Origin of the sequence: Lelliottia nimipressuralis (assembly GCF_041464075.1) — a bacterium.
GTDB classification, from domain to species: domain Bacteria; phylum Pseudomonadota; class Gammaproteobacteria; order Enterobacterales; family Enterobacteriaceae; genus Enterobacter; species Enterobacter nimipressuralis.
Map to the genome: position 1 here is coordinate 4,581,734 of NZ_CP167172.1, position 56,523 is coordinate 4,638,256.

A 56,523-nucleotide genomic window follows, 5' to 3' on the forward strand; every position below is an offset into this window, starting at 1 on the left:
TAACCTAGCCACATTTCCGGGCGATAAACCATACGGTCATCTTTACCATCCGCGTTACGGCGTGTGTATTCTGTACGATAACGGAAAGCCGTCCACCAGCTGTCATTAATATTATATTGCACGCGCAGATAAGGCTTATAAATGGTCATGTCGTCACCCATTTCTACAGCGACACCCGGTTGCCAGATAAAATTTTGCCAGGTGAACTGATAGCTGGCGGTATATTCGTTGCTGTTACTTTCCATATTATTAAGCGCGTCGTTAGACTGCTTCTCATCGGAGCGAGATACCGCCTCCACAGCCACGCCGAACCCAGTGCCAAAGCGATGTGACATGTACACACGGTCGTAGTTACGCCCGTCGTCATAATACTCGTGTCGGTAATCAACGTATCCCGCTTGCGCCGCACAAGATAATAATGGCAGCACAAATAACAGTTGCTTCATTTTCATAACAGTTCCCTCGAAGTAAACGCGCCCTGAAAGCCATTGCAGATGAAATGGCAAATAAGAATTTATGTCGAGCGAAGTGTAATTTTACGCAATGAGGGAAACCTTTTATTTTTTGACACACAAAGAAAAACAATGGCAAAGAATTAAAGAATACGAAGATGCAGTTCACTAACCGTTAAAGAATACACCAGACGAATATATTAAATACAACAGTACCTGGTTATTTATTTTTAAGATAAATATTAAATGCGGATTTATTCAGGAAGGATATTACAGGCACAAAAAAAGCGCCTTTCGGCGCTTTTTTTTCGGGTAGCTTATTTAGCGCCCGGGATGCTGAAACGCTTGTTGAAGCGGTCAACACGGCCACCGGTTGCAACATCACGCTGCTTACCAGTGTAGAACGGGTGGCATTGACCACAAACGTCCAGGTTCAGATCGTGACCCACTGTAGAGCGGATTTTGATCGCGTTACCGCAAGAGCAGTTTGCAGTAATAAAATCGTATTTCGGGTGAATATCTTTTTTCATGGGGAGAACCTCAGTTAAGGCCGCGTCGCTCTTCCAGCCCTAACGCCAGACACCACGCGATGTTAATAATTGCCCGTAGCCTTCCTCGCCGCTTCTGCGTTAGCTGCATTCCAGCAGCGCGAAATCTTCGGGTAATAGCTATTTTGATGCGGATAAACCTACACCAAAGGCGGCGAATCATACAGAATTCAACCAGCGTATGCAAACTGATCCGCACGCCTACAGCAACTAATGTGTATACTAACGCGCCACTTTTCAAGTCAGGAAGATTCGATGCCCGTCGCTCACGTTGCCCTGCCCGTTCCGCTTCCCCGCACCTTTGACTATCTGCTGCCCGACAGCATGAGCGTCAAAGCGGGCTGTCGCGTGAGCGTGCCCTTTGGTAAGCAGCAGCGCGTCGGGATCGTAGTATCAGTAAGCGATAAAAGCGAGCTGCCCCTCAACGAACTGAAAGCCGTGGTCGAAGTTCTGGACGACGAGCCAGTTTACTCGTCCAGTGTCTGGCGACTGCTGCTGTGGGCCGCTGATTATTATCATCACCCGATTGGCGACGTGCTGTTCCACGCCCTGCCGATTCTGCTGCGTCAGGGCAAAAGCGCCAGCCACGCGGCGATGTGGTACTGGTTTGCCACCGAGCAGGGCCAGGCCGTGGATATTAACAGCCTTAAGCGCTCTCCTAAACAGCAGCAGGCGCTTGCCGCGCTGCGTCAGGGAAGGATTTGGCGTCATCAGGTGACTGACCTGGATTTTAACGACGCGGCGCTGCAAGGGTTACGCAAGAAAGGTCTGTGCGAGCTGGCCAGCGAATCCCCGGCGCTGGTGGACTGGCGCACCGGGTTTTCCGTGGCGGGCGACCGCCTGCGTCTTAACACCGAGCAGGCCACCGCCGTAGGGGCCATTCACAGCGCCTCCGACCGTTTCTCTGCCTGGTTACTCGCGGGCGTCACCGGGTCCGGTAAGACTGAAGTCTATCTGAGCATTCTCGAAAACGTGCTCGCTCAGGGCAAACAGGCGCTGGTGATGGTGCCGGAAATCGGCCTCACGCCACAAACTATCGCCCGTTTTCGCGAACGCTTTAACGCCCCGGTGGAGGTGCTGCACTCCGGTTTAAACGACACCGAGCGCCTCAGCGCCTGGCTGAAAGCCAAAAACGGTGAGGCCGCAATTGTGATTGGCACCCGTTCATCCCTCTTTACACCCTTTAAAAATCTTGGCGTCATCGTGATCGACGAAGAGCACGACAGCTCCTATAAGCAGCAGGAAGGCTGGCGTTATCATGCTCGCGATCTGGCGGTGTATCGGGCGCACAGCGAACAGATTCCGATTATTCTTGGCTCAGCAACGCCTGCGCTGGAAACGCTGCACAACGTGCGTCAGCGCAAATATCACATGCTGCGTCTGACGCGCCGCGCGGGAAATGCACGCCCGGCGACGCAGCACGTGCTGGATCTGAAAGGTCAGCCGGTGCAGGCGGGGCTGGCTCCCGCGCTCATCAGCCGTATGCGTCAGCATTTACAGGCCGACAACCAGGTGATTCTGTTCCTGAACCGCCGTGGGTTCGCGCCGACGCTGCTGTGCCACGACTGCGGCTGGATTGCCGAGTGCCCGCGCTGCGATCACTACTACACCCTGCACCAGGCGCAGCATCATCTGCGCTGCCACCACTGTGACAGCCAGCGCCCGGTGCCGCGCCAGTGCCCGTCGTGCGGCTCCACGCATATGGTGCCTGTGGGTCTGGGTACCGAGCAGCTTGAACAGGCGCTCGCGCCGTTCTTCCCCGGCGTACCGCTGTCGCGTATCGATCGCGATACCACCAGCCGTAAAGGGGCGCTGGAACAACAGCTGGCCGAAGTGCATCGCGGCGGTGCGCGTATTCTGATTGGTACGCAAATGCTGGCCAAAGGCCATCACTTCCCGGACGTGACGCTGGTGGCATTGCTGGATGTAGATGGCGCACTGTTCTCCGCCGATTTCCGTTCCGCCGAGCGCTTTGCCCAGCTCTATACCCAGGTTGCAGGCCGCGCCGGACGTGCCGGAAAACAGGGCGAAGTGGTGCTGCAAACCCATCATCCTGAACATCCGCTGCTGCAAACCTTGCTGCATAAAGGCTACGACGCGTTTGCCGAGCAGGCGCTGGCCGAGCGTCAGACCCTGCAGCTGCCGCCGTGGACCAGCCATGTGATTATCCGCGCTGAAGATCATAACAATCAGCAGGCCCCACTTTTCCTGCAGCAGCTTCGCAATCTGCTGCAGGCCAGCCCGCTGGTGGACAATCAGCTGTGGATATTAGGCCCGGTCCCGGCGCTGGCCCCTAAACGCGGTGGCCGCTATCGCTGGCAGATTCTGCTCCAGCACCCGTCGCGTGTACGTCTGCAACACGTCATCAGCGGCACGCTGGCGCTGATCAATACCCTGCCCGAGGCGCGCAAAGTGAAGTGGGTTCTCGACGTCGATCCGATTGAAGGTTAACGATTGCTGCGAGAGTGATCGAAAAATTTAACGCACCTCACACTTTTTATGAAAATTCTGTAACCGCTTCCACAAACTATCTGTAAAAATGGATGCGTCAGAAGTTCGGTGGTCCTGCGAGGAGAAGACGTTGAAGTCCAGGAAAGAGGTTGCTTCGGCGACCATGAAAGACGTTGCCCAGAGAGCCAAAGTATCCACGGCAACGGTGTCCCGCGCATTAATGAACCCGGATAAAGTCTCTCAGGCGACGCGCAATCGCGTCGAGCAGGCGGCGCTGGAAGTGGGCTATTTGCCGCAAGCAATGGGGCGTAATGTAAAGCGTAACGAATCGCGTACAATTCTGGTTATCGTGCCGGATATTTGCGATCCCTTCTTCAGCGAAATAATCCGTGGCATTGAAGTGACCGCTGCGAAACAAGGCTATCTGGTGCTGATCGGCGATTGTGCCCACCAGAATCAGCAAGAAAAAACCTTTATTGACCTGATTATCACCAAGCAGATCGACGGCATGCTACTGCTCGGCTCGCGCCTGCCGTTTGATGCCAGTATCGAAGAACAGCGCAATCTGCCGCCGATGGTAATGGCGAACGAGTTCGCGCCAGAACTGGAGCTGCCGACCGTCCACATCGATAACCTCACCGCCGCCTTTAACGCCGTGAATTATCTTCAGGAGCTGGGGCATAAGCGCATTGGCTGTATCGCCGGGCCGGAAGAGATGCCGCTGTGCCACTATCGCCTGCAGGGTTACGTTCAGGCGCTGCGTCGCGCGGGTGTGACGGTCGATCCACATTACATCGCCCGTGGCGATTTCACCCTCGAAGCCGGTGGCCTCGCGCTGGAAAAATTACTCGCGCAACCAGAGCCGCCAACCGCCGTGTTCTGTCACAGTGATGTGATGGCACTAGGCGCATTGTCCTACGCCAAACGTCGCGGTCTGCGGGTGCCAAAAGACTTGTCGATCATTGGCTTCGATAACATTTCGCTCTCCGAGTTTTGCGATCCGCCGCTCTCGACGGTCGCACAGCCGCGCTACGACATCGGCCGCGAAGCGATGCTCTTGCTTCTCGATCAGCTGCACGGTCAAACGGTCAGCAGCGGCTCGCGTTTACTCGATTGCGAGCTGATCATTCGAGGCTCCACACAGGCGCTTACTTAAAGTAAATGTCTTTCAGACTCCCTTATCTGGTCAAAGGCCCGCCGCTTAAGTAACATGGCGGGCTGACGAACGAATAAATACAGCGAAACGATAGTGGCACAACGAGATTATGTACGTCGCGGCCAGCCGGCACCTTCGCGACGCAAAAAGAGCACCTCACGGAGCAAGCAGCGTAGCCTGCCCTCTGTCTCGCCAGCAATGGTCGCGATTGCTGCCGCCGTTCTGGTGGCCTTCATCGGTGGTCTGTACTTTATTACTCACCACAAGAAAGAAGATGCTGAAGCCCTTCAGGGCAACAAGGTCGTAGGCAATGGTTTGCCGCCAAAACCGGAAGAGCGCTGGCGCTATATCAAAGAGCTGGAGAGCCGTCAGCCGGGTGTGCGTGCGCCCACTGAGCCTTCCGCCGGTGGCGAAGTGAAAAACGCCGATCAGCTGACCAACGAACAACGCCAGCTGCTGGCCCAGATGCAGGCCGACATGCGCCAGCAGCCAACTCAGCTGAACGAAGTACCGTGGAATGAACAGACGCCGCAGCAGCGCCAGCAAACCCTGCAACGTCAGCGCCAGGTTCAGCAGCAAGTGCAACAGCAACAACAGCAGCAGTGGACGCAAACACAGCCAGTGCAGCAGCCTCGTACGCAGCCGCGCGTGACGGAACAACCGTATCAGCAGCCGCAGCAACAAACGCGTACGGTGCAGACTCAGCCAGTTCAACAGCCGCCGAAAACGCAAACGCAAAAACCGGCGACGTCGACTCAGCCGTATCAGGATCTGCTGCAAACGCCTGCGCATACCGCCGCGCAGCAGCCTAAAGCGCAGCCACAGCAGAGCGCACCGGTGGCACAGGCAACCGAGGCACCGAAGCAGACGGCAGAGAAAAAAGATGAGCGCCGCTGGATGGTTCAGTGCGGTTCGTTTAAAGGTGCCGAGCAGGCCGAAACCGTGCGCGCCCAGCTCGCGTTCGAAGGATTTGATTCACGCATTACCACCAATAACGGCTGGAATCGCGTGGTCATTGGCCCGGTCAAAGGCAAAGATAATGCCGATGGGACCATTAGCCGTCTGAAGATCGCCGGCCACACAAACTGCATTCGACTCGCTTCTGGGGGTTGAAACCCCCAAAATCCCCCCCATCTATCATTCTATTCAGCCCCGAGCACAGGCTCGGGGTATCTGTTCCCAATTTGTAACCAGGGGGTCTGCTCGTGACAACAATTGTAAGTGTACGCCGTAACGGCCATGTGGTAATTGCCGGCGACGGCCAGGCCACGCTGGGTAATACCGTCATGAAAGGCAACGTGAAGAAAGTTCGCCGTCTGTATAACGACAAAGTGATCGCCGGTTTCGCTGGCGGCACCGCTGACGCCTTTACGCTGTTTGAACTGTTTGAACGTAAACTGGAAATGCATCAGGGCCATCTGGTCAAAGCCGCCGTTGAGCTGGCGAAAGACTGGCGTACAGACCGCATGCTGCGCAAACTTGAAGCGCTGCTGGCCGTTGCCGATGAAAACGCGTCGCTGATCATTACCGGTAATGGCGACGTCGTTCAGCCAGAAAACGATCTGATTGCTATCGGCTCCGGCGGTCCTTACGCCCAGGCCGCAGCGCGCGCTCTGCTGGAAAATACCGAACTGAGCGCCCGCGAAATTGCCGAGAAGGCGTTGGGTATTGCAGGTGATATCTGCATCTACACCAACCACTTCCATACCATCGAAGAATTGAACTCTAAAGCGTAAGGATCTCCCATGTCTGAAATGACCCCACGCGAAATTGTCAGCGAGCTGAACAAGCACATCATTGGCCAGGATAACGCGAAACGCTCCGTTGCCATTGCCCTGCGTAACCGCTGGCGCCGCATGCAGCTCGACGAAGAGCTGCGCCATGAAGTGACGCCAAAAAACATTCTGATGATCGGCCCGACCGGTGTCGGTAAAACCGAAATCGCCCGTCGTCTGGCGAAACTCGCCAACGCGCCGTTCATCAAAGTCGAAGCCACCAAGTTCACCGAAGTGGGCTACGTGGGGAAAGAAGTGGATTCCATCATCCGCGATCTGACCGACTCTGCGATTAAAATGGTGCGCATTCAGTCGATCGAGAAAAACCGCTACCGCGCTGAAGAGATGGCGGAAGAGCGCATTCTCGACGTGCTGATCCCACCGGCGAAAAATAACTGGGGACAGTCCGAGCAACCGGCTGAGCCTTCTGCGGCGCGCCAGTCCTTCCGCAAAAAACTGCGTGAAGGAGAGCTGGACGACAAAGAGATTGAAATCGATCTCGCCGCGGCACCTATGGGTGTCGAAATCATGTCCCCTCCGGGCATGGAAGAGATGACCAGCCAGCTGCAGTCCATGTTCCAGAACCTGGGCGGCCAGAAGCAAAAACCGCGTAAGCTGAAAATCAAAGACGCGATGAAGCTGCTGATCGAAGAAGAAGCGGCAAAACTGGTGAACCCGGAAGAGCTGAAACAAGACGCTATCGACGCGGTTGAACAGCACGGTATCGTGTTCATCGATGAAATCGACAAAATCTGTAAGCGCGGCGAATCCAACGGCCCGGACGTGTCCCGCGAAGGCGTTCAGCGCGACCTGCTGCCGCTGGTTGAGGGCTGTACCGTATCGACCAAACACGGCATGGTCAAAACCGACCACATCCTGTTTATCGCATCTGGCGCATTCCAGGTGGCTAAGCCTTCCGATTTAATCCCGGAACTGCAGGGCCGTCTGCCAATTCGCGTTGAGCTGCAGGCGCTCACCACCGAAGATTTCGAGCGCATCCTGACCGAGCCAAATGCCTCCATCACCGTGCAGTACAAAGCGCTGATGGCGACCGAAGGCGTGAACATTGAGTTCACCGAAGACGGTATCAAACGCATCGCACAGGCCGCGTGGCAGGTGAACGAAACCACCGAGAACATCGGTGCGCGTCGTCTGCATACGGTGCTGGAGCGTCTGGTGGAAGATATCTCTTATGAAGCCAGCGATCTGAACGGTCAAAGTATTACCATTGATGCAGATTATGTGAGTAAACATCTGGATGCGTTAGTGGCAGATGAAGATCTGAGCCGTTTTATCCTATAATCGCGCTTAATGTAATTTCATCATCATTGATGGGGGCTACTGCCCCCATTTTTATTGGCTAAATACTATGACTGATATCAGCCGTACTCAGGCGTGGCTGGAAAGCCTGCGTCCTAAGACCTTACCTTTGGCATTCGCTGCCATCGTCGTTGGCTCCGCACTGGCATGGTGGCAGGGGTATTTCGATCCGCTGGTCGCCGGGCTGGCGCTTATCACGGCCGGTTTGCTGCAAATCCTCTCAAATCTCGCCAATGACTATGGCGATGCGGTGAAAGGCAGCGATAAACCCGACCGTATCGGGCCGCTGCGCGGAATGCAAAAAGGGGTGATTACTCAGGCGCAGATGAAGCGCGCGCTGGTTATCACCGTGGTGCTGATCTGTCTGTCGGGTCTGTCGCTGGTGTCAGTGGCCTGTAAAACCACCGCGGATTTCATCGGCTTTATGGTGCTGGGCGGGCTGGCTATCGTGGCGGCAATCACTTACACCGTGGGTACGCGTCCCTACGGTTACATTGGCCTGGGTGATATCTCCGTGCTGGTGTTTTTCGGCTGGCTGAGCGTCATGGGGAGCTGGTATCTGCAGGCACACACGCTGATCCCGGCCATTTTCCTGCCGGCCACCGCCTGCGGTTTACTGGCGACGGCAGTATTGAACATCAATAATCTGCGCGATATCGACAGCGACCGTCTGAACGGCAAAAACACCCTCGCAGTGCGCTTAGGCCCGGTCAACGCGCGTCGCTATCACGCCGCTCTGCTGATGGGTGCACTGGTCTGCCTGGCGTTGTTTAACCTGATTTCACTGCACAGCATCTGGGGCTGGCTGTTCGTCCTGGCCGCACCGCTGCTGATTAAACAGGCCCGTTTCGTGATGCATGAGATGAGTCCTGCCGCGATGCCGCCGATGCTCGAACGCACGGTAAAAGGCGCGCTGCTGACTAACCTGTTGTTTGTCATCGGAATTGTGTTAAGCCAGACGATCGGTTAACTGACAAATATCAATTAACAATTGATGATTTTGCCAACAATGCGTTTCGCGCGATATACTGAACACATTCGCAGCAACCAGACATTAAACCTATGAAATACGATACTTCCGAGCTTTGTGACATCTACCAGGAAGATGTCAACGTCGTGGAACCGCTGTTCTCCAACTTTGGAGGACGGTCATCGTTTGGCGGACAGATCATCACGGTAAAATGTTTCGAGGATAATGGGTTGCTGTATGAACTTCTCGAACAGAACGGCCGTGGTCGCATTCTGCTGGTCGATGGCGGGGGTTCTATGCGTCGTGCGTTAATCGATGCCGACCTTGCCCGTCTCGCCGTGCAAAACGAGTGGGAAGGTCTGGTGGTATATGGCGCGGTGCGTCAGGTGGACGATCTCGAAGAGCTGGATTTGGGCATCCAGGCCATCGCGGCGATTCCGGTCGGCGCGGCGGGTGACGGCATCGGCGAAAGTGACGTGCGCGTCAACTTCGGCGGCGTAACCTTCTTCTCGGGCGACCATCTCTACGCCGACAATACCGGGATTATCCTTTCCGAAGATCCGCTGGATATCGAGTAATAAAAAAGCCGGGTGGCGTTTACGCTTACCCGGCCTACTTTTCTGCGTCACCCTTCCCCTGACGATTTCGCGCGATAGCAAAGCCGCTACGGCGCGAAAGAGGACGGGGAATTAAACTTCTTCCATACGCCCTAACAGCGCCTGCAGACGATCCTGCCAGCCGTTCTGCTGCTCACGCAGCTGGCTGTTTTCGCGCTCGAGCTCTTCGCGGCCATGTTGTGCAGCCTGCACTTCCTGCGACAGCGAATTGTTTTTCTCTTTCAGCTCTTCAATTTCCATCTGCAGCAGCGTGATGGTGTCAATCGCCTGCTGTACTTTCGATTCCAGTTTCTCAAACACTTCTAATGACATGGTCATACCTCTCCTGAATTGCAAGGCGACGCTTTAACGAAAACGCGCACGACATATAGTTGTCGATTGTATGGAGCGCCGCCGTCCCTGTCCAGCGGCACACCGCGCAGATTGCGGTTTGCAACACTTTTCGGCCTGGTCCTGGTGCGTTCGCTGCATATACCCCTAAATTGTTAATACTTTAGTTAATGAAATGATTCAGCTCTCATTTGCAAAATGATGCAAAAATGCGCTTTATGGCGCGATAACGCTCATTTTATTGACGCAGCACACACATTTTGATTTCGATATTTCTCGTTTTTGCTCGTTAACGATAAATTAACACCATGTCTACAGGACATCGTGGCCGCTCAGTCGCTGCGCTAACAATAACATTCATCTTTCTTCAGGATTCCGATTATGAGTCAGACATCAACCTTAAAAGGCCAGTGCATCGCCGAGTTCCTTGGTACCGGGTTGTTGATTTTCTTCGGGGTAGGCTGTGTCGCTGCACTGAAAGTGGCGGGTGCCACGTTTGGCCAGTGGGAAATCAGCATTATCTGGGGTCTGGGTGTGGCGATGGCCATCTACCTGACCGCAGGGGTTTCCGGCGCACATCTTAACCCGGCGGTGACCATCGCGCTGTGGCTGTTCGCGTGCTTCGACAAACGCAAAGTTGTCCCTTTCATCATTTCGCAATTTGCCGGCGCCTTTTGCGCAGCGGCGTTAGTTTACGGGCTTTATTACAATCTTTTCATCGACTTCGAACAGACGCATCATATGGTGCGCGGCAGCGTCGAAAGTCTTGATCTGGCCGGTATCTTCTCCACGTATCCGAACCCACATATCAATTTTGTGCAGGCGTTCGCGGTTGAAATGGTGATTACCGCTATTCTGATGGGCGTCATTATGGCGCTGGGCGATGACGGCAACGGCATTCCGCGTGGCCCGCTGGCACCGCTGCTGATCGGCCTGCTGATTGCAGTAATCGGCGCATCCATGGGGCCGCTGACCGGCTTTGCGATGAACCCGGCGCGTGACCTTGGACCGAAAACCTTCGCGTTCTTCGCTGGCTGGGGCGATGTTGCCTTCACCGGTGGGAAAGATATTCCTTACTTCCTGGTGCCGCTGTTTGGCCCGATTGTAGGGGCTGCGCTGGGTGCATTCGGCTATCGTAAATTAATTGGTCGCCACTTACCGTGCGACACCTGTGTGGAAGAAGAGAAGGAAACGACCTCTGCCACACAACAAAATGCTTCGCTGTAATCTGACTACGGGACACATACTATGACCGACAAAAAATATATCGTTGCGCTCGACCAGGGCACTACCAGCTCCCGCGCTGTCGTAATGGATCATGACGCGAATATCGTCAGCGTGTCGCAGCGCGAATTCGAACAAATTTATCCGAAGCCAGGCTGGGTTGAGCACGACCCGATGGAAATCTGGGCCACCCAAAGCTCCACCCTGGTCGAAGTGCTGGCGAAAGCCGACATCAGCTCCGACGAAATTGCCGCAATTGGTATCACCAACCAGCGTGAAACGGCGATTGTCTGGGAACGCGAAACCGGCAAACCGATCTACAACGCCATCGTCTGGCAGTGCCGCCGCACAGCGGAGATCTGCGAGAAGCTCAAGCGCGACGGCATGGAAGAGTACATCCGCAACGCCACCGGTCTGGTGGTGGACCCGTACTTCTCCGGCACCAAAGTGAAGTGGATTCTGGACCACGTGGAAGGCTCCCGCGAGCGCGCAAAACGCGGCGAACTGCTTTTCGGCACCGTGGACACCTGGCTTATCTGGAAAATGACCCAGGGACGCGTACACGTCACCGACTACACTAACGCCTCGCGTACCATGATGTTCAACATCAACACCCTTGAGTGGGATGACAAGATGCTGGACGCGCTGGATATCCCTCGCGCCATGCTGCCGGACGTACGCAAGTCCTCCGAAGTTTACGGCCAGACCAACATTGGCGGTAAAGGCGGCACGCGTATTCCCATCTCCGGTATCGCCGGTGACCAGCAGGCGGCCCTGTTTGGCCAGCTGTGCGTGAAAGAAGGGATGGCGAAAAACACCTACGGTACCGGCTGCTTTATGCTGATGAACACCGGCGAGAAAGCGGTGAAATCCGACAACGGCCTGCTGACCACCATCGCCTGCGGTCCGAAAGGTGAAGTGAACTATGCGCTGGAAGGCGCGGTATTCATGGCGGGCGCGTCCATTCAGTGGCTGCGCGACGAGATGAAGCTGATCAGCGATGCGTTCGATTCCGAATATTTCGCGACCAAAGTGAAAGACACCAACGGCGTGTACGTGGTGCCCGCGTTCACGGGTCTCGGCGCGCCCTACTGGGACCCGTATGCTCGTGGTGCCATCTTCGGCCTGACGCGTGGTGTGAACTCGAACCACATCATTCGCGCCACGCTGGAATCCATCGCCTATCAGACGCGCGATGTCCTGGAAGCGATGCAGGCAGACTCCGGCATCCGTCTGCACGCCCTGCGCGTGGACGGTGGTGCTGTTGCGAATAACTTCCTGATGCAGTTCCAGTCCGACATTCTGGGCACTCGCGTTGAGCGCCCGGAAGTCCGCGAAGTGACGGCGTTGGGTGCGGCGTATCTGGCCGGTCTGGCGGTTGGCTTCTGGCAGAATCTTGACGAGCTGCAGGAGAAAGCGGTGATCGAACGTGAATTCCGCCCAGGCATCGAAACCACCGAGCGTAACGTTCGCTACAGTGGCTGGAAAAAAGCGGTAAAACGCGCTCTGGCGTGGGAAGATCACGACGAATAAGCCTTATCTGCCCTCTCCCCCCGGAGAGGGCATCAAACCGCACCCTCCCCCACTCTGTGATAAACTTCGTGCAATTCCTTTTGACTGCATGAGTATCTGATGAGACGTGAACTTGCTATCGAATTTTCCCGCGTAACCGAAGCCGCCGCCCTGGCGGGCTACAAATGGTTAGGCCGTGGCGATAAAAATATCGCTGACGGCGCTGCCGTCCACGCGATGCGCATTATGCTCAACCAGGTCAATATTGACGGCACCATCGTCATCGGCGAAGGCGAGATCGACGAAGCGCCGATGCTCTTCATTGGCGAAAAAGTCGGTACCGGCAACGGCGACGCGGTGGATATCGCCGTCGACCCGATCGAAGGTACGCGCATGACAGCCATGGGCCAGGCTAACGCGCTGGCAGTCCTGGCCGTCGGCGATAAAGGCTGCTTCCTCAACGCGCCAGATATGTACATGGAAAAGCTGATTGTCGGTCCGGGCGCAAAAGGCGCTATCGATCTCAACCTGCCGCTGGAAGATAACCTGCGTAACGTCGCCGCTGCGCTGGGTAAACCGCTGAGCGAACTCACGGTCACTATTCTGGCGAAGCCGCGCCACGACGCCACCATCGCGCATATGCAGCAGCTGGGCGTGCGCGTGTTTGCTATCCCGGATGGCGACGTAGCAGCGTCAATTCTGACCTGTATGCCAGACAGCGAAGTGGATGTCCTCTACGGCATCGGCGGCGCACCGGAAGGCGTAGTGTCAGCCGCCGTGATTCGCGCGCTGGATGGCGATATGCAGGGCCGTCTGCTGGCACGTCACGATGTCAAAGGCGACAACGCAGAGAACCGTCGTATCGGTGAAGACGAACTGGCGCGCTGTAAAGCGATGGGCATCGAAGCCAATAAAGTGCTGCGTCTGGACGAAATGGCGCGCAGCGATAACGTCATCTTCTCGGCCACTGGTATCACCAAAGGCGATCTGCTGGACGGAATCACCCGCAAGGGCAATATGGCGACCACCGAAACCCTGCTGATTCGCGGTAAATCACGCACCATCCGCCGCATTCAGTCGATTCACTATCTCGATCGCAAAGACCCGAACGTACAGACGCACATTCTGTAAGACAATTTGTTCTAATGAGCTTTCCAGCCGCAGCAGGCTGGAAATCTCTCTCGCAAGAATGGAAGATAGCGTAAGAAAACAGCTCAGGAGAACATCATGGCGGAGTGGGTAACTGGAAAAGTCACAAAGGTAGAATTCTGGACCGATGCACTATTTAGCCTCACCGTGCATGCCCCCATTCACCCATTTACGGCCGGGCAGTTTGCCAAGCTGGGGCTGGAGATTGACGGCGAGCGCGTGCAGCGCGCCTACTCTTACGTGAATGCGCCTGATAATCCGGATCTGGAGTTTTACCTGGTCACAGTGCCAGACGGCAAATTAAGCCCGCGACTGGCGGCGCTGAAACCGGGCGATGAGATTCAGATTGTTAGCGAAGCAGCAGGTTTCTTTGTGCTGGACGAAATCCCGGACTGCGACACCCTGTGGATGCTGGCGACCGGCACCGCCATCGGCCCTTATCTGTCGATTTTGCAGTACGGGAGAGATCTGGAGCGTTTCAAAAACATCGTGCTGGTCCATGCCGCGCGGTATGCCGCCGACCTGAGCTATCTCCCGCTGATGCAGGCGCTGGAGACGCGTTACGAAGGGAAGCTGAAAATCCAGACCGTGGTGAGCCGCGAAACGGCAGAAGGTTCGCTGACCGGACGCGTTCCGGCGCTGATTGAGAGCGGAGAGCTTGAAGCGGCTGTCGGCCTGACGATGAACACCGAAAACAGCCACGTGATGCTATGCGGTAACCCGCAGATGGTGCGCGACACCCAGCAGTTGCTGAAAGACTCCCGGCAGATGACCAAACACTTGCGTCGCCGACCGGGCCATATGACTGCCGAACACTACTGGTAATCAGCGGAACTTCACTTCCAGCGTGTCTTTACCGTATTTATTCTCGCTCTGGGTGCCGACAAACGCGCCCAGGTCGATAATCGTCATCACAAAGATGACGGTCGGGATCAGTTTTCCTACCACCCACGGAAGAATTGACGGCAACATCGACCAGTTCCCCGCCAGCAGCATCCACGCCAGAATCACCAGCAACGCCCACAGGCCGGACCGGCCACGATCGTGCAGACGTTTGACAATAACCGACGCCGTCGGCCAGAGCAGACACACCAGCGCAAACGCCGCCGTTTGGGTGCCTAACCAGTTGTTATAGGCGAGGCCGAAAAGCACCAGCATCGCGACAATCCACGTACCAATCCAGATCCAAAAATCACGGCGTCCGATACGCCCTTTGAATGAAAACAACCACTGCTGTATGGTCATGTAAGGTTCCTTATTATCGTATGCCGCGTAGTTTACCCTGGAGTGGTGACTTTTTGACAAGCAGACCAGATATCGTTTTAATCATGAACAGTTACGTTCAGGGACAATGTTGATGAAAAGTTGGGCTTATCCTTTTTGGCTGTGTTTCACCCTGCTGAGTGCCAGCTTTTCCCTGTTCGCCGCCGATGCCCCCGCAACGGCACCTTACCTTCTGCAGGGCGCGCCATCGTTTGATCAGTCGATCAGCCAGTTTCGCGAAGCCTTCAACAAAGAAAACCCGAAGCTCGCGCTGGGCGAGTTCCGCGCCATCGACAGCGCGCGGGATACGCCAACCCTGACGCGCGCCGCGAGCAAAATTAACGAAAACCTGTACGCCTCCACGGCGCTGGAGCGCGGCACGCTGAAAATCAAAAGCATGCAAATCACCTGGCTGCCGATTCAGGGGCCAGAACAAAAAGCCGCGAAAGCCAAAGCGCTGGAGTACATGAGCGCCATTTTGCGCGCCTTCACCCCGAGTCTGACCAAAGCACAGAGCCAGCAAAAGCTGCAAAAACTGCTGACCAGCGGCAAAAACAAGCGCTACTACGCCGAAACGGAAGGCGCGATTCGCTATGTGGTCGCAGATAACGGTGAAAAGGGACTGACCTTCGCTGTTGAACCGATTAAGCTGGCGCTATCTGACGCACTCGGAGGGGCGAATTAATGACAAAAAGCAAAGCCTTTCGAGGGAAAATCTCTATACTGATTCACAGACCATGCTGCTCTCACGGGCGGCCATAATCCTTAATTCGCTTTTTTAGCGTGGAGAATTGAAATGCGACATCCTTTAGTGATGGGTAACTGGAAACTGAACGGCAGCCGCCACATGGTAAACGAGCTGATTGCTAATCTGCGTAAAGAGCTGGCTGGCGTGACCGGCTGTGCGGTAGCGATCGCTCCACCAGACATCTATCTGGATCTGGCTAAACACGCCGCTGACGGCAGCCACATCGTGCTGGGCGCGCAGAACGTTGACGTTAACCTGTCTGGCGCATTCACCGGTGAAACCTCTGCAGAAATGCTGAAAGACATCGGCGCACAGTACATCATCATCGGCCACTCTGAGCGTCGTACTTACCACAAAGAGTCCGACGAGTTCATCGCCAAGAAATTCGCTGTGCTGAAAGAGCAGGGTCTGACCCCGGTTCTGTGCATCGGTGAAACTGAAGCCGAAAACGAAGCAGGCAAAACGGAAGAAGTTTGCGCACGTCAGATCGACGCCGTGCTGAAAACGCAGGGCGCAGCAGCGTTCGAAGGCGTGGTTATCGCTTACGAGCCAGTCTGGGCGATCGGTACCGGCAAATCTGCCACCCCAGCGCAGGCACAGGCTGTTCACAAATTTATCCGTGACCACATTGCTAAAGCCGACGCGAAAGTGGCTGAGCAAGTGATCATCCAGTACGGCGGTTCCGTCAACGCATCTAACGCGGCAGAGCTGTTCACCCAGCCTGACATCGACGGCGCACTGGTTGGCGGCGCATCCCTGAAAGCAGACGCTTTCGCGGTGATCGTTAAAGCAGCAGAAGCCGCTAAACAGGCGTAATTGCCGTTGTGACGGGTGGCGTTTCGCTATCCGCCCGACAAAATGCCAGGCCCGGTAAGCGCTCGTCGCCACCGGGCTTTTTTACAGCTGTCCGAGCACGCTGAACCACAAATAATCCAGCGGCAGTAGCACCAGCCAGGTTGCCACCGCCAGCGCCAGACACAGCAACATTCCTGCTTTCGCAGGCACTTTCCCAAGCCCCATCGCCACCACGATCGGCGACGCCTGATACGGCAGTAGCGGCGTGGAATACCCCAGCACCTGAATCATAATCACCGACAGCAGCGGGAAACCCGTCGCATCCGAGAAACTCTGCGCAAGCGTGGTATAGAGCGCCGGAACGCCGTTGGCGGTCATGATGAAATTTAGCGCCGTGGTGATGCCGGTCAGGGCGATAAAACTGGTAAACGGCTTATCCGCATCGAGCGGCATCAGGCGCAGCAACGCCTCCCCGACGGCGCTGCCGATGCCCGTTTGCGTCACGGTGATCGCCAGCCCCAGAATCCCTGCCACATAGATACAAGTGCGCATATTCACCCCGGCCGAAAACTCTTCACCGGTAATAAAGCCAAAGCGCGGCAGCATGACGATCACAGACGCCGCCAGCCCCGTCCAGGCCGGGCCTACGCCGTGCCAGCTCTCCGTCACCCACATCACCAGCACTACCGCCAGCAGCCACGCCAGGCGCCTCTCATCGCGCCCCATTGGGGCGGCTGGCGCAAGCTCCCGCGCGGGTTTTGGCGAGCCAGGGAACAGCCAGCAGATCAGGCCAATCAGAATCAGTCCTTTGAGAATGCCGAGCACCGGCGTGTGCAGCAGCAGGTAGGGCACGTAGTTCAGGTGAATGCCGTAAGAGCCTTCCGCCGCGCCGCTCATCACCAGATTGGGCACGTTAGCGGGAAGGATGGTCGCAGAAAGCTGAAAAGTACCGAATCCGACCGCCAGCGCCAGGCCAAACCACGCCCGCGAGCCGTCCGCAATGCTGGCCCGCTTCGCCATCGCCGCCACAATCGGCATCAGCAGCGCGATGCGCCCCATGTTTGATGGCATCACGAACGCCAGGGCATAGCTCAGCAACACCACGCTTGCCACCATCAGCGGCCACGAGTCAGTGAGTTTCGCCGAGAGCGCCCGCGCGGCCCTGTCCGCCAGCCCGGTTTTGCGGATCGCGACGCCAAGCACAAAGCCGCTGAACACCAGCCAAAATGCAGATGAGGCAAAGCCGCCGAAAATGACGTCCGGTGGCGCGATTTTGGCGGTCATCGCCGCAGTGAAGAACAGCAGCGCGGTGATAAATTCCGGCAGGAGCGAGGTGGCCCACAGCACGATGGTGACGCCAACGATAGCCGAGGGCAGAAACAGAGGGTGAGCAAACCAGAGCGACATGCCTGTCTCCTGTAGATTTTTTCAGCAAGTCTACGGCGACAGGCAGCGCGAGTAAACGCTATTTATGGTGGGGTCACTGGAGGATATGACATTGATGATCCTGCAATTCCTCAGCGGAAGCGCGGTTAAGCGTCAGCAGATTGCGCTCCGTTGCCAGCAGCACAAATGACCCGTCGGACTGCTGGGCCATCGCCAGCGCAAAGCGGCCCATGTGCTCGCGCGCTTGCGGCATTTCGTCGGCCAGCATCATAAACGGGCTACGCTGCACCAGCTCATTTTCTGTCACCCGTCGCGCCAGATATTCATGCCCTTCCAGCCCACCCGGGAAAGGCAGCCATTGAGTGCTGATTTCCCCCTGATGCGCATTGAGCTTTTCGCGCACATCGGGACGCAGGCAGGAGATATGGATGTGGAAATGATTTTGCGTGCGCCCGGTCGGGGAGTTGATGGTCAGGGAGACGGCGCTGTCAGGCACATCCGCGCCGCGTTTCATGCTCATAAAATTGCGCGACTGCCAAGCCAGCCAGAAGAAATTCGGCGTTTGCGGCTCGGTGAGCAGCGGGCTTTCGGTGCCGTTGATGCGGTAGGTGGGCATCAGGAGATACTGTAGCGGCCCGTTGCGGTCTTTGAAGACCACATAACCGGCGTCCGGTTTCACCTGCGCACAGGGCGCTGGCTGGCGGTTATTCAGCTGATTTGGCAGGCACTGGTCGAGAACGATATGGCGTAACGCGTCCGGATTGCCGGATTTTATCCAGATCCAGCCGCCTGCGGCGAGGAGAATGGCGACCGCCATCAAGACCATCAGTTTTTTCATTACGCGTTCCCTGTTGTCGTCAGAGGCGAAAGAGTAACGCAAAAACATGACCAAATAAAAAAGCCCGGCGGATTTCTCGCGCCGGGCCACCGTGTCATGCGTTGATTAGCGTTTGCTGATCTGGTCGAAAGTGCCGCCGTTAGAGAAGTGCTCTTTCTGCGCTTTCGCCCAGCCGCCAAACTCCTCGTCGATGGTGAACAGCTTCAGTTTCGGGAACGCGCTGTCATATTTCTTCGCCACAGCCTCATCGCGTGGACGATAGAAGTTCTTCGCGGCGATCTCCTGGCCTTCCGGGGAGTAGAGATACTTCAGGTAAGCTTCTGCCACCGCTTTGGTATCTTTCTTCTCGACCACTTTGTCGACGATGGAAACCGTCGGTTCAGCCAGAATCGATTCGCTCGGGGTTACGATTTCAAACTTGTCTTTGCCCAGCTCGTTAGTCGCCAGCAGCGCTTCGTTTTCCCATGCAATCAGCACGTCGCCAATGCCGCGCTCAACGAAGGTATTGGTCGAGCCGCGCGCACCGGAGTCCAGCACTTCGACGTTTTTAAACAGGGATTTGACGAAATCCTGCGCTTTAGCCTGATCGCCGTTGTTGTGATGCAGAGCGTAGCCCCACGCTGCCAGGTAGTTCCAGCGTGCGCCGCCTGAGCTTTTCGGGTTCGGGGTGATGACAGACACGCCTGGTTTGATCAAATCATTCCAGTCATGAATCTGTTTCGGGTTGCCTTTACGCACCAGGAACACGATGGTGGAGGTATACGGCGCAGAGTTGTCCGGCAGGCGTTTGATCCAGTTCTTATCAATACGACCACGTTCAGCAATGGCATCGACGTCATAGGCCAGCGCCAGAGTGACCACGTCCGCTTCAATGCCGTTGATGACAGAAGTCGCCTGTTTGCCTGAGCCGCCGTGAGACTGGCGAATCACCACGTTATCGCCGGTTTCTTGTTTGTAGTGTGCCGCAAAGGCTTTGTTGTATTGATCGTAAAGCTCACGCGTCGGATCGTACGACACGTTCAGTAACTGGATATCCTTTGCCAGAACGCTGGACGATGCCAGCAATAAAGTTAACCCCACGCCCCATTTATTCATCTTCCAACTCTCATTGTGTTGTGTTTGATGAATGCAGCGTGCCAGAAAGCGAACCAATGATTAAAGAATAAAAAAAGATTGGCTATAACTGAGTGGAATAAAAAATGTTCAGCAGGCAGGAAAAGCAAAACGGTAATCCGAAGATTACCGTTTTTCGTTCTTTCACCCTCTCTCCCGACGGGAGAGGGCTGGCGTGAGGATATCAGGCCGAATCAGTACAGTTTTTTCGCGCAGTCCAGCCAGTCACCTTTGAACGGACGCTTCATGTTTTCAATCGCGTCGATGATGTCATGGTGAACCAGTTTCTCGTTCTGAATACCGACGCAACGGCCGCCGTGGCCCTGCAGCAGCAGATCGATCGCATATGCGCCCATACGGGAAGCCAGGATACGGTCGTATGGACCTGGGGAGCCACCGCGCTGGATGTGGCCCAGAACCGTAGCGCGGGTTTCGCGTTTGGTTTCGGTTTCGATGTATTTCGCCAGCTCGTCAACGTCACAGATGTGCTCGGTGATAGCAACGATCGCGTGTTTCTTCCCTTTCGCGATGCCTGCTTTGATTTCGTTAACCAGGTCTTCGCGGCTGAATTCTACTTCCGGCACCACGATGAACTCGCAGCCGCCCGCAATCGCTGCCGCCAGGGTCAGGTCGCCACAGTAGCGGCCCATCACTTCTACGATAGAGATACGCTGGTGAGATGAAGAGGTGTCACGCAGACGGTCAATTGCTTCAACGACAGTACCCAGGGCAGTAAAGAAGCCGATGGTGTAGTCGGTGCCTTTGATGTCGTTGTCGATGGTGCCCGGCAGACCGATGCAAGGGAAGCCCATTTCAGTCAGACGTTTTGCACCCATATACGAGCCGTCACCGCCGATAACAACCAGCGCGTCCAGGCCGCGTTTTTTCATGTTCTCAATAGCCACTTCACGGATGTGCTCTTCACGGAACTCCGGGAAACGCGCAGAACCGAGGAAAGTACCGCCACGGTTAATCATGTCGGATACGCTATAGCGATCCAGCTGAACCATGCGGTCTTCGTACAGACCCAGGTAACCGTCATATACGCCAAAAATTTCCAGACCTTCCGTCAACGCCGCGCGAACAACCCCACGAATGGCTGCGTTCATGCCAGGCGCATCACCGCCGCTTGTCAACACACCGATTTTCTTAATCATGACTACCTCTGAACTTAGGAATGCAAAAATGAAATCTGTTGCCGGAAGACGTCTATTCGACCAACCAATACTGCAAATAGTATATCAATCACTTCCAGCTGAATTGATTCAGGTCAGACCCAATGGCGGTAATTTATCCACAAAATGCTGGCCTGGCTCACTTTTTTACAACGAATTACGAAAGCTCAAAATGTCCTTTGCCTTCCCTGGGGACGACTGAGCAGGGGTCCTGGTGAATAATCACGTCCGAGCCCGGGAAACGCTGCAAAATCGCCTGCTCTACCTGCTCAGCCACTAAATGCGCTTGAACGAGCGGTAAATTGTCTTCCATTTCTAAATGAATCTGAATAAAGCGGGTCGGCCCTGACTGCCGCGTACGAAGATCGTGAGCACCACTGACGCCGGGCCAGGAGGTCACGATTTCAAAGATCTCTGCGCGTTCGGCATCGGGCAGCGCGCGGTCCAGAAGCGATTGCACTGCTTCATAACCCATGCGTAAAGCGCTGTATAAAATATAAACCCCAATCCCTAACGCGAACAATGCGTCGGCACGATGCCATCCGTACCACGCCAGTCCGAGCGCAATAAGAATCGCGCCATTCATCATAACATCAGACTGATAATGAAGCATATCTGCCCGTACTGCCTGACTTTGCGTTCGGCGAACCACCCAGCGCTGGAAAGTTACCAGAACAATTGTGCTAATAAGTGCGATAACGGTAACGATAACCCCAACGCCCGGATCGTTCATCGGCGTCGGTGACGCCAGATGCTGGATACCGGTCAAAAACAGGAACAGCGCCGAGCCGGAAATAAACATACTTTGCGCCAGCGCCGCCAGCGATTCCGCTTTTCCGTGGCCAAACGTATGCTCTTCATCCGCCGGTTGCAGGGAATAGCGCACCACCAGCAGATTGGTAAGGGATGCCGCGATATCCACCAGCGAATCCACGAGCGCGGCCAGAATACTGACCGAGCCGGTATACCACCACGCAAAGATTTTGATGATCAGCAAACACGACGCCATAACCGTCGCGGCGATTGCGGCGCGGCTCACCAGCCGGCCATAGGATTGATTCATAAACACTCCTGTCATGCCATGCCGCTAGTATAACGGATGGAAAAGGAGTCAAAGGATGAATAAACGGTTAACAAACTTGAATGAAGGGCAAAAAAAACCCCCTCATCATGAGGGGGAAGACAGGGATGGTGTCTATGGCAAGGAAAACAGGGTCTACTGGTTACTACGGGTATTGCTACTAAAAAGCTTTATCTCAGAGCTTTGTTGCATCCGGGCAACCTCACGCAACTGATCCATACGTTGCTGATGTTTGTCGTTCAAAACCGCTTGCTGCTCGGGCGATAGCAGGTGGAACATCTGGTTGCGGACCCTGGCCATTTCGACCTGGCGGGCAACTTGTTCCTGCGCCATCTTTTCTGCCTGAGCGCGCACAGCGCTTTCGTCAAAATTTTCTGCGGTGACAAGGCGATGCATTGTCTCCATTTCGCTAACATTAACAGGGAGTCGATCGTGTCGTGCCCTGTGCATCAGATCTCGCATCTGTTGACGCTGATGTTCGGTTAAACTTATGCCGTCAAACATATTGCTTTGGCCACTGTGCTGCGTAATACCCTCTGCCGAGGGACCGTTATCGCCGGTGATGACTCCAGCAGCCTGGCTAAGAGCACTAAACGCCAGTGTTGAGGCCATGACGGCAGCGGTAACTTTGCGCATCACTTGCTCCCAAAATCTTTCGTGTCGCGATTCAACGAGAGCTAGTTTACGATTCGGGCTGCAAACATGCGTCAGGGGGTGTAAAACAACGTAAAGTCATGGATTAGATAGCCTTGATGTCGTAATTTCTGCCTCGGAGGTATTTAAACAATGAATAAAATCCTGTTAGTTGATGATGACCGAGAGCTCACATCCCTGTTAAAAGAGTTGCTCGACATGGAAGGCTTTAACGTGCTGGTTGCCCACGATGGGGAACAGGCGCTGAGCCTGCTTGATGACAGCATCGACTTGCTTTTGCTTGACGTGATGATGCCGAAGAAAAACGGTATTGATACGCTGAAAGAATTACGCCAGACACACCAGACACCTGTAATCATGCTGACCGCGCGCGGCAGCGAACTGGATCGCGTTCTCGGCCTTGAGCTGGGCGCGGATGACTATTTACCCAAGCCGTTTAACGACCGCGAGCTGGTTGCCCGTATTCGCGCAATCCTGCGCCGTTCCCACTGGAGCGAACAGCAGCAGAATACTGACAACAGTTCTCCAACGTTAGAAGTGGACTCTCTGAGCCTGAACCCGGGCCGCCAGGAAGCGAGCTTTGACGGCCAGACGCTGGAACTGACCGGCACCGAGTTCACCCTGCTGTACCTGCTGGCCCAGCATCTCGGCCAGGTGGTCTCGCGTGAACATTTAAGCCAGGAAGTGCTCGGCAAGCGCCTCACGCCGTTTGACCGCGCCATCGACATGCACATCTCTAACCTGCGCCGTAAGCTGCCGGAGCGCAAAGACGGTCACCCATGGTTTAAAACCCTGCGTGGTCGCGGTTATCTGATGGTTTCCGCTTCATGATAGGCAGTTTAACCGCCCGCATTTTCGCCATTTTCTGGCTGACGCTGGCACTGGTTTTAATGCTGGTTTTGATGTTGCCAAAACTCGACTCACGCCAGATGACGGAGCTTCTCGACAGCGAGCAACGTCAGGGCGTGATGATCGAGCAACACGTAGAAGCCGAGCTGGCAAACGATCCGCCTAACGATTTGATGTGGTGGCGCAGGCTGTTTCGCGCTATCGACAAGTGGGCGCCGCCCGGACAACGCCTGCTGCTGGTTACCAGCGAAGGCCGCGTGATTGGCGCGGAACGCAATGAAATGCAGATCATCCGCAACTTCATTGGCCAGGCGGATAACGCCGATCACCCGCAGAAAAAGAAATACGGTCGGGTAGAAATGGTAGGGCCATTTTCCATCAAGGATGGGGAAGATAATTACCAACTCTATCTGATTCGACCGGCGAGCAGCTCCCAGACCGACTTCATCAACCTGCTGTTTGACCGACCGCTGCTGCTGCTGATTGTAACCATGCTGCTCAGTTCTCCGCTGCTGTTATGGCTGGCGTGGAGCCTGGCAAAACCCGCGCGTAAGCTGAAAAATGCCGCTGATGAAGTGGCGCAGGGCAACCTGCGACAGCACCCGGAACTGGAAGCCGGGCCGCAAGAATTCCACGCCGCAGGGGCCAGTTTTAACCAGATGGTGACAGCGCTTGAACGGATGATGACCAGCCAGCAACGCCTGCTGTCGGACATCTCCCACGAGCTGCGCACGCCGCTGACGCGCTTACAGCTGGGCACCGCCCTGCTGCGTCGTCGCAGCGGTGAGAGCAAGGAGCTGGAGCGTATTGAGATGGAAGCGCATCGTCTGGACAGCATGATCAACGATCTGCTGGTGATGTCGCGCAATCAGCAGAAAAACGCGCTGGTCAGCGAAACAGTGAAAGCCAATCACCTGTGGCACGAGGTGCTGGATAACGCAGCGTTCGAAGCCGAGCAGATGGGCAAATCGTTCACCGTCAACTTCCCGCCAGGCCCGTGGCCGCTGTACGGTAACCCCAACACGCTTGAGAGCGCGCTGGAGAATATCGTGCGTAACGCCCTGCGCTATTCGCATACGAAGATTGAGGTGGCGTTCTCGGTCGATAAAGACGGCATCACCATCAACGTGGATGATGACGGTCCAGGCGTTAGCCCGGAAGACCGCGAGCAGATTTTCCGTCCGTTCTATCGCACCGATGAAGCGCGCGATCGCGAATCCGGTGGGACAGGGCTTGGGCTGGCGATTGTTGAGACCGCCATTCAACAGCATCGCGGCTGGGTGAAAGCCGACGATAGCCCGCTGGGTGGATTACGTTTGACGCTATGGTTGCCGCTGTATAAGCGTTCCTAGTGACTGTGGTGCCGGGCGGCGGCGATGCCTCACCCGGCCTACGGTTTTCCTCCCCTCGCCCTGTGGGAAGAGGGTCGACGTGGAGGTTATTTGCCCCACAATCTCCGCGAATTATCTTCGATCTGCCCACTGATGCGGCGCTTCTGCATCGTTCTCGTCCAGCTTGTCGATAACCCTGCTGCTGACAACAAACACCGATACTGCTCGTCATCAAAGGGCATATGCCAGGCGATCGCACAGGCATCATAAACCGACACCTCGCTGAGTCGTGAAGCGAGTTCCAGCGGCGCATCCGCCGATACCTGCCCGCCCTGAATCACCCGATACAGCCAGCCGGTTTTGCCTGCCGTTTGCAGCTGCGCGGACATATCGCTGATACCAAAATGATAGTTGAGCTTAAAACACGGCGAGCGCGGCTGTGTGACCTGAATCAGCGCTTCGCCCCAACGGAAAATATCGCCAATAAAGACGTTCTTTTCGGTCAGCCCGTCCGTCGACAGATTCTCGCCAAATGCAGGGGCAACGAACAGATCCGCCTGTTCAGGAAACTCCCGCGCCCAGTGCAGATAATGTTCGCGCGGATAGTGGCACAGCGCGCGCTCCGGCCCGCCGTGGATTTTTTTCTCGGCCTGCTCATCCCCCGCCAGCCCGAGTTCGGTCAGCGTCAGTTCACCGTCGACCTGCACTTTGGCAATCGCGCTCGGACGGCTGCCGTCGTACTCCCTGATCTTGCCTGTAAACACATTCACCGGATGTTGCATGTATCATGGCTCCTTTCTGCAGATACAAAAAAAGCGAGTCATCAGACTCGCTTCTCACAGGCTATCGTGCAACCTTATTTTTTAGCTGCGAAACGTGCCGCTGCTTCGTCCCAGTTCACCACGTCCCAGAACGCTTTGATGTAGTCCGGGCGACGGTTCTGGAATTTCAGGTAGTAAGCGTGTTCCCACACATCCAGGCCCACGATTGGGAAACCAGACGCGCCAGAAATCGCTTCACCCATCAGCGGGGAGTCCTGGTTCGCGGTAGAAACCACAGCCAGTTTGTCACCTTTCAGTACCAGCCATGCCCAGCCAGAACCGAAACGGGTCGCTGCTGCTTTTTCAAACTCAGCTTTGAAGTTGTCCACGGAACCGAAATCGCGCTCGATAGCGGCTTTCAGATCGCCCTGCAGGGTGGTGCCGGTTTTCAGGCCTTTCCAGAACAGGCTGTGGTTTGCGTGACCGCCAGCGTTGTTACGCAGAACGGTTTTCTTGTCTGCTGGCAGTTGATCCAGTTTGGTGATCAGCTCTTCAGCAGACAGGTTGGCGAATTCTGGCAGGCTTTCCAGCGCCGCATTCGCGTTGTTCACGTAAGTCTGGTGGTGTTTAGTGTGATGGATTTCCATCGTCTGCTTGTCAAAATGCGGTTCCAGTGCGTCATAGGCATACGGCAGGGATGGCAGTGTATAACTCATAATCCTCTCCATTATTGTCGGGCGGCACAGCTGTTAATGCCGCGTAAGCAGTTGGTTCATTATAGTTAATTAAATGATATTGAAAATGATTATCAATGCCGTACTTTTTATAAGGTTATCCATTTTTGTGCCAATGCCGAATTTGTGAGTCTGCTCACGTGGTTAACGCGCTGATTGCCATGGACAAGAAAAGTGCGGCAACCTTCTGAAGGTTCGCTCGCCGCTTAATTTTTACACTCATCGGGTCGGAGGGAAGCCACCGGCCTATAAAAACGATGAGGACGTAAAAATGAATCATGCGATTACGATGGGTATTTTCTGGCATTTGATAGGCGCAGCCAGTGCAGCCTGTTTCTATGCCCCGTTTAAAAAGGTCAAACATTGGTCATGGGAAACCATGTGGTCCGTGGGCGGTACGGTTTCCTGGCTGATCCTGCCATGGACCATCAGCGCCATGCTGTTGCCCGATTTCTGGGGGTACTTCTCCTCCTTTAGCGCCTCCACGCTGCTGCCGGTCTTTCTCTTCGGCGCGATGTGGGGCATCGGCAATATCAACTACGGTCTGACCATGCGCTATCTCGGGATGTCGATGGGCATCGGGATCGCCATTGGTATCACCCTGATTGTCGGCACGCTGATGACGCCAATCCTGAACGGTAATTTCGACGTGCTGATCAACACCAAAGGCGGCCAGATGACGCTGCTCGGCGTGCTGGTAGCGGTGATCGGCGTGGGGATAGTCACCCGCGCAGGCCAGCTGAAAGAGCGCAAAATGGGCATCCGCGCTGAAGAGTTCAACCTGAAGAAAGGGCTGATTCTGGCGGTGATGTGCGGCATTTTCTCCGCCGGGATGTCTTTCGCCATGAACGCCGCCAAACCGATGCACGAAGCCGCAGCAGCGCTGGGCGTGGACCCGCTCTATGTCGCCCTGCCGAGCTACGTGGTGATTATGGGCGGCGGTGCGCTGGTGAACCTCGGCTTCTGCTTTATTCGTCTGGCAAAAGTGAAGAACCTGTCGGTAAAAGCCGACTTCTCACTGGCAAAACACCTGATCATCACCAACGTGCTGCTGTCGGCGCTTGGCGGCCTGATGTGGTATCTGCAGTTCTTCTTCTACGCCTGGGGCCACGCCAGCATTCCACCGCAGTATGACTACATGAGCTGGATGCTGCACATGAGCTTCTACGTACTGTGCGGCGGGATAGTGGGGCTGGTGCTGAAGGAGTGGAACAACGCCGGACGGCGTCCGGTGAGCGTGCTGAGCCTGGGCTGCGTGGTGATTATTATTGCCGCCAACATTGTTGGCCTTGGCATGGCGAACTGATCACGCCGCTTTTCGACTGTGATGACGCCACTGAACCGGCGTCATCCCCACCTCGCGGTTAAACACCACGGAAAAGTAGTTACTGTCCTCAAAGCCACAGCGCGTCGAGACTTCACTCACCATCAGTTCCGTATGTTGCAGTAGATACTGCGCGTGGCAGATACGCAGCTGGCGCAGATAGTGGTTCACCGTCATCCCCGTCTGGGTGCGGAACTGCTGGCGCAAGGTGCGCTCGCTGCACTGCTCCTGCTCGCAAAATTTCTCCAGCACAAAGCTGCGATTCAGGCTGCCCGCAAGCGTGGTAATCAGCTTATCAAGCAGCGCTTCCTGCGCCGTGGCAGAAGGGTTATCCGTTGCGTAGCGATAGCGTTTGAGGGTCATCACCAGCTGGGCAAACAGCAGTTCGGCCATCTCGTTCGCGCCCGGCTCGGCCTTCAGGCTCTCCTGTTCAAGCTGGGTGATGACGTGTCGTACCTGGGTCATGCCGTTGCTGCTCAATCGCCAGTGCGGCGCGGTGTGCGCCTCATTAAACCCGGGAATATACCCCGCCCAGTCGACGTTGAGCTTTAGCCTGTCCGGGCAGTAAATCACGTTCTGCAAAACCAGGTCGTTGACCGAGGCGTAGGAGTGTTTATCTTCCGCGCGGATATAAAACAGATCGCCGCGGGTGATGCGGTAGGGGCGGTCATTGAGGACGTGCAAACCGTTGCCGCGCCACACCAGCACCAGCTCGCAAAACTCGTGCGTGTGCTCAGCAAAGACGTTTTGCGGATAGCGATCGGCCACCGCGACAGCCTGCCCGGCACTGGCAAAAAAATCGGATTTGCGAAGGATTAACGGAGCGCCCACAACTCACCTCAACGGCTAATAACCTGACATTATTAGCTGTTTTACGGCAAAAAAACGGTGATTCTCCTCGCGTTACTGAAGTGACGCATCCCGGCCTTGGCGAATTTCGCGCGGCGACCAGCTGAATTCACGACGGAACAGCGTCGAAAAGTGGTTACTGTCGCCAAATCCGCAGCGATAAGCGATATCCGTCACGCTATCGTCCGTATGACGCAGCAGGTGCCGCGCTTTGATCAGACGCAGCCGGTTGAGATAGCGCTGCGGCGTCAGGCCCGTGTGCTGCTTGAGCTGGCGATGCAGCGTTCGCAGGGAAAGGGAAAAATTATCAGCCACTGTTTCCCAGCACACCTCTTCCGCGAAGTGTTCTTCGAGCCAGGCCATCATCAGATTAAGGCGCGCATCATTGTTTTCGGCCCCTTCCACCAGGCTGCTGCGACGCAGCAGAACCAGCAGTTGCATGAACAACAGTTCACGGCTGGCGCGCGTATGCGTTTCCGCATTTTCCTCTACCGTTTCCATCTGCCCCACCAGCTGGCGCACCTGCTGCAGGGTGGACTGATTCACTCGCCAGTGCGACGGATAGTGCCCATCCTGCTCCTGCGGCAGAAGCTGGTTAAGCCCGGAGAGAAACTGGAACGCATCTGGTGAACGGTAGAGCACGTTGGTCAGGCACAGGTTATCCGTATGTTCATACAAGTGCCGATCGTGGTCGCGCACAAAGCACACGGTTCCACCGCTGATGGTGTAGGGCTGGCCGTTAAACACGTGAATGCCCGTACCGTGCTCAACAATCACAATCTCATGAAAATCATGATGATGTTCAGGAAAAGCCGCCTGAGGAAGCCGTGGTTCGATCGCCACTGGCGAACTTCCGTGAGGGAAAAAATCCACGCTGTGAAGTACGGTCATATCGGCCACCACCAATGAGAAATGTTCTCAAAATAGTAATTAAGGGCCGGGTTTCTCACCTTCAATTTTCGACACCAAAGCGTGCAAAGCCTGTCAGTTTTTCAAGAAACAGCGGGAAAGATCCGGAAATGCGGCAACGGTCACATGGGCTGAAATCCCCGTCATAACAGGAAACTGTGAACTTCCTCACGTTCATCTTTGCTTTCTTGCCAGCGCGCGATTTTGCCTGTCAGTGGCAAGAAGGTGCGTTTTTCTTCCCTTTCTTAGACTGTTTCGCAATGACTCCAAGAAGGACCGAATTATGACCTCTCGCCATTGTGTGGCTGTCGATTTAGGTGCATCCAGCGGGCGCGTGATGCTTGCCAGCTATACGCCTGCAAAGCGCGCACTTTCGCTTCGTGAAATCCATCGCTTCGGTAACAGCCTGCAAAAGCAGGACGGCGTCGAGACTTGGGATATTGACAGTCTGGAGGCGGAAATCCGCACTGGCCTGAACAAAGTCTGCGACGACGGCATTCTGATCGACAGCATCGGGATTGATACCTGGGGCGTCGATTTTGTGCTGCTCGACCGCCACGGCGAGCGCATCGGCCTGCCCGTCTCCTATCGCGACAGCCGGACCGATGGCGTGATGGCCCGCGCCATTGATCAGCTCGGTAAAGCCGATATCTACGGGCGCAGCGGCATCCAGTTTTTACCCTTTAACACCCTCTACCAGCTGCGCGCTCTGGTGGAGCAACAGCCCGAACTGGTGGCAAACGTCGCCCACGCGCTGCTGATCCCGGATTACTTCAGCTATCGCCTGACGGGCAAGATGAACTGGGAATACACCAACGCCACCACCACCCAGCTGGTGAATATCAACTCTGATAACTGGGATGAAAACCTGCTCAACTGGACAGGCGCTTCCGCCAGCTGGTTTGGCACGCCGACCCACCCCGGCAATGTGATCGGTCACTGGATTTGCCCGCAGAAGAATGAAATCCCGGTCGTCGCCGTCGCCAGTCACGATACCGCCAGCGCGGTGATTGCCTCTCCGCTGGCAGACCACGACGCGGCCTATCTTTCGTCAGGCACCTGGTCGCTGATGGGCTTTGAGAGCAAAACGCCGTACACCTGCGAAAAGTCGCTGGCGGCAAACATCACCAACGAAGGCGGCGCGGAAGGCCGCTACCGGGTGCTAAAAAATATCATGGGGCTGTGGCTGCTCCAGCGCGTGCTGAAAGAGCAGAACGTCACTGACCTGGCGCGCCTTATCGCCGAGACAGAAAAATTGCCGGCCTGCCGCTTCGTGATCAATCCGAACGACGACCGCTTTATCAATCCGCACAACATGAGCGATGAAATCCAGGCCGCCTGCCGTGAGAGCGCACAGCCCGTGCCGCACAGCCCGGCGGAACTGGCGCGCTGCATTTTTGACAGCCTCGCCCTGCTCTACGCCGACGTGCTGAACGAACTGGCGGCTCTGCGCGGCAAGCCGTTCAGCCAGCTGCACATTGTCGGCGGCGGTTGCCAGAACCAGCTGCTGAACCAGCTTTGCGCCGACGCCTGCGGCATCACCGTGGTCGCCGGCCCTGTTGAGGCTTCGACGCTCGGCAATATCGGCATCCAACTGATGACCCTGGACGAGCTTTCCAACGTTGACGATTTCCGAACGCTGGTGACGAACAACTACCCGCTCACCACGTTTACCCCTAATCCCTGCCATGAAATTGCCCGCTATCAGGCGCAGTTTCAGCAAAAACGACTGACAAAGGAGCTTTGCGCATGACCACTCAACTTGAACAAGCCTGGGAACTGGCTAAACAGCGTTTCGCCGCCGTGGGCGTGGATGTCGAAGAGGCGCTGCGTCAGCTCGACCGTCTGCCGGTCTCCATGCATTGCTGGCAAGGCGACGACGTCGCGGGTTTTGAAAATACCGGCGGCGCGCTGACGGGCGGCATCCAGGCGACGGGCAACTATCCGGGCAAAGCGCGCAATGCCACCGAACTGCGTGCCGATCTGGAGCTGGCGCTCAGTTTAATTCCGGGACCAAAACGCCTGAACCTGCACGCGATTTATCTCGAATCCAGCGAGCCGGTCGCGCGTAACGAAATCAAACCGGAACACTTTAAGAACTGGGTGGAGTGGGCAAAAGCCAACAAACTGGGTCTGGATTTTAACCCGTCCTGCTTCTCGCATCCGCTGAGCGCCGACGGTTTTACCCTCTCCCATTCCGACGACGAGATTCGCCAGTTCTGGATCGACCACGTCAAAGCCAGCCGTCGCGTTTCAGCGTATTTCGGTGAACAGCTCGGCACGCCGTCGGTGATGAACATCTGGATCCCGGACGGCATGAAAGATATCACCGTTGACCGCCTGGCTCCGCGCCAGCGCCTGCTGGAGGCTCTCGACGAGGTGATCAGCGAAAAACTGAACCCGGCGCATCACATTGATGCGGTGGAGAGCAAGCTGTTCGGCATCGGCGCCGAGAGCTACACCGTTGGCTCCAACGAGTTCTACATGGGCTACGCCACCAGCCGCCAGACGGCGCTGTGCCTGGATGCAGGCCACTTCCATCCGACTGAGGTGATCTCTGACAAAATCTCCGCCGCCATTCTGTACATCCCGCGCCTGCTGCTGCACGTGAGCCGCCCGGTGCGCTGGGACAGCGACCACGTGGTCCTGCTGGATGACGAGACTCAGGCCATCGCCAGCGAAATTATTCGTCACGATCTGTTCGACCGCGTGCATATCGGTCTCGACTTCTTCGACGCCTCGATCAACCGCATTGCGGCGTGGGTGATCGGTACCCGCAACATGAAGAAAGCCCTGCTGCGCGCGCTGCTGGAGCCGACGGCGGCCCTGCGCGCGCTGGAAGAGCAAGGCGACTATACGGCGCGTCTGGCGCTGCTGGAAGAGCAGAAATCCCTGCCGTGGCAGGCCGTGTGGGAAATGTACTGTCAGCGCAACGATGCGCCAGCGGGCAGCCAGTGGCTGGACAACGTGCGGGCGTATGAGAAAGAGGTGCTAGCGACTCGCAGCTAAAACAGCGCCCGGCGGCGCTTCGCCTGCCGGGCTTACGAACACTTGTCAGCGGGGATCGCTACGCGTCGCCCGACATTTTCAAAGGAATCACAAGACTATGCACACCATCACCAACGCCTGGTTCGTCCAGGGCATGATCAAAGCCACCACCGACGCCTGGCTAAAAGGCTGGGACGAGCGCAACGGCGGCAACCTGACCTTGCGCCTGGACGACGCCGACATTGCGCCGTTCGAAGCGGATTTCCACCCGAAACCGCGCTATATCGCCCTGAGCCAGCCGATGCCGCTGCTCGCCAATACGCCGTTTATCGTCACCGGTTCCGGCAAGTTCTTCCGCAATGTGCAGCTCGATCCGGCGGCGAATTTAGGCGTGGTAAAAGTGGACAGCGACGGCGCGGGCTACCACATTCTTTGGGGGCTGACGAACGAAGCGGTGCCGACCTCTGAACTCCCGGCGCACTTCCTTTCCCACTGCGAGCGTATCAAAGCGACGGACGGCAAAGACCGCGTGATCATGCACTGCCACGCGACCAACCTGATCGCCCTGACCTACGTGCTGGAAAACACCACGGATTTCATCACCCGCAAACTGTGGGAAGGAAGCACCGAATGTCTGGTGGTCTTCCCTGACGGCGTGGGCATTCTGCCGTGGATGGTGCCAGGCACCGATGAAATCGGCGAAGCCACCGCGCAAGAGATGCAAAAACATTCCCTGGTACTGTGGCCATTCCACGGTGTCTTCGGCAGTGGCCCGACGCTTGATGAAGCCTTTGGCCTGATCGACACCGCTGAGAAGTCGGCTGAAGTGCTGGTTAAGGTCTATTCCATGGGCGGAATGAAACAGACCATCACTCAGGAAGAGCTGATTGCGCTGGGTAAACGCTTTGGCGTCACCCCGCTGAAATCGGCGCTAGAGCTGTACAAATAAAAACATCGCGCCCCGCTCATTGAGACGGGGCGAAAAAACACCTGCAAACCCTACACAACACTCAATTCAGTGGAGTAAAAGCAATGAAAATAAAGACAAGCTTAATCCTCACCGTTGCCGCTCTGGCGTTGTCCGGTTCCGCTTTAGCAGAAGTAAAAATCGCCCTGGTGGCGAAATCTCTCGGAAATGGATTCTTCGAGGCAGCGAACGTGGGCGCGCAGGAGGCCGCCAAAGAATTGGGTGATGTGAAAGTCATTTATACCGGCCCGACCACCACCACCGCCGAAGCGCAGATCGAAGTGCTGAACGGTTTGATCGCGCAGGGGGTGGATGCGATCGCCATCTCCGCCAACGATCCCGATGCGCTGGTGCCGGTGCTGAAAAAGGCGATGCAGCGTGGGATCAAAGTGGTTTCATGGGATTCCGGCGTGGCAAAAGCCGGGCGTCAGATCCACCTGAATCCGTCTAATAACGCCCTGATCGGTGAAACCAACGTTAAGCTGGCCGCCGATGCGCTGAAAGCCCTGAACGTCGAAAAAGGCGACGTGGCGGTGTTGAGCGCTACCCCGACCTCCACGAACCAGAACACCTGGATTGCCGAGATGAAAAAGGTGCTGCCGCAGTATCCGTCCGTCAATCTGGTCACCGTAGCCTATGGCGACGATCTGTCGGATAAGAGCTACCGCGAAGCGGTTGGCCTGCTGAAAACCTATCCCGATCTGAAAGTGATCGTCTCCCCGTCGTCGGTCGGGATCGTGGCTGCCGCGCAGGCGGTGAAAGACCAGGGCAAAATCGGCAAAGTGTATGTGACGGGGTTAGGCCTGCCGTCTGAAATGGCCGGCGCGGTGAAATCCGGGGCGAGCAAAAGCTTCGCGATCTGGAACCCGATCGATCTGGGTTACGCCGCCACCTATTTAGCCGACGACCTGGTGAAAGGCACCGCCACCAAAGATGAAGCCAGCATGGGCAAACTGGGCAAAGTGAAGCTCGATGCCGACGGTAGCGGCGCGATGGCTGAGCCGTTCGTCTACGATGCGAGCAATATTGATAAGTTCTCAAAAATCTTCTGATGCGTTTTGTAGGCCGGAGAAGCGTCGCGCTATCCGGCCCACAAGATCCCCTTTGATGGAGAACTCTCATGAACGCATCCACACCGCTGCTGGAGCTTAAGGGCATCACCAAGGTTTTCCCTGGTGTGCGCGCCCTTGAGAACGTACAGCTTGAGCTTTGGCCCGGCAAAGTCACCGCCCTTATCGGTGAAAACGGCGCGGGAAAATCGACGCTGGTCAAAGTGATGACCGGGATTTATCAGCCCGAAGAGGGCGAAATCCTCTATAAAGCCATCCCCATTCATCTCCCGACGCCGGAATCGGCACACAGAGTCGGGATTACCGCTATTCATCAGGAAACCGTGCTTTTTGATGAGCTGTCGGTGACCGAAAATATTTTTGTCGGCCAGTATCTGCATAAAGGCTTTTTCAGGAAGCTCGACTGGCCGGAGATGCACCGCCGGGCGCAGGAGATCCTCACCCGCCTGGAGGTGCAAATCGACCCGCGCGCGACGCTTAAAACGCTGAGTATCGCCCAGCGACATATGGTGGCCATTGCCCGCGCCCTGTCGTTTGAGGCGCAGGTGGTGATCCTCGACGAACCCACCGCCGCCCTGTCGCAGCACGAAATCCTCGAGTTTTACCAGATCGTTGAGCGCCTGAAGCAGGAAGGCAAAGCGATCCTGTTTATCTCGCACAAGTTCGACGAAATTTTTGAGCTGGCGGATCATTACACCATTTTGCGCGACGGCGTGTTCGTCGGCGCAGGGGCGATCAATGACATCACCGAAGAGAGGATGGTGGCGATGATGGTAGGCCGCGCTATCACCCAGACCTTCCCGAAAGTGGCGTGCGAAAAAGGGGCGACGGTGCTGGAGGTCAAAGACCTTTGCCATCCGACCGAATTCGCGCACATCTCATTCTCCCTGCGCAAAGGCGAAATCCTTGGCTTTTACGGGCTGGTCGGCGCCGGGCGTACCGAGCTGATGCAGGCCCTCTCCGGCGTCACGCGTCCCTCCTCCGGCGACATCGTGCTGAACGGTCAGGCGCAGAATTTCCGCCAGCCGGCTGATGCCATCCGCGCGGGGATTGTCTGCGTGCCGGAAGAGCGGCAGAAGCAGGGAGCGATTATCGAACTGTCGATTGCGCAGAACATCAGCCTGCCGCAGCTCAGCAGGCTCAATCCCGGCGGGGTGTTAAATCAGGACCGCGAATGGGCGCTGGCCGATGAATACGCCAGACGGCTGCAGGTGAAGGCGTTTAGCTGGAAACAGCCGGTCGAAACCCTCTCCGGCGGCAATCAGCAAAAAGTGGTGATCGGCAAATGGCTGGCGACGCATCCTGAGGTGATCATCCTCGATGAGCCGACAAAAGGTATCGATATTGGCTCGAAAGCGGCCGTTCATCAGTTTATGTCCGAGCTGGTTGGACAGGGGCTGGCGGTGATTATGGTGTCGTCGGAACTGCCGGAAGTGATGGGCATGGCCGACCGTATCATCGTGATGCACGAAGGGCTGATGGTGGCGGAATACCCGGCGGGCGGGGCGACGGCGGAAACCATCGTCAGCGCGGCCAGCGGTGCAAAACAGGAGGCCGCGTAATGGTGAAGCAACTCCTGAAACACCGCGAAGCCCTGCTGGGGGCGGTGATTGTACTGATGATCATTGCCATCGGCAGCCGCGTGTCGTCGTTTATCGCACCGGGAAACCTGGTGGAGATGTTTAACGACACCTCGATTCTCATCATTCTCGCCCTCGGCCAGATGATGGTCCTGCTGACCAAAGGCATCGACCTGTCGATGGCGGCGAATCTGGCGCTGACGGGGATGATCGTCGCCCTGATCAACTTCCATTATCCCGCCGTGCCCGTCTGGGCGCTGCTGATTCTGGCAACGGCGCTCGGTCTGCTGATGGGCGTCATCAACGGCCTGCTGGTGTGGAAACTGGGTATTCCGGCGATTGTGGTGACGCTCGGCACCATGAGCATCTATCGCGGGATTATCTTCCTGCTCACCGGCGGTGGCTGGGTGAACTCCAACCAGATGGGCGCGGATTTCCTCGCCCTGCCGCGCGCGTCACTGCTCGGTCTGCCCGTTTTGAGCTGGTGCGCGATTGCGGCCCTGCTGCTGGTCAGCTATTTCCTGCGCTACAGCCGCACCGGTCGCGCCCTTTACACCGCAGGCGGCAACGCCACGGCGGCGTATTACACGGGGATCAACGCAGGCAAAATGCAGTTCGTCAGTTTCTGCCTGTCAGGCGCGCTGGCCGGATTCTGCGGCTATCTGTGGATCTCACGTTTCGCCGTCGCCTACGTCGATGTCGCCAACGGCTTTGAGCTGCAGGTGGTCGCCGCGTGCGTGATCGGCGGCATCAGCACCATGGGCGGCACGGGCCGGGTGTTGGGCTGTCTGTTTGGCGCGCTGTTCCTTGGGGTGATCAATAACGCGCTGCCGGTGATTGGTGTCTCTCCGTTCTGGCAGATGGCGATTTCCGGGACGGTGATCGTGATTGCGGTGCTGCTCAATGAACGCGGCAACAAACGCAAAGGACGGCTGATCTTGCGCGATGCGGCGCTGGCGCGTCAGAAACAGGCGGTGAACTCATGAGCAAAATGATGACTACGGAAGAGATCAAAAATCGTCCGGCCGCGACGGGGATTTTCCAGCGTCTGTTGTGCTGGGAGGGCTTCCTGCTGGCGGTAACGCTGGCGGTGTTTATCGTCAACGCCCTCGCCTCGCCCTATTTTCTCGATATCTGGAACCTTTCTGACGCGACGTTCAACTTCACCGAAAAAGCGATCATTGTGCTGCCGATGGCGATGCTGATCATCGCCCGTGAAATCGACCTGTCGGTGGCATCGACCATCGCGCTCAGCTCGACAGCGATGGGCTTTTGCGCGGCGGCGGGTGTAGATACGCCGCTGCTGGTCTGCGTGGGATTAGGCGTCGGGTTGCTGTGTGGGCTGTTCAACGGCTTTCTGGTCACACGCTTTAACCTGTCGTCCATCGTGATCACCATCGGCACCATGAGTTTGTATCGCGGCATTACCTACATTTTGCTCGGCGATCAGGCGCTAAACACCTGGCCCGAGAGCTTCGCATGGTTCGGGCAGGGCTATGTGTGGGGCGCGCTGTCGTTTGAATTCGCGCTGTTTATCCTGCTGGCGGCGGTGTTTGCCTTCGTGCTGCATCGCACCAATTTTGGCCGCCGGACGTACGCCATCGGCAATAACCCGACCGGGGCGTGGTTTTCAGGCATCAACGTGAAGCGCCACAACCTGCTGCTGTTCGCGCTGGTCGGGCTGATGGCGGGGCTGGCCTCGGTGCTGCTCACCTCGCGCCTCGGCAGTACGCGCCCGACGATTGCGATGGGCTGGGAACTGGCGGTGGTGACGATGGCAGTGCTCGGCGGCGTCAATATTCTCGGCGGCTCCGGCAGCATGGTGGGCGTGATTATCGCCGCCTTCCTGATGGGCCTGGTGACCTTTGGCCTGAGCCTGCTCAACGTGCCCGGCATTGTGATGTCGGTGATTATCGGCGCGATGCTGATAGTGGTGATTTCGCTGCCAATTATCACCCGCCGGATTATGCAGCGAAGACGGATCTAATGCCGGGTGGCGCTTCGCTTATCTGGCCTGCCTGACCGCAGGCCCCGCAAGCGTCGCGCCGCCGGGCATAAAAATCACAGTAATTAAGGAGAATTATCATGAGTTTTATGTTGGCACTTCCCAAAATCAGCCTGCACGGCGCGGGCGCGATCGGCGATATGGTTAATCTGGTGGCGAGCAAACAGTGGGGCAAAGCGCTTATCGTCACTGACGGACAGCTGGTGAAAATGGGGCTGCTCGACAGCCTGTTTACCGCCCTGGACGCCCATCAGATGTCGTATCACCTCTTTGACGAAGTGTTCCCGAATCCGACGGAAGTGCTGGTACAGAAAGGGTTTGCGGCCTATCAGAGCGCCAGTTGCGATTACGTCATCGCCTTCGGCGGCGGCAGCCCGATTGATACGGCGAAAGCGATTAAAATCCTCACCGCCAACCCTGGCCCGTCGACCGCCTATTCCGGCGTCGGCAACGTCAAAAACGCCGGTGTGCCGCTGGTAGCTATTAACACTACAGCAGGCACCGCGGCGGAGATGACCAGCAATGCGGTGATCATCGACAGCGAGCGTCAGGTGAAAGAGGTGATTATCGACCCCAATATTATCCCGGATATCGCCGTGGATGATGCCAGCGTGATGCTCGATATCCCTGCCTCCGTCACCGCCGCAACGGGGATGGACGCCCTGACGCACGCCATCGAAGCCTATGTTTCCGTCGGCGCTCACCCGCTCACCGATGCCAATGCCCTCGAAGCGATTCGCCTGATCAGCCTCTGGCTGCCTAAAGCCGTCGACGACGGACACAACCTCGAAGCTCGCGAACAGATGGCATTCGGCCAGTATCTTGCAGGCATGGCGTTTAACAGCGCCGGATTAGGGCTGGTTCACGCACTGGCACATCAGCCGGGGGCGACGCACAATCTGCCGCACGGCGTCTGCAACGCCATCCTGCTGCCGATCATCGAAAACTTTAACCGCCCGAACGCGGTGGCGCGTTTCGCCCGTGTGGCGCAGGCGATGGGCGTGGAGACGCGTGGGATGAGCGATGAAGCGGCCAGCATGGAGGCGATCAACGCCATTCGCGCCCTGAGTACGCGCGTCGGTATTCCTTCTGGCTTCAGCCAGCTTGGTGTGACCAAAGCGGATATCGAAGGCTGGCTGGATAAAGCGCTCGCCGATCCGTGTGCGCCTTGTAACCCACGCACTGCCAGCCGCGACGATGTGCGCGAGCTGTATCTGGAGGCCCTATGATCCGCAAAGCCTTTGTGATGCAGGTGAACCCTGACGCTCACGAGGAGTATCAGCGCCGCCACACCCCGATCTGGCCGGAGCTGGAATCGGTGCTGAAAGACCACGGTGCGCACCATTACGCCATTTATCTCGACAAGGAGCGCAACCTGCTGTTTGCCAGCGTTGAGATTGAATCGGAAGAGCGCTGGAACGCGGTGGCGAATACCGACGTGTGCCAGCGCTGGTGGAAACACATGCGCGATGTGATGCCCGCAAACCCGGACAACAGCCCGGTGAGCGCGGAGCTGAAAGAGGTGTTTTTCCTCGAGTAACCGTTCACGCTGCCGCACTCGCGGCAGCGTTTTCCTTTATTTAGCTATTTAGCTTGCCTCCAGCGTGCCGCGTCCTGCCGCGATTTGCTGCCTGCTGCTCAGCGTAAACGCCGAAATCACCGTCACCGCCAGCACAATGCATCCGAGCATCAGATAGGTGTCCTGGAAGCCGATCCGGTCATACATATTCCCCGCAAACGCCGACAGGAAAATGGCCGCCGACTGTTTGGCAAAGTTAAAGCCAATCAGATAGATGGTCGCAGACAAGCGGGTATCAAACACGCCAGTGATGTATTTAAACGCCCCCACCAGCAGGAAGGGCACTTCCAGCGCGTGAAGCATTTTCAGGGCGATGACTTCCGTCACGGTAGTGGCGAAGGACGAGCCGATAATGCGCGTGGCCATAATCAGCCCGGCAATCAGCAGGGTGTTTTTCGCGCCGATGCGGTTAATGATCCACGGCGAACAGAACATGATGATCGCGTTACAAATTTCTCCGGCCGTGGTCGCAAAACCAAAGGCGCGCGTCCCCTGTTCCGGCGTCGCAAAGAACGATTTGAAGAAGGTGGCAAACTGCTGATCAAACACGTCATACACGCAGGCCACGCCAACCACATACAGAATAAACATCCACATTTTGCGCTGGCGGAACAGGGTGAAGACGGTTTTGGCGGTGATTTGCGGCTGATTGGCGCCCAGCGCGTTCATCACTTCGGCGGTCTGGTTTGGCTTTGGTTTGGCGACCACCAGCAGGAGCATCAGCAGCAGCGCCGCGCCTGAGCCCATCCAGAAAACAAACGACGGATCGATGCTGAACAGCACGCCGCCCGTGGAGGCGCACAGCCCCCAGCCCAGGCAGCCGAACATCCGCGCTTTACCGTATTCGAAGAAGCTGTTGCGACTCACTCGCTCGATATAGGCTTCAATTGCCCCGGAGCCGGCCGAGAAGACAAAGCCGATATACAGCCCGCCGCTCAGCGCCCCGAGCCAGATATTCATTTTCAGCAGCGGCGCGAAAACGTAGAGGAAGAAGGGGGCGAACAAGAACAGCAAAATGGCGATGATCCATAACAGGTGCTTTTTCAGCCCCAGCTTGTCAGAGATCACCCCCAGTACCGGCTGGAACGCAATCGCCGAGAGCGAAATGCAGGAGAAAACAATCCCCGTATGGGTTTTATTCAGGCCGATGATATCCGACAGCCAGATCGGCAGGAACGGAAAGCAGGTGGCCATAATGAAGAAGTAGAGAAAGAAGAACGCCCCGAAAATCCAGAAATTGGGGTTGTCTTTGTGGGTACAGGCAGTCGTGTTCATTATTTTTATCCTCAACTCAGGGCCGGTCGCCCGGCCCATCACCCTTACACGCGTTCAACGCCAATCAGAATGGCGGTTTCCGGGTCCAGAATCGGCAGTACCAGTCCCGCCTGCATCAGCCATTCTCCGCTCACCGTTTGTGGCGCTTCCATCCATGCCGGGAGTTTGCGCATGGTGTGGCCCCCTTCGCCGGTGAGGCGGATATTTGGATGATCGAGCAGGGTGATGCGGTACTGCGCGTTCGCTGCAAGCCCCGGCATGCGCAGCGGCATCATCAGGGTGTAATCCGGCATCGCCAGTTGGCTGACAATAAACAGCCCCTGCCGTTGGTCTTCGCTCACTATACCCTGCACCTGGGTCGTGGCGTCCGGCATATCCACGCGCCACTGGGTGCCGTGGTGAATCACATCGCGCCATTGCTTATGCAGCGCGGCGTAACGGCGGTAGCCTTCACGCTCGTGCTCATCGACGGTGAGCGGGTCCAGCTCCAGCCCCATGTGCCCAAACAGCGCGGTCAGCCCGCGAAACTCGATGCTGTGCTGGCGGAACGTGGCGTGGCATTTATGATGACCGATATGTGCGCCCATCACCTCCGGCGGGAAGAAGTAGCTCATTCCACGCTGGATGGTGTTGCGCTCCAGCGCATCGTTATTATCGGATGCCCAGAAGCGGTGGCAACGGGTCAGGACTTCGTAATCAATGCGTCCGCCCCCGGACGAGCAGGATTCAAATTCCACGTGCGGGAAGCGCTGGCCGAGTGTCTCAAGCAGGCGATAATACTGGCGCGTTTGCGCGTCGGCAGCGGCCTTACCGAGATGGCCCGGCTGCACCAGCTCGCGGTTCATGTCCCACTTCACGTAGTCCACCGGATGTTCGCCCAGCAGCCAGCTCATGCGTTCCAGCAAATACTCAAAAGCTTCAGGATTGTTCAGATTCAGCACCAGCTGGTGTCGCCCCGTCGCCTGCGGGTAGCCCGGCAGCGCCAGCACCCAGTCGGGATGCGCGCGGTAGAGATCGGAATCCGGGTTAATCATTTCCGGCTCCACCCAAATACCAAATTCCATGCCGAGATTTTTGACATGATTGATCACCGGCATCAGGCCGTTGGGGTATTTTTTCTCGTCGAGAGTCCAGTCACCCAGGGCGGCGTGGTCGTCGTTGCGCCCCTTAAACCAGCCGTCATCGATGATGAAGCGTTCCACGCCGAGCGCCGCCGCTTCGTCGGCCATCCGCATGATGTAGTCTGGATCGTGGTTGAAATAGATCCCTTCCCAGGTATTGAGGTGCACCGGACGCGGCTTGTTTTGCGGGAAGCGAATGATGTTCTCGCGCAGATAGCGGTGGAACTGCTGACTCATCCCGTTCAGCCCCTGCGCGGAGTAGCTGGCGTACAATTTCGGCGTCCAGAGGGTTTCGCCTTCGGCAATCGCCATTTCGCCCGGCAGATAGAGCGCTTCGGCCTGCACGTAGCGGCGGCCATCGGTTTTCACTTCAGCACGCAGGCGGTGGTTGCCGCTCCAGCCGAGGTGCATGCCCCACACATCGCCCTGCATTTCACTGAATGCAGGTGTGCCGGTCATCAGTGCCGGGAAGTGTTCGTGGGAGGTGCGCCCGCGCCGGTTTTCAATCACAAAACTGTCGTGCTCAAGGGTCAGGCGATGCGGCTGGAATTCGCGTATCCAGCGACCATGGAAAGCCATCACCTCTTTCGCGCGCTCCGAGACCGGCAGCGTCACGGCCAGCCGATCCACCTGCCACGGCTGCGCCCGCAGATTGGTCAGACCGTGCCTTACCACCAGCACGCCGCTCCCATCGAGGATGAGTTCGCTGGTCAGCCGCAGCCCGGCGTGCGCATCTTCTGCGGTAATCGTCAGGCTGTTACGCTGCTGTTCGACGGTAACGGTCCTGAACACCGGAGACCCATCCAGCCCCTGGCGGTGGCCTTCAATGCCCGGCGCACCAAACAGACCGTGGCCCAGCTCGGCCATCAGCGTGACCGGGGTATCCACGTCCAGCCTGCCGTTAGCCACCGGGCGAACCAGACTTTGCGCATCCTGCGGCGAAAAGTGGTGAAGGTGTGGCCCCCAGTAGACAATTTCGGCGAACGGGTGCGTTTTGATCACCACGTCTGCGGTCGTGCTTTCGAGTCGTAAAATGGAATCTTGCATCGGACATCTCCTGTCATCGGATGTCCTGAGTGTTGATCCGAAACGTTTCGGATACCAACCCAAACGTTTCGGATCTGTGATCAACTTTAGAGTTTTGCGGTGATTTAGGCCGTCTGGCCCGGTGAAAATTCAGGCTGCCAGAGCACCTGAAGACGGGAGAGATCATCGCCATTGATGAGCTGGCGCACCATGTCGGCGATCTGCTTACCCACGCCCTCGCGGGTGGACTGAATCACCGCTGCTACGTCGGCGTCGACAATGCTGTCCTGCGGCAGACCGTCATACACCACCAGCGAAACCGGGTCGCTACCGGTCAGCCGCCCCTGCTGCGCCAGCGCCATTGCCGCGCCGTCGCCGTGGGTGTTGCAGTCAGTCACAATCGCCGTCGGCGGGTTTGGCAGTGCAAGCAGCTCAAGCGTCGTGGTATAGCCTGCGCGGCGTGACGGCGGCATCGCGCGCAGCCATTCGCTGGATAATCCCGCTTCGCGCAGGGCGTCGAGATACCCGAGACGGCGCTGGGTGATAAACGCCTGATTATTACTTTCGCCCAGCAGGGCAATGCGCTGATGGCCCTTGTCGATCAGCCAGCGTGTGGCACGATAGGTCCCGGCATAGTTATCAAAATCAAACCATGCGTAAGGTTTTGGCAACTGGCTGCGGCCCAGGGCGAGGAACGGAAAACCGGCGTCCTGAAGCTGCGCAAGGCGTGGGTCCTGATCGAGGGTATGCGCGACAATCAGGGCATCCACACGGCGGCTTTGCACCATGCGCATGTAACTGTGTTTATCGGCGAGATCATCGTCGGCGATCAGCAGTAAATCAATCTCATGTCGCGCCAGTTCGTGGCTAATTTCGCCGACCATGTCCATAAAAACGCTGTTATTGAGCGGAACCGGATGCACGGGAAACACCAGCCCGACGGCGTCGATTTTGCCCATTTTCAGGCGGCGGGCAAAGGTGTTTGGCCGATAGCCACGGCGCTGCGCTTCGGCTTCCACCCGCGCACGGGTTTCGCGAGAAACGTCGTCATATCCGTTGAGGGCGCGGCTGACCGTCGTAACAGACAGCCCCAGTTCTTTGGCAATGGCTTTGAGCGACATGATTTTCCGTGTCCGAGAGGTTAGTTTTGTTCCGCCACTAAAAGCGCGTGGGTATCCGGTTCCAGCGCCTTGAAGATATGCGGTTGATCGGCGGGATAGCAAATGTAATCACCCTCGCCCAGCTCTTCCGGAGCGTCAGTCAGGCCGATCAGCGCCCGTCCCTGGGTGACGATAATGTGCTCTACGGAACCCGGCGGATGCGGCTGCGAAATGCGGTCTGCACCCGGCTGGGTCATCAGCAGATAGACATCGCGGCGTGCGCCCGGCGGGCAGGCGGCCAGTAAAATCGCCTGATAGTTCGCCTGCTCGGCAATCACTTTGGTCCCTTCACCCCGGCGGATCACCTGAGTGGTGGGCTGCTGCGGCTCTAACAGGCGCGCAAACGGGATCCCCAGCGCCACGCACAGCGACCAGAGCGTTTCCAGACTGGGATTGCCATTCCCGGATTCCAGCTGCGAAAGGGTGGATTTAGCAATCCCGGCGCGGCGTGCGATTTCTGCCAGCGACAGCCCGGTTCGCAGGCGCTCCCGCACCAGGCTTTTCGCGATCACGCTGATTGGCTGCGTCATAAAACGGCCTCTTGTTCTATAAATCGAACGAATCGTTCATCTTGAAAAACGACATTGATGCGTTCATTATAATGGATACTCGTTCGATATGGCTAAAAATGTATGAAGAACTCTCTCTCCTGTCTGAAAGGTGACACGGTCAAAGCGATCGTTCTGGTGTGTCTCGCCGTGGGCGTCGTCGGCATGTCCTACGGCTCGCTGGCGATGGCTTACGGCTTCCCGGTGTGGGTGCCGTTTGTGCTCTCTATTACCGTGCTCGCGGGCGCGTCGGAATTTATGTTTATCGGCATCGTGGCCAGCGGCGGTAATCCGCTTGCGGCGGCGGCGGCGGGTTTGCTGGTGAATGCGCGCCACGTTCCGTTCGGCGTTACGGTCCGCGAACTGGTGGGTAAGCGCGGCCTGAGCTTCCTCGGCTGCCACATCATGAACGACGAAAGCGTGGTGTTTGGTCTGTCACAAAAAACCCCCGAGCAGCGCAAAGCCGCCTACTGGCTGTGCGGGCTAGGCGTGGCGATCATCTGGCCGCTGGGGACACTGCTGGGGGCGATGGTCGGCAAGCTGCTGCCTGCGCCGGAAACCATCGGTCTCGACGCCGTATTCCCGGCGATTTTGCTGGCGTTAGTCGTCCCGGCCTTTAAAAACCGCACCACGCTGATCCGCGCCTGCAGCGGCGCAGCGCTTTCGCTGGCCGCAGTGCCATTCGCGCCGGTCGGTTTGCCGGTGCTGCTGTCGTTACTGGGTCTGGCGGCGAGGAAAAAATAATGGAAAACATGACCTTCTTTATTCTCGGCATTGCGATTTTATCGGCGGGAACCTATCTGATGCGCCTCGGTGGTGCAAAGCTTGGCAACCGCCTGGCGCTGTCCGAGCGCTCGCAAGCACTGCTGTCGGATGCGGCAACGGTGCTGCTCTTTTCCGTGGCGCTGGCAACCACCTTCTACGAAGGTGAACACTTTGCCGGCATGGCGCGAGTCTTAGGCGTGGCCTTTGCCGTGTTCCTGGCGTGGCGTAAAGTGCCGCTGATCGTCGTGATTATCTCTGCTGCAGTCGTGACGGCGTTGTTGCGTGTGGCCGGTTTGCATTGATGAAAGAGATTCGTTCTCATGGCGCGCGAGTCGACAAGACCGCGTCATTTTTAGCGTTCTGTTGAGCGGAAAAGATGGGCTACGAGGGGGATGGCGTTACTGCGGAGAGGGGAAAACCTGTCCCTGCCCGGATGAGCAGGGGACAGTGGCTATGCTCTTATTTGTTCAGTTCAGCGGTCATGTGAACACGGTTACCTGAGAAAGCCTGGGTGATGGTGTAAGAAGCAGCACCGGCCTGTTCTGCCTGAGCGGCAATTTTCGCTTCTGCGCCGTCAATGGTCGAGGCGGTTGCGGTTACGGTCTGAGCAGCGAAAGAACCGAAAGAAGCGGCAAGAGCGATAACTGCAACAAAAGTTTTGATGTTTTTCATGATGTAAATCCTTCAGTAAGTTGTTTAGATAAGGCGTTGTGCCTTGATGTGATAATAATAGGCCTCATCATCAACAACTAAAAGCGGAAGGATTTGCTAAAGTCTTTCAAATTTACTGATCAATAATTAAACGCTGAGGATGCGTATAAATGGTGACGCGTCCCGGTTTGCAGAACCCCACCAGCGTCAGGTTGCAGCGCTGTGCCACCTCCACCGCCAGGGTGGTCGCCGCCGAGACGGCAAACAGTATTTCGACACCACACATGGCCGCCTTTTGCACCATCTCATAGCTCGCCCGGCTCGATACCAGCGCCGCACCCTGCAGCCAGGTTTCGCTTTCTCCGGAACGACGTCCCAGCAGTTTATCCAGCGCGACGTGACGCCCAACATCCTCATGACCGCCTGCAATATTCCCCGACGGAAGAACCCATGCGGCCGCGTGCGTACAGCCGCTCAGTTGCCCTATCGGCTGGACGTCGTTGAGATTCTCCAGGGCGTGATCGAGATGTTTAAGATTGAAGGTCTGGGTAAACGGCAGCGGGACAATCGGCTTACCGATATCGTTCAGTTGCTCGACGCCGCATACACCGCAGCCTGTGCGCCCGGCCAGCGCGCGTCGGCGCTCTTTCAGGCCCATAAAACGACGGCTGGAGAGTTCGATTTGCACTTCCAGGCCGTTACAGACCTGAACGACATCCATGCCGAAGATCTCCTGCGGGTGTTCGATAATGCCTTCCGAAAGCGAAAAACCGATCGCGAACAGCTCAAGATCTTTGGGCGAGGCCATCATCACGACGTGGGAGATACCGTTGTAGACCAGGGCAACAGGCACTTCTTCCGCCAGAAAATCGGGGATTCCGTGGGTAATGTGAGGGGGTCTGTGTACCACTTGTTCCACCACGCCCGCAGGCAGTGGGAACGAATGGGTATCACGATTCTGTTTTGACACAACGGTATTCCTGAGCAACCACAAAGGTGAGCCTGCTATTGCATCATAAACCGCAGGCCGTGCGCATAGTATGGATCAACTTTTCGGCAGCCATACCCCACAAGTTTACCTACTCATTTGGGAGTGGCACAACAGACGCGCTGATACACGCCTTTAACAAGCCAGGGTCACAATGTGATCAATGTCACACTTTATAATCATCAGAGTGATAATACGTTCACTTTGTATTAACCGCACCGGAACAGGCTTACCGACATTGTGGTATTCTGAAATCATATCCCTCGTGGAATTGAGGGAATACATCAAATTTTAAGCGTTATGGTTGTTTTGCAATCATGCGCAAAAACAATAACCTCCCTAAATAGTTCGTGTTGCTGGAAGGCGGCAATTGAGCGAATCCCCAGACGCTTGCTCACGTAAGCGGCTGAGTAAGAGAACGCAGCCAACGCACCTGCAGCGCGAAATATGAAGAGGGAGCAATGTCGTAAACAAGGAGTGACCCATGCAGGTCAGCAGAAGGCAGTTCTTTAAGATCTGCGCTGGCGGTATGGCAGGCACGACGGCAGCGGCGCTGGGCTTTGCCCCTGGTGTAGCGCTGGCGGAAACGCGGCAGTACAAACTGCTGCGCACCCGTGAAACCCGTAATACCTGTACGTACTGCTCTGTCGGTTGTGGGCTGTTAATGTATAGCCTCGGCGACGGCGCGAAAAACGCTAAAGCATCCATCTTCCATATCGAAGGTGACCCGGATCATCCGGTCAACCGTGGTGCGCTGTGCCCGAAAGGGGCGGGTCTGGTGGACTTTATCCACTCCGAAAGCCGCCTCAAATTCCCGGAATATCGCGCTCCTGGCTCCGATAAATGGCAGCAAATCAGCTGGGAAACGGCATTTGACCGTATCGCCAAACTGATGAAAGAAGACCGTGATGCGAACTTTATCGCGCAGAATGCCGATGGCATCACCGTTAACCGCTGGCTCTCCACGGGCATGCTTTGTGCCTCCGCATCCAGCAATGAAACCGGGTATTTAACCCAGAAATTTACGCGCGCACTCGGTATGCTCGCGGTCGACAACCAGGCGCGTGTCTGACACGGACCAACGGTAGCAAGTCTTGCTCCAACATTTGGTCGCGGTGCGATGACCAACCACTGGGTCGACATCAAAAACGCTAACCTCATCATTGTGATGGGTGGGAACGCGGCAGAAGCGCATCCGGTGGGATTCCGCTGGGCGATGGAAGCCAAAATCCACAATGGCGCGAAACTGATTGTGATCGATCCCCGCTTTACGCGTACAGCGTCAGTGGCGGATTTCTACACCCCTATTCGCTCAGGTACTGACATTACTTTCCTGTCAGGCGTATTGCTGTACCTGATGACTAACGAAAAATATAACCGTGAATATACCGAGGCTTACACCAACGCCAGCCTGATCGTGCGTGAGGACTATAGCTTTGAAGACGGTCTGTTCAGCGGTTACGACGCCGAAAAACGCAAATACGACAAAACCAGCTGGAACTACGAGCTGGACGAAAACGGCTTTGCGAAACGCGATACCACCCTTACCCACCCGCGCTGCGTGTGGAACCTGCTGAAAACGCACGTTTCCCGCTATACGCCAGACGTGGTCGAAAACATCTGCGGCACGCCGAAAGCTGACTTCCTGAAAGTCTGCGAGTACATCGCCGAAACCAGTGCTCACGATAAAACCGCGTCGTTCCTTTACGCGCTGGGCTGGACGCAGCACTCCATCGGGGCGCAGAACATCCGCACCATGGCGATGGTTCAGCTGCTGCTCGGCAATATGGGGATGGCAGGCGGCGGCGTGAATGCCCTGCGCGGTCACTCCAACATTCAGGGGCTGACGGACCTTGGCCTGCTGTCGCAGAGCCTGCCGGGCTACATGACGCTGCCAAGCGAAAAACAGACCGACCTCCAGACCTATCTGACCGCCAACACGCCGAAACCGCTGCTGGAAGGCCAGGTGAACTACTGGGGTAACTACCCGAAATTCTTCGTCTCGATGATGAAAGCCTTCTACGGCGATAAAGCGACAGCAGAAAACAGCTGGGGCTTTGACTGGCTGCCGAAGTGGGACAAGGGTTACGACGTTCTGCAGTATTTCGACATGATGCACCAGGGCAAAGTGAACGGCTATCTGTGCCAGGGCTTTAACCCGGTCGCCTCGTTCCCGAACAAGAACAAGGTGGTGGAGTCGCTGTCGAAACTGAAATTCCTGGTAACGATTGATCCGCTCAATACCGAAACCTCGACCTTCTGGCAGAACCACGGTGAATCGAACGACGTCGATCCAGCGAAAATTCAGACGGAAGTGTTCCGCCTGCCATCCACCTGCTTCGCCGAAGAGAACGGTTCTATCGTTAACTCTGGTCGCTGGCTGCAGTGGCACTGGAAAGGTGCGGACGCCCCGGGCATCGCCATGAACGACGGCGAGATTCTGGCCGGTATCTTCCTGCGCATGCGCAAGATGTACGAAGCCGAAGGCGGCGCGACTCCAGAGCAGGTTCTGAACATGACCTGGAACTATTCAACGCCTGAAAACCCTGCCCCTGAAGAGGTGGCGATGGAGAGTAACGGTAAAGCGCTGGCGGATGTGGTTGATCCGGCCACCGGCACCGTACTGGCGAAGAAAGGCGATCAGCTGAGCACCTTTGCGCATCTGCGCGACGACGGCTCAACCGCCAGCGGCTGCTGGATTTTCGCCGGAAGCTGGACGCCGAAGGGCAATCAGATGGCGAACCGCGACAACGCCGATCCGTCAGGCCTCGGCAATACGCTGGGCTGGGCGTGGGCGTGGCCGCTGAACCGCCGCATTCTGTATAACCGCGCTTCCGCAGACCCGCAGGGTAAACCGTGGGATCCGAAACGCCAGCTCCTGAAGTGGGACGGCGCGAAATGGGGCGGCGTGGATATTCCGGACTACAGCGCCGCCGCACCGGGCAGCGATGTCGGGCCGTTTATCATGCAGCCAGAAGGCATGGGCCGCCTGTTTGCCATCGATAAAATGGCTGAGGGTCCCTTCCCGGAACACTACGAGCCGTTTGAAACGCCGCTGGGGACCAACCCGCTGCACCCGAACGTGATCTCAAACCCGGCCGCCCGTATCTTCAAAGGCGATTTTGAAGCGCTGGGTAAAAAAGATAAGTTCCCGTACGTCGGCACCACGTACCGTCTGACCGAGCACTTCCACTACTGGACCAAACACGCGCTGCTTAACGCTATCGCGCAGCCGGAACAGTTCGTGGAGATCGGTGAGAAGCTGGCGAACAAGCTCGGCATCGCGCACGGCGATACGGTGAAAGTCTCCTCTAACCGTGGCTACATCAAAGCCAAGGCGGTGGTGACCAAACGTATTCGCACGCTGAATGTTCATGGGCAACAGGTGGATACCATCGGCATCCCGATTCACTGGGGTTACGAGGGCGTGGCGAAGAAAGGCTTTATTGCCAACACCCTGACTCCGTTCGTCGGTGATGCGAACACGCAGACGCCGGAGTTCAAAGCCTTCCTGGTAAACGTGGAAAAGGTGTAACGGAGACGACTTATGGCTTATCAATCGCAAGACATCATTCGTCGTTCCGCGACTAACGGCTTCACGCCCGCGCCTCAGGCGCGGGACCACCAGCAGGAAGTGGCGAAGCTCATTGACGTCACCACCTGTATCGGCTGCAAAGCCTGTCAGGTGGCGTGTTCCGAGTGGAACGATATCCGTGACGAAGTGGGTCATAACGTCGGGGTGTACGACAACCCCGCCGATTTGACCGCCAAGTCATGGACGGTGATGCGTTTCTCGGAAGTGGAACAGGACGACAAACTGGAGTGGCTTATCCGCAAGGATGGCTGCATGCACTGCGCCGATCCGGGCTGCCTGAAGGCGTGTCCGTCCGAAGGGGCTATCATTCAGTATGCCAATGGCATCGTCGACTTCCAGTCAGAACAGTGCATCGGCTGCGGCTACTGCATTGCGGGCTGCCCGTTCAACGTGCCGCGACTGAACCCGGAAGACAACCGCGTCTATAAATGTACGCTGTGCGTCGACCGCGTGAATGTCGGCCAGGAGCCGGCCTGCGTGAAAACCTGTCCGACGGGGGCCATTCACTTTGGCTCCAAAGAGGATATGAAAACGCTGGCGGGTGAGCGCGTCGCCGAGCTGAAAACCCGTGGTTACGACAACGCCGGTCTGTACGATCCGGCGGGCGTTGGCGGTACACACGTCATGTATGTGCTGCACCATGCCGACAAGCCGAATCTGTATCACGGCCTGCCGGAGAACCCGGAAATCAGCGCGACCGTTAAGTTCTGGAAAGGCATCTGGAAACCGCTGGCCGCCGTTGGCTTCGCTGCAACCTTTGCCGCCAGCATCTTCCACTATGTCGGTGTCGGCCCGAACCGCGCTGAAGAGGAAGACGATAATCTGCATGAAGAGAAAGACGAGGTGCGCAAATGAAAAGACGTGACACCATCGTGCGCTACACAGCGCCGGAACGTATCAACCACTGGGTCACCGCCTTCTGCTTCATGCTGGCGGCGATAAGCGGGCTGGGATTTTTCTTCCCATCCTTCAACTGGCTGATGCAAATCATGGGCACACCGCAGCTGGCGCGTATTCTGCACCCGTTTGTCGGCGTGATTATGTTTGCCTCGTTTATCATCATGTTTTTCCGCTACTGGCACCATAACCTAATCAATCGGGATGATATCTTTTGGGCGAAGAATATTCGTAAGATCGTCGTCAACGAGGAAGTGGGTGATACCGGGCGTTATAACTTCGGCCAGAAATGCGTATTCTGGGCGGCGATTATCTTCCTGGTCCTGTTGCTGGTGAGCGGCGTGATTATCTGGCGTCCGTATTTTGCGCCCGCTTTCTCAATCCCGGTGATCCGATTTGCGCTGATGCTGCATTCATTTGCCGCAGTCGCGTTAATTGTGGTTATCATGGTGCATATCTACGCCGCCCTATGGGTGAAAGGCACTATTACCGCGATGGTGGAAGGATGGGTTACCAGTACGTGGGCGAAGAAACATCACCCGCGCTGGTACCGTGAGGTCCGCAAGACAACGGAAAAGAAAACTGAATGAGTATTCGCATAATCCCGCAAGATGAGCTGGGTTCGAGCGAGAAACGCACGGCGGAGTACATTCCGCCGTTGTTATTCCCCAGACTCAAGAACCTCTACAACCGCCGCGCAGAGCGTCTGCGCGAGCTGGCAGAGAACAATCCGCTCGGTGAATTTCTGCGCTTTGCCGCGCTGATCGCCCACGCGCAGGAAGTGGTGCTGTACGACCACCCGCTGCAAATGGACCTCACCGCGCGCATCAAAGAAGCCAACGAGCAGGGCAAACCGCCGCTGGATATTCACATTCTGCCGCGCGACAAGCACTGGCAAAAGCTGCTGCACTCGCTGATTGCCGAGCTGAAGCCTGAGATGAGCGGCCCTGCGCTGGCGGTGATCGAGAATCTGGAAAAAGCCTCCGATCTGGAGCTGGAAGAGATGGCGAGCGCGCTGTTTGCCTCCGATTTTTCCCTGGTCAGTAGCGATAAAGCGCCCTTTATCTGGGCTGCCCTGTCGCTCTACTGGGCGCAAATGGCGAGCCTGATTCCAGGTAAAGCGCGTGCAGAATACGGTGAAGCCCGTCAGTTCTGCCCGGTGTGTGGCTCGATGCCTGTGACCAGCATGGTGCAAATCGGCACCACGCAAGGCTTGCGTTATCTACACTGCAATCTGTGTGAAACCGAGTGGCACGTAGTGCGCATCAAATGCAGCAACTGCGAGCAGACCCGTGATTTGAACTACTGGTCGCTGGAAAACGAGAATGCGGCCGTTAAAGCCGAAAGCTGCGGTGACTGCGGGACCTACCTGAAAATTCTCTATCAGGAAAAAGACCCGAAAGTGGAAGCCGTCGCCGACGACCTCGCCACGCTGGTACTCGACGCGCGGATGGAGCAAGAGGGCTTCGCCCGCAGCTCAATCAACCCGTTCTTGTTCCCGGGTGAAGGGGAGTAGTTTTCTTTAACAGTGCCGGGCGACGCAAAGTTGCCCGGCCTGCAACTGCCTTCATGCTCCATTTTGCGAGCCGCGTTCGAGATTCCAACCCCCACCAAAATCCCCCGTTTTCTTTTGCAACAAACCAGGCTATAACGCTGTATATCCATACAGATAACCGGGAAGAATTATGGCACTGGAAAAAGGAATTGCTGAACTGGTTCAGGGGTTTATCGCGGCCGGGCGCCCCTCTGCACGAGAGCAGAATATTGATGACCGGCGCGCAGGGTATGTCGCGAGCACGGTGCTGGCAGGCGAAACGGAAACGCGCGTTCACGTCGAGTCTGTCGAAATTGAAGGGATGCAGTTTAGGGTTTATTCGCCGCTCAATGCCCCTGAGATTTTACCGACGGTTGTCTATTATCACGGCGGGTGCTTTATCAGCGGCGGCTTTGAGACTCATGATGGCCAGTTACGTCAGCTGGCTTACTACAGCCGCTGTCGGATCGTTGCCGTGCAGTATCGTCTGGCACCGGAACACACCTTCCCCGCCGCCCATGACGACGCTGAAAAAGCCGCTCGTCTGGTCTGGCACTATGCCGATCGGTTTGGCATCGATAAAAATCAAATTACCCTCGCCGGTGACAGCGCGGGAGGGTATCTGGCGCTGGTGACTGCGCTGCGACTCAAGGCGGCAAAAGAATGGCAGCCGGCACAGTTAATTCTGATCTATCCCATGCTCGACTCGACGGCGTATTTTGAAAGCTATATCCGCAACGGTGCGGACTATGTCATTACCCGCGATACGCTTCTCAGCGGCTATGAGCTATATCTTGCGGGAACCGACCGTCTTCATCCTGAAGCCAGTCCGCTATGGCGTGACGACCTTAACGGGCTGCCCCAGACGCATATCATCACCGCCGAGTTTGATCCGCTTTGTGATGAAGGCGAAGCACTCTTTCAGCGAATGACGGAACAGGGCGTCACCTGTACGTGTCAGCGCTGGTCGGGTGTCATACATGGTTTCTTTCAGTTAGGCGGAGTCAGCCAGTCTGCGCGAGACGTGATGCGGGATGTGGCCTGGCGAGTCAGCTCACCAGGCCGGGAAAAATAGCAGGAGTGAGGTTACTCCTCCTCGTTCCCGCCCTCTTCGTAAGGGCCAAACGGCTTCGCAGGCAGCACGAGATAGGTGCCTTCGAAAATGGCGCCTGGCGCTTCGTCGCCAAACAGCTCGACCTGCATCTGCACGCGGGCTTTACGGCCACGCGCCAGACGGTCCAGGTCACCGCTGAGGGAGCCTAAGTCCGCGACTGCGCTCGGTTTACCGCTGATAGGGCTGCTGTAGCGGATATGCGCATCGGCGAGAATAATGGTGCCGCCAAGGTGTCTTTCGCGCAGCATCAGCCAGATTAGCCCCCAGCCAGTCAAAGTGGCTAGCGAGAACAGGCTGCCTGCGAACAGGGTATGGTGCGGGTTCTGATTGCCGATTTCCGGCATGGTGGTGATGAATTTTTGCCCGGTGTATTGCTGGATGCGCACGCCCATCTTTTCGCTCAGCGGAATATGCTGATACCAGGCCTGCTGCAGCTGCCCGCACCAGTCGGCGCGGTGGAGAATATCATCAAGGGTGGCAATGGGTTTGATCATCAAAAAATGACGAATTGGGGTGGTTTGCGGCGCGGTGATTTCGCCTTCATTGACGAAACCCAGCTTGGAGAAAAACTCCACGGCGTCTTCGCGGGCGCTACAGGTGACGCGTTTAACACCCTCCTGACGGGCAACGGACTCAAGAGTCATCGCCATCAGGGTGCCAAGCCCTTTGTCCTGTACGGACGGATGCACAGCCATAAAACGGATTGAGGCTTCATTGTCGGCATTGATATACAAACGCCCGACGGCAACCAGGTTGCCCTCTTCGTCGACCACCATCTGATGATGCGCCATCGCATCCCAGGCGTCGCGCTCGGAGCCTTTCGGCTGATGTAACGGCTTACGCAGCATTTCCCAGCGAAAATGGTAGTAAACCTCTAATTCTTCTTCTGTTTGCGGTACTCGAAGGTGATACATAGCTGTACTCTCTCTTGTTACCCGCGGCCATGCCGCCAGCTGGCTCATACCTGGAGCCAGAATGTGACGGGGCCATCGTTCACCAGCGACACCTGCATATCTGCAGCGAATCGTCCGGTTTGCGTATTCATTTCCTGTTGACGACACCGTTCAACAAAGTATTCGTAAAGTGCTTCAGCACGGTCGGGCGCGGCACCTTTGGAGAAACCCGGACGCATGCCGCGTTCCGTGTCGGCGGCCAGGGTAAACTGAGACACCACCAGCACGCTACCCCCCGCCTGCTGAACGTTCAGGTTCATCTTCCCGTCGGCATCGCCGAAAATGCGATACCCGAGCACGCGCTCACACAGACGATTCGCTTTTTGTTCGTCGTCATCCTTTTCGACACCTAACAACACCAAAAGTCCTGGGCCAATTTCACCCGTCACCTCATCCTCCACGGTGACGCTGGCACGGGTTACGCGCTGAATCAATGCAATCATGGTTGGTCTGCTTCTTCTTGTTCTGCGGCTTGTTTGAGTTTGCGGTATTCACCGAGAGTGACAGTTATTTCGGCACCTAGCAAGACGATACACCAGGTCCAGTATACCCAGACAAACAAAATCGGGATCACCGCCAGCACGCCATAAATCAGCTGATACGACGGGAACATGGTGATGTAGAGCGCAAACCCTTTTTTGCCAAGCTCGAACAGGATTGCCGCCACCAGCGCCCCAACAATAGCGTCCCGGTTAGGCACCTGTGTGGTCGGCACCACGCTGTAAAGCAGCCAGAATGAAAGCCAGGAGAGGATCAGCGGGAAGATGCGTAACACGTTGTCGATGACGCTGTTTAAATCGCTCGCCCAGCGTAATGACAGAAGATAAGAGCTGATCGCCAGACTGGCCCCGGCCAGCAGCGGCCCCAGCGTCAGAATCATCCAGTAGACGGCAAACGAGTAAACTTTTGGCCGCACGCGCTTGCTGTGCCAGATGGTATTCAGTGCGCTATCAATGGCATACATCAGTAGCAGTGCGGTCACGATCAGCCCGCAGGCGCCCACGGCGGTCATCTTGCTGGAGTTGGCAACGAACTGCTCGATATACCCCTGAATCACGTCCCCGGTGGCGGGAATAAAGTTAGCAAACACAAAGTGACGCAGCTGCAGACTCACGTCGGCAAACATCGGAAACGCAGAGAACAACGCGAAAATCACCGCCACCAGCGGAACCAATGAGAGCAACGACACGTAAGCGAGATTGCCCGCCAGCGTGGTCATGTTGTCCTCATCAATCCTCTGCCAGAGCAGTTTGATCCACGCCCGAAACGGACGCGTATGGTGTGTGGCTTTTTGATGAACGGTTTTTAACATAACTGCTTCGCAAAGTAGTTCGGTATCGTCTCTTTCCCTGTGACCAGGATCGACGTGATACCCAACTGGTTAGCTCCCTCT

56 protein-coding genes (2 of these 56 only partly in view) are annotated in these 56,523 nt (G+C 56.6%); 32 read left to right on the forward strand and 24 right to left on the reverse strand.

The features are described 5' to 3' along the window. Nucleotides 1–452, reverse strand: the 5' portion of a protein-coding gene (locus ACB496_RS21940) for an oligogalacturonate-specific porin KdgM family protein (RefSeq protein WP_371973786.1). 229 nt of this gene lie to the left of the window's left edge; 452 of the gene's 681 nt are visible here — the first part of the coding sequence; its start codon is at nucleotides 450–452; the stop codon falls past the left edge of the window. A 317-nt stretch (nucleotides 453–769) separates the two neighbouring features. Next, on the reverse strand, nucleotides 770–982 hold the full coding sequence (rpmE, locus tag ACB496_RS21945) for a 50S ribosomal protein L31 (RefSeq protein WP_015960996.1): 213 nt from the start codon (nucleotides 980–982) through the stop codon (nucleotides 770–772). 273 nt (nucleotides 983–1,255) lie between these two features. On the opposite strand from rpmE, the gene priA reads away from it, so the two are divergent. The 7 genes from priA to rraA all read left to right on the forward strand — a co-directional run bounded on the left by priA (nucleotide 1,256) and on the right by rraA (nucleotide 9,250). Continuing rightward, on the forward strand, nucleotides 1,256–3,451 hold the full coding sequence (gene priA, locus ACB496_RS21950) for a primosomal protein N' (RefSeq protein ID WP_371973788.1): 2,196 nt from the start codon (nucleotides 1,256–1,258) through the stop codon (nucleotides 3,449–3,451). A 130-nt stretch (nucleotides 3,452–3,581) separates the two neighbouring features. Continuing rightward, nucleotides 3,582–4,607: a DNA-binding transcriptional regulator CytR gene (gene cytR / locus ACB496_RS21955; protein WP_371973790.1), complete on the forward strand. Its 1,026-nt coding sequence runs from the start codon at nucleotides 3,582–3,584 to the stop codon at nucleotides 4,605–4,607. A 93-nt stretch (nucleotides 4,608–4,700) separates the two neighbouring features. Next, entirely contained in the window at nucleotides 4,701–5,720 is a 1,020-nt protein-coding gene (gene ftsN, locus ACB496_RS21960; protein WP_100778379.1) for a cell division protein FtsN, read from the forward strand. A gap of 92 nt (nucleotides 5,721–5,812) precedes the next feature. Beyond that, nucleotides 5,813–6,343 carry an ATP-dependent protease subunit HslV gene (gene hslV, locus ACB496_RS21965; protein WP_100778378.1) on the forward strand — a complete coding sequence of 177 codons (531 nt, stop codon included), beginning with the start codon at nucleotides 5,813–5,815 and terminating at the stop codon, nucleotides 6,341–6,343. Nucleotides 6,344–6,352: 9 nt separating this feature from the next. Further along, nucleotides 6,353–7,684 (forward strand): HslU--HslV peptidase ATPase subunit, encoded by a 1,332-nt coding sequence (hslU, locus tag ACB496_RS21970; protein WP_100778377.1) that lies wholly within the window; start codon nucleotides 6,353–6,355, stop codon nucleotides 7,682–7,684. Between the two features lie 67 nt (nucleotides 7,685–7,751). Further along, nucleotides 7,752–8,672 (forward strand): 1,4-dihydroxy-2-naphthoate polyprenyltransferase, encoded by a 921-nt coding sequence (gene menA, locus ACB496_RS21975; protein WP_371973793.1) that lies wholly within the window; start codon nucleotides 7,752–7,754, stop codon nucleotides 8,670–8,672. A gap of 92 nt (nucleotides 8,673–8,764) precedes the next feature. Beyond that, nucleotides 8,765–9,250, forward strand: a complete 486-nt coding sequence (rraA, locus tag ACB496_RS21980) for a ribonuclease E activity regulator RraA (RefSeq protein ID WP_100778375.1) — start codon at nucleotides 8,765–8,767, stop codon at nucleotides 9,248–9,250. A gap of 111 nt (nucleotides 9,251–9,361) precedes the next feature. Here the strand turns inward: rraA and zapB are convergent, their stop codons facing one another. Next, a complete protein-coding gene (gene zapB, locus ACB496_RS21985; RefSeq protein WP_100778374.1) occupies nucleotides 9,362–9,607 on the reverse strand; it encodes a septal ring assembly protein ZapB in 246 nt (81 codons plus the stop codon). A gap of 393 nt (nucleotides 9,608–10,000) precedes the next feature. Here zapB and ACB496_RS21990 point away from each other — a divergent pair, with 393 nt between their 5' ends. From ACB496_RS21990 to fpr, 4 genes are all read left to right on the forward strand, one after another. Next, nucleotides 10,001–10,846 carry an MIP/aquaporin family protein gene (locus ACB496_RS21990; RefSeq protein ID WP_100778373.1) on the forward strand — a complete coding sequence of 282 codons (846 nt, stop codon included), beginning with the start codon at nucleotides 10,001–10,003 and terminating at the stop codon, nucleotides 10,844–10,846. Between the two features lie 21 nt (nucleotides 10,847–10,867). Further along, nucleotides 10,868–12,376: a glycerol kinase GlpK gene (gene glpK / locus ACB496_RS21995; protein WP_100778372.1), complete on the forward strand. Its 1,509-nt coding sequence runs from the start codon at nucleotides 10,868–10,870 to the stop codon at nucleotides 12,374–12,376. Between the two features lie 99 nt (nucleotides 12,377–12,475). Then, a complete protein-coding gene (gene glpX / locus ACB496_RS22000) occupies nucleotides 12,476–13,486 on the forward strand; it encodes a class II fructose-bisphosphatase (RefSeq protein WP_181827030.1) in 1,011 nt (336 codons plus the stop codon). Nucleotides 13,487–13,582: 96 nt separating this feature from the next. Further along, nucleotides 13,583–14,329 carry a ferredoxin--NADP(+) reductase gene (gene fpr, locus ACB496_RS22005; protein ID WP_123429945.1) on the forward strand — a complete coding sequence of 249 codons (747 nt, stop codon included), beginning with the start codon at nucleotides 13,583–13,585 and terminating at the stop codon, nucleotides 14,327–14,329. On the opposite strand, the gene ACB496_RS22010 is transcribed toward fpr, so the two are convergent. After that, on the reverse strand, nucleotides 14,330–14,749 hold the full coding sequence (locus tag ACB496_RS22010) for a DUF805 domain-containing protein (RefSeq protein ID WP_100778369.1): 420 nt from the start codon (nucleotides 14,747–14,749) through the stop codon (nucleotides 14,330–14,332). A 112-nt stretch (nucleotides 14,750–14,861) separates the two neighbouring features. Between ACB496_RS22010 and ACB496_RS22015 the strand changes: the two genes are divergently transcribed. Both ACB496_RS22015 and tpiA read left to right on the forward strand, forming a co-directional pair. Beyond that, nucleotides 14,862–15,452, forward strand: a complete 591-nt coding sequence (locus ACB496_RS22015; RefSeq protein WP_100778368.1) for a DUF1454 family protein — start codon at nucleotides 14,862–14,864, stop codon at nucleotides 15,450–15,452. Between the two features lie 111 nt (nucleotides 15,453–15,563). Next, on the forward strand, nucleotides 15,564–16,331 hold the full coding sequence (gene tpiA / locus ACB496_RS22020; RefSeq protein ID WP_100778367.1) for a triose-phosphate isomerase: 768 nt from the start codon (nucleotides 15,564–15,566) through the stop codon (nucleotides 16,329–16,331). 81 nt (nucleotides 16,332–16,412) lie between these two features. Here the strand turns inward: tpiA and ACB496_RS22025 are convergent, their stop codons facing one another. From ACB496_RS22025 to cpxP, 6 genes are all read right to left on the reverse strand, one after another. Next, nucleotides 16,413–17,717, reverse strand: coding sequence for an SLC13 family permease (locus ACB496_RS22025; RefSeq protein ID WP_371973797.1), 1,305 nt, complete (start codon nucleotides 17,715–17,717; stop codon nucleotides 16,413–16,415). A gap of 73 nt (nucleotides 17,718–17,790) precedes the next feature. After that, nucleotides 17,791–18,534 (reverse strand): CDP-diacylglycerol diphosphatase, encoded by a 744-nt coding sequence (locus ACB496_RS22030; protein ID WP_371973799.1) that lies wholly within the window; start codon nucleotides 18,532–18,534, stop codon nucleotides 17,791–17,793. Between the two features lie 105 nt (nucleotides 18,535–18,639). Beyond that, on the reverse strand, nucleotides 18,640–19,629 hold the full coding sequence (locus ACB496_RS22035; RefSeq protein WP_102105682.1) for a sulfate ABC transporter substrate-binding protein: 990 nt from the start codon (nucleotides 19,627–19,629) through the stop codon (nucleotides 18,640–18,642). A 212-nt stretch (nucleotides 19,630–19,841) separates the two neighbouring features. Then, entirely contained in the window at nucleotides 19,842–20,804 is a 963-nt protein-coding gene (gene pfkA / locus ACB496_RS22040) for a 6-phosphofructokinase (RefSeq protein WP_100778363.1), read from the reverse strand. 175 nt (nucleotides 20,805–20,979) lie between these two features. Beyond that, nucleotides 20,980–21,885, reverse strand: coding sequence for a CDF family cation-efflux transporter FieF (fieF, locus tag ACB496_RS22045; protein ID WP_102105683.1), 906 nt, complete (start codon nucleotides 21,883–21,885; stop codon nucleotides 20,980–20,982). 153 nt (nucleotides 21,886–22,038) lie between these two features. After that, on the reverse strand, nucleotides 22,039–22,539 hold the full coding sequence (cpxP, locus tag ACB496_RS22050; RefSeq protein WP_100778361.1) for a cell-envelope stress modulator CpxP: 501 nt from the start codon (nucleotides 22,537–22,539) through the stop codon (nucleotides 22,039–22,041). 150 nt (nucleotides 22,540–22,689) lie between these two features. On the opposite strand from cpxP, the gene cpxR reads away from it, so the two are divergent. Both cpxR and cpxA read left to right on the forward strand, forming a co-directional pair. Further along, nucleotides 22,690–23,388 (forward strand): envelope stress response regulator transcription factor CpxR, encoded by a 699-nt coding sequence (gene cpxR / locus ACB496_RS22055; protein WP_006179159.1) that lies wholly within the window; start codon nucleotides 22,690–22,692, stop codon nucleotides 23,386–23,388. After that, nucleotides 23,385–24,758, forward strand: a complete 1,374-nt coding sequence (gene cpxA / locus ACB496_RS22060) for an envelope stress sensor histidine kinase CpxA (protein WP_319424306.1) — start codon at nucleotides 23,385–23,387, stop codon at nucleotides 24,756–24,758. Before cpxR ends, cpxA begins: the two co-directional genes overlap by 4 nt. Before the next feature lie 86 nt (nucleotides 24,759–24,844). Here cpxA and yiiM read toward each other — a convergent pair whose 3' ends face one another. After that, nucleotides 24,845–25,519: a 6-hydroxyaminopurine reductase gene (gene yiiM / locus ACB496_RS22065; protein WP_371973805.1), complete on the reverse strand. Its 675-nt coding sequence runs from the start codon at nucleotides 25,517–25,519 to the stop codon at nucleotides 24,845–24,847. Between the two features lie 74 nt (nucleotides 25,520–25,593). Beyond that, the gene (sodA, locus tag ACB496_RS22070; RefSeq protein ID WP_010436906.1) at nucleotides 25,594–26,214 is read right to left on the reverse strand and encodes a superoxide dismutase [Mn]; all 621 of its coding nucleotides are present in this window, start codon (nucleotides 26,212–26,214) and stop codon (nucleotides 25,594–25,596) included. A gap of 289 nt (nucleotides 26,215–26,503) precedes the next feature. On the opposite strand from sodA, the gene rhaT reads away from it, so the two are divergent. Further along, entirely contained in the window at nucleotides 26,504–27,538 is a 1,035-nt protein-coding gene (rhaT, locus tag ACB496_RS22075) for an L-rhamnose/proton symporter RhaT (RefSeq protein WP_102105684.1), read from the forward strand. Here rhaT and rhaR read toward each other — a convergent pair whose 3' ends face one another. After that, entirely contained in the window at nucleotides 27,539–28,387 is an 849-nt protein-coding gene (gene rhaR / locus ACB496_RS22080) for an HTH-type transcriptional activator RhaR (protein ID WP_371973808.1), read from the reverse strand. 72 nt (nucleotides 28,388–28,459) lie between these two features. Continuing rightward, nucleotides 28,460–29,296, reverse strand: coding sequence for an HTH-type transcriptional activator RhaS (gene rhaS / locus ACB496_RS22085; protein ID WP_107702611.1), 837 nt, complete (start codon nucleotides 29,294–29,296; stop codon nucleotides 28,460–28,462). Nucleotides 29,297–29,597: 301 nt separating this feature from the next. Here rhaS (ACB496_RS22085) and rhaB point away from each other — a divergent pair, with 301 nt between their 5' ends. The 9 genes from rhaB (at nucleotide 29,598) to rhaM (ending at nucleotide 39,464) form a co-directional block, all read left to right on the forward strand. After that, the gene (rhaB, locus tag ACB496_RS22090) at nucleotides 29,598–31,067 is read left to right on the forward strand and encodes a rhamnulokinase (RefSeq protein WP_371973810.1); all 1,470 of its coding nucleotides are present in this window, start codon (nucleotides 29,598–29,600) and stop codon (nucleotides 31,065–31,067) included. Beyond that, nucleotides 31,064–32,323 carry an L-rhamnose isomerase gene (rhaA, locus tag ACB496_RS22095; RefSeq protein WP_107702609.1) on the forward strand — a complete coding sequence of 420 codons (1,260 nt, stop codon included), beginning with the start codon at nucleotides 31,064–31,066 and terminating at the stop codon, nucleotides 32,321–32,323. Before rhaB ends, rhaA begins: the two co-directional genes overlap by 4 nt. 97 nt (nucleotides 32,324–32,420) lie before the next feature. Further along, nucleotides 32,421–33,251, forward strand: coding sequence for a rhamnulose-1-phosphate aldolase (gene rhaD / locus ACB496_RS22100; protein WP_100778353.1), 831 nt, complete (start codon nucleotides 32,421–32,423; stop codon nucleotides 33,249–33,251). 83 nt (nucleotides 33,252–33,334) lie between these two features. Next, nucleotides 33,335–34,321 carry a rhamnose ABC transporter substrate-binding protein gene (gene rhaS / locus ACB496_RS22105; RefSeq protein WP_100778352.1) on the forward strand — a complete coding sequence of 329 codons (987 nt, stop codon included), beginning with the start codon at nucleotides 33,335–33,337 and terminating at the stop codon, nucleotides 34,319–34,321. Between the two features lie 68 nt (nucleotides 34,322–34,389). Beyond that, nucleotides 34,390–35,901 (forward strand): sugar ABC transporter ATP-binding protein, encoded by a 1,512-nt coding sequence (locus tag ACB496_RS22110; RefSeq protein WP_371973813.1) that lies wholly within the window; start codon nucleotides 34,390–34,392, stop codon nucleotides 35,899–35,901. Beyond that, entirely contained in the window at nucleotides 35,901–36,905 is a 1,005-nt protein-coding gene (locus tag ACB496_RS22115; RefSeq protein WP_371973815.1) for an ABC transporter permease, read from the forward strand. Before ACB496_RS22110 ends, ACB496_RS22115 begins: the two co-directional genes overlap by 1 nt. After that, nucleotides 36,902–37,906 carry an ABC transporter permease gene (locus ACB496_RS22120; RefSeq protein WP_107702608.1) on the forward strand — a complete coding sequence of 335 codons (1,005 nt, stop codon included), beginning with the start codon at nucleotides 36,902–36,904 and terminating at the stop codon, nucleotides 37,904–37,906. Before ACB496_RS22115 ends, ACB496_RS22120 begins: the two co-directional genes overlap by 4 nt. Nucleotides 37,907–38,004: 98 nt before the next feature. Further along, the gene (fucO, locus tag ACB496_RS22125) at nucleotides 38,005–39,153 is read left to right on the forward strand and encodes a lactaldehyde reductase (RefSeq protein ID WP_371973818.1); all 1,149 of its coding nucleotides are present in this window, start codon (nucleotides 38,005–38,007) and stop codon (nucleotides 39,151–39,153) included. Beyond that, nucleotides 39,150–39,464 (forward strand): L-rhamnose mutarotase, encoded by a 315-nt coding sequence (gene rhaM, locus ACB496_RS22130; RefSeq protein ID WP_100778347.1) that lies wholly within the window; start codon nucleotides 39,150–39,152, stop codon nucleotides 39,462–39,464. Before fucO ends, rhaM begins: the two co-directional genes overlap by 4 nt. Nucleotides 39,465–39,512: 48 nt before the next feature. Here rhaM and ACB496_RS22135 read toward each other — a convergent pair whose 3' ends face one another. The 4 genes from ACB496_RS22135 to ACB496_RS22150 form a co-directional block, all read right to left on the reverse strand. Then, on the reverse strand, nucleotides 39,513–40,778 hold the full coding sequence (locus tag ACB496_RS22135; protein ID WP_181827037.1) for an MFS transporter: 1,266 nt from the start codon (nucleotides 40,776–40,778) through the stop codon (nucleotides 39,513–39,515). A 44-nt stretch (nucleotides 40,779–40,822) separates the two neighbouring features. Next, a complete protein-coding gene (locus ACB496_RS22140; protein WP_371973820.1) occupies nucleotides 40,823–42,946 on the reverse strand; it encodes an alpha-galactosidase in 2,124 nt (707 codons plus the stop codon). Between the two features lie 104 nt (nucleotides 42,947–43,050). Further along, nucleotides 43,051–44,046, reverse strand: coding sequence for a LacI family DNA-binding transcriptional regulator (locus ACB496_RS22145; RefSeq protein WP_102105693.1), 996 nt, complete (start codon nucleotides 44,044–44,046; stop codon nucleotides 43,051–43,053). Between the two features lie 20 nt (nucleotides 44,047–44,066). Further along, nucleotides 44,067–44,615, reverse strand: a complete 549-nt coding sequence (locus tag ACB496_RS22150) for a helix-turn-helix domain-containing protein (protein ID WP_100778343.1) — start codon at nucleotides 44,613–44,615, stop codon at nucleotides 44,067–44,069. 102 nt (nucleotides 44,616–44,717) lie between these two features. Between ACB496_RS22150 and ACB496_RS22155 the strand changes: the two genes are divergently transcribed. After that, nucleotides 44,718–45,377, forward strand: a complete 660-nt coding sequence (locus tag ACB496_RS22155) for an AzlC family ABC transporter permease (RefSeq protein ID WP_107702601.1) — start codon at nucleotides 44,718–44,720, stop codon at nucleotides 45,375–45,377. Then, entirely contained in the window at nucleotides 45,377–45,700 is a 324-nt protein-coding gene (locus ACB496_RS22160) for an AzlD domain-containing protein (RefSeq protein WP_100778341.1), read from the forward strand. Before ACB496_RS22155 ends, ACB496_RS22160 begins: the two co-directional genes overlap by 1 nt. 157 nt (nucleotides 45,701–45,857) lie before the next feature. Here ACB496_RS22160 and ACB496_RS22165 read toward each other — a convergent pair whose 3' ends face one another. Together ACB496_RS22165 and fdhD are read right to left on the reverse strand one after the other, a co-directional pair. Next, the gene (locus ACB496_RS22165) at nucleotides 45,858–46,070 is read right to left on the reverse strand and encodes a YdgH/BhsA/McbA-like domain containing protein (RefSeq protein ID WP_100778340.1); all 213 of its coding nucleotides are present in this window, start codon (nucleotides 46,068–46,070) and stop codon (nucleotides 45,858–45,860) included. 112 nt (nucleotides 46,071–46,182) lie between these two features. Then, nucleotides 46,183–47,019 (reverse strand): formate dehydrogenase accessory sulfurtransferase FdhD, encoded by an 837-nt coding sequence (gene fdhD / locus ACB496_RS22170; RefSeq protein ID WP_371973824.1) that lies wholly within the window; start codon nucleotides 47,017–47,019, stop codon nucleotides 46,183–46,185. Nucleotides 47,020–47,521: 502 nt separating this feature from the next. Here fdhD and fdnG point away from each other — a divergent pair. The 5 genes from fdnG to ACB496_RS22195 all read left to right on the forward strand — a co-directional run bounded on the left by fdnG (nucleotide 47,522) and on the right by ACB496_RS22195 (nucleotide 54,138). Next, a complete protein-coding gene (gene fdnG, locus ACB496_RS22175; RefSeq protein ID WP_371973826.1) occupies nucleotides 47,522–50,572 on the forward strand; it encodes a formate dehydrogenase-N subunit alpha in 3,051 nt (1,016 codons plus the stop codon). A gap of 12 nt (nucleotides 50,573–50,584) precedes the next feature. Then, nucleotides 50,585–51,487, forward strand: coding sequence for a formate dehydrogenase subunit beta (fdxH, locus tag ACB496_RS22180; protein ID WP_100778337.1), 903 nt, complete (start codon nucleotides 50,585–50,587; stop codon nucleotides 51,485–51,487). Further along, entirely contained in the window at nucleotides 51,484–52,119 is a 636-nt protein-coding gene (gene fdoI / locus ACB496_RS22185; RefSeq protein WP_100778336.1) for a formate dehydrogenase cytochrome b556 subunit, read from the forward strand. The genes fdxH and fdoI overlap by 4 nt, the downstream gene beginning before the upstream one ends. Beyond that, nucleotides 52,116–53,045, forward strand: coding sequence for a formate dehydrogenase accessory protein FdhE (gene fdhE / locus ACB496_RS22190; RefSeq protein ID WP_194514135.1), 930 nt, complete (start codon nucleotides 52,116–52,118; stop codon nucleotides 53,043–53,045). Before fdoI ends, fdhE begins: the two co-directional genes overlap by 4 nt. Nucleotides 53,046–53,214: 169 nt before the next feature. Next, nucleotides 53,215–54,138: an alpha/beta hydrolase gene (locus tag ACB496_RS22195; protein ID WP_371973829.1), complete on the forward strand. Its 924-nt coding sequence runs from the start codon at nucleotides 53,215–53,217 to the stop codon at nucleotides 54,136–54,138. An 11-nt stretch (nucleotides 54,139–54,149) separates the two neighbouring features. On the opposite strand, the gene fabY is transcribed toward ACB496_RS22195, so the two are convergent. The 4 genes in view from fabY to yihX are tightly spaced (at most 44 nt apart) and all read right to left on the reverse strand, a layout consistent with a single transcriptional unit that may run on beyond the window. Next, on the reverse strand, nucleotides 54,150–55,091 hold the full coding sequence (fabY, locus tag ACB496_RS22200) for a fatty acid biosynthesis protein FabY (protein ID WP_157809219.1): 942 nt from the start codon (nucleotides 55,089–55,091) through the stop codon (nucleotides 54,150–54,152). Nucleotides 55,092–55,135: 44 nt separating this feature from the next. Then, entirely contained in the window at nucleotides 55,136–55,573 is a 438-nt protein-coding gene (dtd, locus tag ACB496_RS22205; protein WP_107702597.1) for a D-aminoacyl-tRNA deacylase, read from the reverse strand. After that, the gene (locus tag ACB496_RS22210; RefSeq protein ID WP_100778331.1) at nucleotides 55,570–56,442 is read right to left on the reverse strand and encodes a virulence factor BrkB family protein; all 873 of its coding nucleotides are present in this window, start codon (nucleotides 56,440–56,442) and stop codon (nucleotides 55,570–55,572) included. Before ACB496_RS22210 ends, dtd begins: the two co-directional genes overlap by 4 nt. Further along, nucleotides 56,436–56,523: the 3' portion of a glucose-1-phosphatase gene (gene yihX / locus ACB496_RS22215; RefSeq protein WP_371973832.1), read on the reverse strand. 512 nt of this gene lie beyond the right edge of the window; the window shows 88 of its 600 coding nt (coding positions 513–600); its start codon lies beyond the right edge, outside the window — the gene reads right to left on this strand; the stop codon is at nucleotides 56,436–56,438. Before yihX ends, ACB496_RS22210 begins: the two co-directional genes overlap by 7 nt.

Excerpts from the sequence above, each read along its gene's own strand:
- rpmE (WP_015960996.1), bottom strand. The coding sequence starts at position 982 with ATGAAAAAAGATATTCACCCGAAATACGATTTTATTACTGCAAACTGC.
- priA (WP_371973788.1), top strand. The coding sequence starts at position 1,256 with ATGCCCGTCGCTCACGTTGCCCTGCCCGTTCCGCTTCCCCGCACCTTT.
- hslU (WP_100778377.1), top strand. The coding sequence starts at position 6,353 with ATGTCTGAAATGACCCCACGCGAAATTGTCAGCGAGCTGAACAAGCAC.
- menA (WP_371973793.1), top strand. The coding sequence starts at position 7,752 with ATGACTGATATCAGCCGTACTCAGGCGTGGCTGGAAAGCCTGCGTCCT.
- rraA (WP_100778375.1), top strand. The coding sequence starts at position 8,765 with ATGAAATACGATACTTCCGAGCTTTGTGACATCTACCAGGAAGATGTC.
- zapB (WP_100778374.1), bottom strand. The coding sequence starts at position 9,607 with ATGACCATGTCATTAGAAGTGTTTGAGAAACTGGAATCGAAAGTACAG.
- ACB496_RS21990 (WP_100778373.1), top strand. The coding sequence starts at position 10,001 with ATGAGTCAGACATCAACCTTAAAAGGCCAGTGCATCGCCGAGTTCCTT.
- glpK (WP_100778372.1), top strand. The coding sequence starts at position 10,868 with ATGACCGACAAAAAATATATCGTTGCGCTCGACCAGGGCACTACCAGC.
- glpX (WP_181827030.1), top strand. The coding sequence starts at position 12,476 with ATGAGACGTGAACTTGCTATCGAATTTTCCCGCGTAACCGAAGCCGCC.
- fpr (WP_123429945.1), top strand. The coding sequence starts at position 13,583 with ATGGCGGAGTGGGTAACTGGAAAAGTCACAAAGGTAGAATTCTGGACC.
- ACB496_RS22010 (WP_100778369.1), bottom strand. The coding sequence starts at position 14,749 with ATGACCATACAGCAGTGGTTGTTTTCATTCAAAGGGCGTATCGGACGC.
- ACB496_RS22015 (WP_100778368.1), top strand. The coding sequence starts at position 14,862 with ATGAAAAGTTGGGCTTATCCTTTTTGGCTGTGTTTCACCCTGCTGAGT.
- tpiA (WP_100778367.1), top strand. The coding sequence starts at position 15,564 with ATGCGACATCCTTTAGTGATGGGTAACTGGAAACTGAACGGCAGCCGC.
- ACB496_RS22025 (WP_371973797.1), bottom strand. The coding sequence starts at position 17,717 with ATGTCGCTCTGGTTTGCTCACCCTCTGTTTCTGCCCTCGGCTATCGTT.
- ACB496_RS22030 (WP_371973799.1), bottom strand. The coding sequence starts at position 18,534 with ATGAAAAAACTGATGGTCTTGATGGCGGTCGCCATTCTCCTCGCCGCA.
- ACB496_RS22035 (WP_102105682.1), bottom strand. The coding sequence starts at position 19,629 with ATGAATAAATGGGGCGTGGGGTTAACTTTATTGCTGGCATCGTCCAGC.
- pfkA (WP_100778363.1), bottom strand. The coding sequence starts at position 20,804 with ATGATTAAGAAAATCGGTGTGTTGACAAGCGGCGGTGATGCGCCTGGC.
- fieF (WP_102105683.1), bottom strand. The coding sequence starts at position 21,885 with ATGAATCAATCCTATGGCCGGCTGGTGAGCCGCGCCGCAATCGCCGCG.
- cpxP (WP_100778361.1), bottom strand. The coding sequence starts at position 22,539 with ATGCGCAAAGTTACCGCTGCCGTCATGGCCTCAACACTGGCGTTTAGT.
- cpxR (WP_006179159.1), top strand. The coding sequence starts at position 22,690 with ATGAATAAAATCCTGTTAGTTGATGATGACCGAGAGCTCACATCCCTG.
- cpxA (WP_319424306.1), top strand. The coding sequence starts at position 23,385 with ATGATAGGCAGTTTAACCGCCCGCATTTTCGCCATTTTCTGGCTGACG.
- yiiM (WP_371973805.1), bottom strand. The coding sequence starts at position 25,519 with ATGCAACATCCGGTGAATGTGTTTACAGGCAAGATCAGGGAGTACGAC.
- sodA (WP_010436906.1), bottom strand. The coding sequence starts at position 26,214 with ATGAGTTATACACTGCCATCCCTGCCGTATGCCTATGACGCACTGGAA.
- rhaT (WP_102105684.1), top strand. The coding sequence starts at position 26,504 with ATGAATCATGCGATTACGATGGGTATTTTCTGGCATTTGATAGGCGCA.
- rhaS (WP_107702611.1), bottom strand. The coding sequence starts at position 29,296 with ATGACCGTACTTCACAGCGTGGATTTTTTCCCTCACGGAAGTTCGCCA.
- rhaB (WP_371973810.1), top strand. The coding sequence starts at position 29,598 with ATGACCTCTCGCCATTGTGTGGCTGTCGATTTAGGTGCATCCAGCGGG.
- rhaA (WP_107702609.1), top strand. The coding sequence starts at position 31,064 with ATGACCACTCAACTTGAACAAGCCTGGGAACTGGCTAAACAGCGTTTC.
- rhaD (WP_100778353.1), top strand. The coding sequence starts at position 32,421 with ATGCACACCATCACCAACGCCTGGTTCGTCCAGGGCATGATCAAAGCC.
- rhaS (WP_100778352.1), top strand. The coding sequence starts at position 33,335 with ATGAAAATAAAGACAAGCTTAATCCTCACCGTTGCCGCTCTGGCGTTG.
- ACB496_RS22110 (WP_371973813.1), top strand. The coding sequence starts at position 34,390 with ATGAACGCATCCACACCGCTGCTGGAGCTTAAGGGCATCACCAAGGTT.
- ACB496_RS22115 (WP_371973815.1), top strand. The coding sequence starts at position 35,901 with ATGGTGAAGCAACTCCTGAAACACCGCGAAGCCCTGCTGGGGGCGGTG.
- ACB496_RS22120 (WP_107702608.1), top strand. The coding sequence starts at position 36,902 with ATGAGCAAAATGATGACTACGGAAGAGATCAAAAATCGTCCGGCCGCG.
- fucO (WP_371973818.1), top strand. The coding sequence starts at position 38,005 with ATGAGTTTTATGTTGGCACTTCCCAAAATCAGCCTGCACGGCGCGGGC.
- rhaM (WP_100778347.1), top strand. The coding sequence starts at position 39,150 with ATGATCCGCAAAGCCTTTGTGATGCAGGTGAACCCTGACGCTCACGAG.
- ACB496_RS22135 (WP_181827037.1), bottom strand. The coding sequence starts at position 40,778 with ATGAACACGACTGCCTGTACCCACAAAGACAACCCCAATTTCTGGATT.
- ACB496_RS22140 (WP_371973820.1), bottom strand. The coding sequence starts at position 42,946 with ATGCAAGATTCCATTTTACGACTCGAAAGCACGACCGCAGACGTGGTG.
- ACB496_RS22145 (WP_102105693.1), bottom strand. The coding sequence starts at position 44,046 with ATGTCGCTCAAAGCCATTGCCAAAGAACTGGGGCTGTCTGTTACGACG.
- ACB496_RS22150 (WP_100778343.1), bottom strand. The coding sequence starts at position 44,615 with ATGACGCAGCCAATCAGCGTGATCGCGAAAAGCCTGGTGCGGGAGCGC.
- ACB496_RS22155 (WP_107702601.1), top strand. The coding sequence starts at position 44,718 with ATGAAGAACTCTCTCTCCTGTCTGAAAGGTGACACGGTCAAAGCGATC.
- ACB496_RS22160 (WP_100778341.1), top strand. The coding sequence starts at position 45,377 with ATGGAAAACATGACCTTCTTTATTCTCGGCATTGCGATTTTATCGGCG.
- ACB496_RS22165 (WP_100778340.1), bottom strand. The coding sequence starts at position 46,070 with ATGAAAAACATCAAAACTTTTGTTGCAGTTATCGCTCTTGCCGCTTCT.
- fdxH (WP_100778337.1), top strand. The coding sequence starts at position 50,585 with ATGGCTTATCAATCGCAAGACATCATTCGTCGTTCCGCGACTAACGGC.
- fdoI (WP_100778336.1), top strand. The coding sequence starts at position 51,484 with ATGAAAAGACGTGACACCATCGTGCGCTACACAGCGCCGGAACGTATC.
- fdhE (WP_194514135.1), top strand. The coding sequence starts at position 52,116 with ATGAGTATTCGCATAATCCCGCAAGATGAGCTGGGTTCGAGCGAGAAA.
- ACB496_RS22195 (WP_371973829.1), top strand. The coding sequence starts at position 53,215 with ATGGCACTGGAAAAAGGAATTGCTGAACTGGTTCAGGGGTTTATCGCG.
- fabY (WP_157809219.1), bottom strand. The coding sequence starts at position 55,091 with ATGTATCACCTTCGAGTACCGCAAACAGAAGAAGAATTAGAGGTTTAC.
- dtd (WP_107702597.1), bottom strand. The coding sequence starts at position 55,573 with ATGATTGCATTGATTCAGCGCGTAACCCGTGCCAGCGTCACCGTGGAG.
- ACB496_RS22210 (WP_100778331.1), bottom strand. The coding sequence starts at position 56,442 with ATGTTAAAAACCGTTCATCAAAAAGCCACACACCATACGCGTCCGTTT.